The 57,671-nt window shown below is 41.9% G+C and carries 49 protein-coding genes, 1 tRNA gene and 1 pseudogene (1 of these 51 running past the window's edge); 33 read left to right on the forward strand and 18 right to left on the reverse strand.

The features are described 5' to 3' along the window. Nucleotides 1-41 precede the first annotated feature (41 nt). Together EAE91_RS16025 and EAE91_RS16030 are read left to right on the forward strand one after the other, a co-directional pair. Nucleotides 42-118 (forward strand) — tRNA-Asp (locus EAE91_RS16025). A gap of 138 nt (nucleotides 119-256) precedes the next feature. Then, nucleotides 257-1,039, forward strand: a complete 783-nt coding sequence (locus EAE91_RS16030; RefSeq protein WP_214089374.1) for an endonuclease/exonuclease/phosphatase family protein — start codon at nucleotides 257-259, stop codon at nucleotides 1,037-1,039. A 265-nt stretch (nucleotides 1,040-1,304) separates the two neighbouring features. Here the strand turns inward: EAE91_RS16030 and EAE91_RS16035 are convergent, their stop codons facing one another. Then, nucleotides 1,305-2,690 (reverse strand): amino acid permease, encoded by a 1,386-nt coding sequence (locus EAE91_RS16035; protein ID WP_214089375.1) that lies wholly within the window; start codon nucleotides 2,688-2,690, stop codon nucleotides 1,305-1,307. Between the two features lie 170 nt (nucleotides 2,691-2,860). Here EAE91_RS16035 and queE point away from each other — a divergent pair, with 170 nt between their 5' ends. Then, the gene (queE, locus tag EAE91_RS16040) at nucleotides 2,861-3,532 is read left to right on the forward strand and encodes a 7-carboxy-7-deazaguanine synthase QueE (protein ID WP_214089376.1); all 672 of its coding nucleotides are present in this window, start codon (nucleotides 2,861-2,863) and stop codon (nucleotides 3,530-3,532) included. Nucleotides 3,533-3,576: 44 nt separating this feature from the next. Here the strand turns inward: queE and queD are convergent, their stop codons facing one another. Beyond that, complete coding sequence (gene queD, locus EAE91_RS16045) at nucleotides 3,577-3,939, reverse strand: 6-carboxytetrahydropterin synthase QueD (protein ID WP_214055212.1); 363 nt, start codon at nucleotides 3,937-3,939, stop codon at nucleotides 3,577-3,579. A 267-nt stretch (nucleotides 3,940-4,206) separates the two neighbouring features. Here queD and cysJ point away from each other — a divergent pair, with 267 nt between their 5' ends. Genes cysJ through EAE91_RS16060 form a run of 3 tightly spaced genes read left to right on the forward strand, consistent with a single transcriptional unit; the run spans nucleotide 4,207 to nucleotide 8,470 of the window. Further along, nucleotides 4,207-6,009 carry an NADPH-dependent assimilatory sulfite reductase flavoprotein subunit gene (cysJ, locus tag EAE91_RS16050; RefSeq protein WP_214089377.1) on the forward strand — a complete coding sequence of 601 codons (1,803 nt, stop codon included), beginning with the start codon at nucleotides 4,207-4,209 and terminating at the stop codon, nucleotides 6,007-6,009. Continuing rightward, nucleotides 6,009-7,739 carry an assimilatory sulfite reductase (NADPH) hemoprotein subunit gene (gene cysI / locus EAE91_RS16055; RefSeq protein WP_214089378.1) on the forward strand — a complete coding sequence of 577 codons (1,731 nt, stop codon included), beginning with the start codon at nucleotides 6,009-6,011 and terminating at the stop codon, nucleotides 7,737-7,739. The genes cysJ and cysI overlap by 1 nt, the downstream gene beginning before the upstream one ends. Next, complete coding sequence (locus EAE91_RS16060; RefSeq protein WP_214089379.1) at nucleotides 7,736-8,470, forward strand: phosphoadenylyl-sulfate reductase; 735 nt, start codon at nucleotides 7,736-7,738, stop codon at nucleotides 8,468-8,470. The genes cysI and EAE91_RS16060 overlap by 4 nt, the downstream gene beginning before the upstream one ends. A 117-nt stretch (nucleotides 8,471-8,587) precedes the next feature. On the opposite strand, the gene EAE91_RS16065 is transcribed toward EAE91_RS16060, so the two are convergent. Beyond that, nucleotides 8,588-8,944 carry a type II toxin-antitoxin system HicB family antitoxin gene (locus EAE91_RS16065; RefSeq protein ID WP_214055208.1) on the reverse strand — a complete coding sequence of 119 codons (357 nt, stop codon included), beginning with the start codon at nucleotides 8,942-8,944 and terminating at the stop codon, nucleotides 8,588-8,590. Beyond that, nucleotides 8,941-9,216, reverse strand: a complete 276-nt coding sequence (locus EAE91_RS16070; protein WP_214089380.1) for a type II toxin-antitoxin system HicA family toxin — start codon at nucleotides 9,214-9,216, stop codon at nucleotides 8,941-8,943. The genes EAE91_RS16065 and EAE91_RS16070 overlap by 4 nt, the downstream gene beginning before the upstream one ends. A gap of 267 nt (nucleotides 9,217-9,483) precedes the next feature. Between EAE91_RS16070 and cysG the strand changes: the two genes are divergently transcribed. From cysG to EAE91_RS16140, 14 genes are all read left to right on the forward strand, one after another. Next, a complete protein-coding gene (gene cysG, locus EAE91_RS16075) occupies nucleotides 9,484-10,896 on the forward strand; it encodes a siroheme synthase CysG (protein ID WP_214089381.1) in 1,413 nt (470 codons plus the stop codon). A 9-nt stretch (nucleotides 10,897-10,905) separates the two neighbouring features. Then, a complete protein-coding gene (gene cysD / locus EAE91_RS16080; RefSeq protein WP_214089382.1) occupies nucleotides 10,906-11,814 on the forward strand; it encodes a sulfate adenylyltransferase subunit CysD in 909 nt (302 codons plus the stop codon). An 11-nt stretch (nucleotides 11,815-11,825) separates the two neighbouring features. Continuing rightward, nucleotides 11,826-13,268, forward strand: coding sequence for a sulfate adenylyltransferase subunit CysN (gene cysN / locus EAE91_RS16085; RefSeq protein ID WP_214089383.1), 1,443 nt, complete (start codon nucleotides 11,826-11,828; stop codon nucleotides 13,266-13,268). Between the two features lies 1 nt (nucleotide 13,269). After that, on the forward strand, nucleotides 13,270-13,902 hold the full coding sequence (gene cysC, locus EAE91_RS16090; RefSeq protein ID WP_214089384.1) for an adenylyl-sulfate kinase: 633 nt from the start codon (nucleotides 13,270-13,272) through the stop codon (nucleotides 13,900-13,902). A gap of 146 nt (nucleotides 13,903-14,048) precedes the next feature. Further along, nucleotides 14,049-14,369, forward strand: coding sequence for a cell division protein FtsB (ftsB, locus tag EAE91_RS16095; protein WP_105398954.1), 321 nt, complete (start codon nucleotides 14,049-14,051; stop codon nucleotides 14,367-14,369). A 5-nt stretch (nucleotides 14,370-14,374) separates the two neighbouring features. Then, nucleotides 14,375-15,106: a 2-C-methyl-D-erythritol 4-phosphate cytidylyltransferase gene (gene ispD, locus EAE91_RS16100; protein WP_214089385.1), complete on the forward strand. Its 732-nt coding sequence runs from the start codon at nucleotides 14,375-14,377 to the stop codon at nucleotides 15,104-15,106. A gap of 13 nt (nucleotides 15,107-15,119) precedes the next feature. Then, a complete protein-coding gene (gene ispF / locus EAE91_RS16105) occupies nucleotides 15,120-15,593 on the forward strand; it encodes a 2-C-methyl-D-erythritol 2,4-cyclodiphosphate synthase (protein ID WP_214089386.1) in 474 nt (157 codons plus the stop codon). A 3-nt stretch (nucleotides 15,594-15,596) separates the two neighbouring features. Continuing rightward, entirely contained in the window at nucleotides 15,597-16,646 is a 1,050-nt protein-coding gene (truD, locus tag EAE91_RS16110) for a tRNA pseudouridine(13) synthase TruD (protein WP_214089387.1), read from the forward strand. Further along, the gene (surE, locus tag EAE91_RS16115; protein ID WP_214089388.1) at nucleotides 16,624-17,388 is read left to right on the forward strand and encodes a 5'/3'-nucleotidase SurE; all 765 of its coding nucleotides are present in this window, start codon (nucleotides 16,624-16,626) and stop codon (nucleotides 17,386-17,388) included. The genes truD and surE overlap by 23 nt, the downstream gene beginning before the upstream one ends. Then, a complete protein-coding gene (locus EAE91_RS16120; RefSeq protein ID WP_214089389.1) occupies nucleotides 17,382-18,008 on the forward strand; it encodes a protein-L-isoaspartate(D-aspartate) O-methyltransferase in 627 nt (208 codons plus the stop codon). Before surE ends, EAE91_RS16120 begins: the two co-directional genes overlap by 7 nt. A gap of 169 nt (nucleotides 18,009-18,177) precedes the next feature. Then, nucleotides 18,178-19,155, forward strand: a complete 978-nt coding sequence (gene nlpD / locus EAE91_RS16125) for a murein hydrolase activator NlpD (RefSeq protein ID WP_214089390.1) — start codon at nucleotides 18,178-18,180, stop codon at nucleotides 19,153-19,155. Between the two features lie 51 nt (nucleotides 19,156-19,206). Further along, nucleotides 19,207-20,205: an RNA polymerase sigma factor RpoS gene (gene rpoS, locus EAE91_RS16130; RefSeq protein ID WP_036778027.1), complete on the forward strand. Its 999-nt coding sequence runs from the start codon at nucleotides 19,207-19,209 to the stop codon at nucleotides 20,203-20,205. Nucleotides 20,206-20,778: 573 nt separating this feature from the next. After that, nucleotides 20,779-21,057, forward strand: coding sequence for a type II toxin-antitoxin system RelE/ParE family toxin (locus EAE91_RS16135; RefSeq protein ID WP_036778064.1), 279 nt, complete (start codon nucleotides 20,779-20,781; stop codon nucleotides 21,055-21,057). Next, the gene (locus EAE91_RS16140) at nucleotides 21,057-21,344 is read left to right on the forward strand and encodes a HigA family addiction module antitoxin (RefSeq protein ID WP_036778023.1); all 288 of its coding nucleotides are present in this window, start codon (nucleotides 21,057-21,059) and stop codon (nucleotides 21,342-21,344) included. Before EAE91_RS16135 ends, EAE91_RS16140 begins: the two co-directional genes overlap by 1 nt. A gap of 96 nt (nucleotides 21,345-21,440) precedes the next feature. Here the strand turns inward: EAE91_RS16140 and miaE are convergent, their stop codons facing one another. Both miaE and mutS read right to left on the reverse strand, forming a co-directional pair. Next, complete coding sequence (miaE, locus tag EAE91_RS16145; protein ID WP_214089391.1) at nucleotides 21,441-22,202, reverse strand: tRNA isopentenyl-2-thiomethyl-A-37 hydroxylase MiaE; 762 nt, start codon at nucleotides 22,200-22,202, stop codon at nucleotides 21,441-21,443. A gap of 4 nt (nucleotides 22,203-22,206) precedes the next feature. Beyond that, nucleotides 22,207-24,762, reverse strand: a complete 2,556-nt coding sequence (gene mutS / locus EAE91_RS16150) for a DNA mismatch repair protein MutS (protein WP_214089392.1) — start codon at nucleotides 24,760-24,762, stop codon at nucleotides 22,207-22,209. Between the two features lie 110 nt (nucleotides 24,763-24,872). Here mutS and EAE91_RS16155 point away from each other — a divergent pair, with 110 nt between their 5' ends. Then, nucleotides 24,873-25,091: a hypothetical protein gene (locus EAE91_RS16155; protein WP_036778017.1), complete on the forward strand. Its 219-nt coding sequence runs from the start codon at nucleotides 24,873-24,875 to the stop codon at nucleotides 25,089-25,091. A gap of 194 nt (nucleotides 25,092-25,285) precedes the next feature. On the opposite strand, the gene EAE91_RS16160 is transcribed toward EAE91_RS16155, so the two are convergent. Further along, nucleotides 25,286-25,741 (reverse strand): type II toxin-antitoxin system PemK/MazF family toxin, encoded by a 456-nt coding sequence (locus EAE91_RS16160; protein ID WP_214089393.1) that lies wholly within the window; start codon nucleotides 25,739-25,741, stop codon nucleotides 25,286-25,288. A gap of 797 nt (nucleotides 25,742-26,538) precedes the next feature. On the opposite strand from EAE91_RS16160, the gene EAE91_RS16165 reads away from it, so the two are divergent. Together EAE91_RS16165 and EAE91_RS16170 are read left to right on the forward strand one after the other, a co-directional pair. Next, entirely contained in the window at nucleotides 26,539-27,312 is a 774-nt protein-coding gene (locus EAE91_RS16165; protein WP_214089394.1) for a type IV toxin-antitoxin system AbiEi family antitoxin, read from the forward strand. Beyond that, on the forward strand, nucleotides 27,305-28,222 hold the full coding sequence (locus tag EAE91_RS16170; protein WP_214089395.1) for a nucleotidyl transferase AbiEii/AbiGii toxin family protein: 918 nt from the start codon (nucleotides 27,305-27,307) through the stop codon (nucleotides 28,220-28,222). Before EAE91_RS16165 ends, EAE91_RS16170 begins: the two co-directional genes overlap by 8 nt. Nucleotides 28,223-28,911: 689 nt before the next feature. Here the strand turns inward: EAE91_RS16170 and EAE91_RS16175 are convergent. From EAE91_RS16175 to EAE91_RS16210, 8 genes are all read right to left on the reverse strand, one after another. Continuing rightward, nucleotides 28,912-30,042: a PLL family lectin gene (locus tag EAE91_RS16175; RefSeq protein WP_214089396.1), complete on the reverse strand. Its 1,131-nt coding sequence runs from the start codon at nucleotides 30,040-30,042 to the stop codon at nucleotides 28,912-28,914. A gap of 629 nt (nucleotides 30,043-30,671) precedes the next feature. Next, nucleotides 30,672-31,787, reverse strand: coding sequence for a PLL family lectin (locus EAE91_RS16180; protein WP_214089397.1), 1,116 nt, complete (start codon nucleotides 31,785-31,787; stop codon nucleotides 30,672-30,674). Between the two features lie 650 nt (nucleotides 31,788-32,437). Then, on the reverse strand, nucleotides 32,438-33,562 hold the full coding sequence (locus EAE91_RS16185; protein ID WP_214089398.1) for a PLL family lectin: 1,125 nt from the start codon (nucleotides 33,560-33,562) through the stop codon (nucleotides 32,438-32,440). Nucleotides 33,563-34,053: 491 nt separating this feature from the next. After that, the gene (locus tag EAE91_RS16190; RefSeq protein WP_214089399.1) at nucleotides 34,054-35,178 is read right to left on the reverse strand and encodes a PLL family lectin; all 1,125 of its coding nucleotides are present in this window, start codon (nucleotides 35,176-35,178) and stop codon (nucleotides 34,054-34,056) included. A 592-nt stretch (nucleotides 35,179-35,770) separates the two neighbouring features. Next, the gene (locus tag EAE91_RS16195) at nucleotides 35,771-36,886 is read right to left on the reverse strand and encodes a PLL family lectin (RefSeq protein WP_214089400.1); all 1,116 of its coding nucleotides are present in this window, start codon (nucleotides 36,884-36,886) and stop codon (nucleotides 35,771-35,773) included. A gap of 468 nt (nucleotides 36,887-37,354) precedes the next feature. After that, entirely contained in the window at nucleotides 37,355-39,937 is a 2,583-nt protein-coding gene (locus EAE91_RS16200; RefSeq protein ID WP_214089401.1) for a TonB-dependent receptor, read from the reverse strand. An 87-nt stretch (nucleotides 39,938-40,024) separates the two neighbouring features. Beyond that, nucleotides 40,025-41,041 (reverse strand): FecR domain-containing protein, encoded by a 1,017-nt coding sequence (locus EAE91_RS16205; protein ID WP_214089402.1) that lies wholly within the window; start codon nucleotides 41,039-41,041, stop codon nucleotides 40,025-40,027. Continuing rightward, nucleotides 41,020-41,529 carry a sigma-70 family RNA polymerase sigma factor gene (locus tag EAE91_RS16210; protein ID WP_214089403.1) on the reverse strand — a complete coding sequence of 170 codons (510 nt, stop codon included), beginning with the start codon at nucleotides 41,527-41,529 and terminating at the stop codon, nucleotides 41,020-41,022. The genes EAE91_RS16205 and EAE91_RS16210 overlap by 22 nt, the downstream gene beginning before the upstream one ends. Before the next feature lie 704 nt (nucleotides 41,530-42,233). On the opposite strand from EAE91_RS16210, the gene EAE91_RS16215 reads away from it, so the two are divergent. The 10 genes and pseudogenes from EAE91_RS16215 to EAE91_RS24310 all read left to right on the forward strand — a co-directional run. Next, entirely contained in the window at nucleotides 42,234-43,265 is a 1,032-nt protein-coding gene (locus EAE91_RS16215) for a hypothetical protein (protein WP_214089404.1), read from the forward strand. Nucleotides 43,266-43,609: 344 nt separating this feature from the next. Beyond that, on the forward strand, nucleotides 43,610-44,161 hold the full coding sequence (locus EAE91_RS16220) for a dihydrofolate reductase family protein (protein WP_214089405.1): 552 nt from the start codon (nucleotides 43,610-43,612) through the stop codon (nucleotides 44,159-44,161). 180 nt (nucleotides 44,162-44,341) lie between these two features. Continuing rightward, the gene (locus EAE91_RS16225) at nucleotides 44,342-45,697 is read left to right on the forward strand and encodes a Fic family protein (protein WP_214089406.1); all 1,356 of its coding nucleotides are present in this window, start codon (nucleotides 44,342-44,344) and stop codon (nucleotides 45,695-45,697) included. Between the two features lie 519 nt (nucleotides 45,698-46,216). Continuing rightward, a complete protein-coding gene (gene cas3, locus EAE91_RS16230) occupies nucleotides 46,217-48,934 on the forward strand; it encodes a CRISPR-associated helicase Cas3' (protein ID WP_214089407.1) in 2,718 nt (905 codons plus the stop codon). Between the two features lie 14 nt (nucleotides 48,935-48,948). Next, nucleotides 48,949-50,553 carry a type I-E CRISPR-associated protein Cse1/CasA gene (casA, locus tag EAE91_RS16235; protein WP_214089408.1) on the forward strand — a complete coding sequence of 535 codons (1,605 nt, stop codon included), beginning with the start codon at nucleotides 48,949-48,951 and terminating at the stop codon, nucleotides 50,551-50,553. Further along, nucleotides 50,553-51,134 carry a type I-E CRISPR-associated protein Cse2/CasB gene (gene casB, locus EAE91_RS16240; protein WP_214089409.1) on the forward strand — a complete coding sequence of 194 codons (582 nt, stop codon included), beginning with the start codon at nucleotides 50,553-50,555 and terminating at the stop codon, nucleotides 51,132-51,134. The genes casA and casB overlap by 1 nt, the downstream gene beginning before the upstream one ends. A 20-nt stretch (nucleotides 51,135-51,154) precedes the next feature. Further along, entirely contained in the window at nucleotides 51,155-52,189 is a 1,035-nt protein-coding gene (gene cas7e / locus EAE91_RS16245) for a type I-E CRISPR-associated protein Cas7/Cse4/CasC (RefSeq protein WP_214089410.1), read from the forward strand. A gap of 10 nt (nucleotides 52,190-52,199) precedes the next feature. Further along, the gene (gene cas5e, locus EAE91_RS16250) at nucleotides 52,200-52,946 is read left to right on the forward strand and encodes a type I-E CRISPR-associated protein Cas5/CasD (protein WP_214089411.1); all 747 of its coding nucleotides are present in this window, start codon (nucleotides 52,200-52,202) and stop codon (nucleotides 52,944-52,946) included. Next, nucleotides 52,933-53,607: a type I-E CRISPR-associated protein Cas6/Cse3/CasE gene (gene cas6e / locus EAE91_RS16255; RefSeq protein WP_214089412.1), complete on the forward strand. Its 675-nt coding sequence runs from the start codon at nucleotides 52,933-52,935 to the stop codon at nucleotides 53,605-53,607. Before cas5e ends, cas6e begins: the two co-directional genes overlap by 14 nt. Nucleotides 53,608-54,660: 1,053 nt before the next feature. Further along, nucleotides 54,661-54,929: pseudogene (locus EAE91_RS24310) on the forward strand (IS1 family transposase); the annotation flags it as partial. Nucleotides 54,930-54,951: 22 nt separating this feature from the next. Here the strand turns inward: EAE91_RS24310 and EAE91_RS16265 are convergent. From EAE91_RS16265 to EAE91_RS16275, 3 genes are all read right to left on the reverse strand, one after another. Then, the gene (locus EAE91_RS16265) at nucleotides 54,952-56,211 is read right to left on the reverse strand and encodes a pyridoxal-dependent decarboxylase, exosortase A system-associated (protein ID WP_214089413.1); all 1,260 of its coding nucleotides are present in this window, start codon (nucleotides 56,209-56,211) and stop codon (nucleotides 54,952-54,954) included. A 215-nt stretch (nucleotides 56,212-56,426) separates the two neighbouring features. Next, nucleotides 56,427-57,365 carry a ketoacyl-ACP synthase III family protein gene (locus EAE91_RS16270; protein WP_214089414.1) on the reverse strand — a complete coding sequence of 313 codons (939 nt, stop codon included), beginning with the start codon at nucleotides 57,363-57,365 and terminating at the stop codon, nucleotides 56,427-56,429. A 5-nt stretch (nucleotides 57,366-57,370) separates the two neighbouring features. Continuing rightward, nucleotides 57,371-57,671 carry the 3' portion of a transglutaminase domain-containing protein gene (locus EAE91_RS16275; RefSeq protein WP_214089415.1) on the reverse strand. 614 nt of this gene lie beyond the right edge of the window, so only the last 301 of its 915 coding nucleotides appear in the window; its start codon lies off the right edge, out of view; its stop codon occupies nucleotides 57,371-57,373.

A 57,671-nucleotide genomic window follows, 5' to 3' on the forward strand; every position in this document is an offset into this window, starting at 1 on the left:
TTTTATGTCGTAACAGCGATATAAATCAAAAAGAATTCGGTGGTGCGGTAGTTCAGTTGGTTAGAATACCGGCCTGTCACGCCGGGGGTCGCGGGTTCGAGCCCCGTCCGCACCGCCACCTTAATTTGCAGAAAAACCCTGAGAGAAATCTCAGGGTTTTTTGTCGTTTATGAGTATTAAAATCAATAATTACCTTATTATATTTGATAAAATCGGATAGTTTTTATAGTTATTCTGTATTTAAGAGGTTTTTTACGTGGTAAAAAAAACCTATGCGATAAGGTATGTCGCAGGTCAACCTGTTGAACGTGTTTTTCCTATGTCGACTCATCTGCTTGGGAATGCATTACCTGTAGGTACTCCTTTGATCACTGGCACAAATGAGCTTAGGGTTGTTGTATGGAATATCTATAAACAGCAGCGTCCTTCATGGAGAAAGGTTCTGAAGGAGCTAACTAACGAAAGCCAGTTGATTTTATTACAAGAAGCGCAGACAACTCCTGATTTAGTTGAATTTGCTACTTCAAATTACTTGATAGCTGATCAAGTTCCTGCATTTTTATTACCACAACACCCCTCTGGTGTCATGACATTATCAACTTCTCATCCAGTCTATTGTTGCCCATTGAGAGAGAAAGAGCCTCTTTTACGTTTATCTAAATCAGCTCTCATCACTGTTTATCTTTTACAGGATAATCGTCAGTTAATGGTTATTAATGTACATGCGATAAATTTCAGTTTTGGTGTGGATGTGTATAGCCGTCAGTTGAATAATATTGGTGCTCATGTTCGTTTACATAATGGTCCAGTAATTATGGCTGGTGATTTTAATGCATGGAGTAAGCAACGATTAAATGCTTTAAAACGCTTTACCAAATATTTACACCTTGAAGAAGTCTCTTTTATTGATGACTGTCGAACAATCGCATTTGGTCGGCCTTTAGATTTTATTTTTTACCGAGAGTTGAATATTGCTGATGCTGTTGTGATACCTACTGATGCTTCTGATCATAATCCTCTTATTGTAAATTTTTATTAATGCTTTGTTATAAGAATATATTCGTCTATTTATAATTAATTGAATTCTTATTTAATTATAAATTAATATAACTTTATAACTAAAAAATATTATATCATTTTTGCTTTATTTTAATTATTTATTATGTATTGTGATGGATTTATATTTTAAAAATAAGAATTATTTTATATAATATTTAAAAATGATGTCGATGTAAATATAGAATATATTTTTTCTGAATAAATTAAAATAAATGCCAGAGTAACCTGGCATTTATAAGTGAAAATTATTTGTTTATCTGATGTGTTTGAGAAATACTTTTCTTTATGCTAAAGAAATAGGTGATTGATAATAAGATTACCCATACGATTCCCACAATTAATGCAATGCGGGTTTTTTCGAAATAGCCCAGTAATACAATAACAAATACCATAAAGATAATGGTTAATGCAGGTGCTATTGGCCACATAGGAACGGGGAATTTCAGGGTCTTAACTTCGTCTTTGCTCATTTTGCAGCGCATGGCAACCTGAGAAAGTAGGATCATCAACCATACCCATACAGTAGCAAATGTTGCGATAGAGGCAATGATAACGAAAATTTCTTCCGGAATCATATAGTTAAGTATAACCCCAATTAACAAAACTGCTGACATAACGATCACAGTCATCCAAGGTACGCCATTACGGCTCAGCTTGGTGAATGATTTAGGCGCTTGTCCTTCTTGTGCCATGCCATACATCATACGACCAGCACCAAAAATATCGCTATTAATCGCTGAAATTGCGGCAGTAATTACGACGATATTGAGAATATTGGCAGCAGAATTGATACCTAAGCTAGAAAAAATCTGTACGAATGGGCTACCTTCTTGACCGATCTGATTCCACGGATAGATACACATTAAAATAAACAGAGTCAGTACATAGAACAGCAGAATACGGAAAGGGACAGCGTTGATTGCTTTTGGAATCGTTTTTTCGGGGTTTTTGGCTTCACTGGCAGTAATACCAATGACTTCAATACCACCAAAAGCAAACATGACAATGGCGAGTGAAGCTATTACGCCACTGATGCCATTAGGCATAAAACCGCCATATTCCCACAAACTGGCAATGCCGGTTGCATGATCTGTTTCTTGGCCGAATCCATAGATCATGATAATTATTCCGCCGATAATCATAGCGATAATTGCGGTGACTTTCACAATCGAAAGCCAGAATTCCATTTCACCGAAAATTTTCACATGGCAAAGATTAATTGCGCCGATAAAGCAGACAATGCTTAGTACCCAGATCCATTGTTCCACATGGGGGAACCAGAGCTTCATATAGAAACCGAACGCAGTAACGTCAGCCAGACAGACGATCAGCATTTCGAATATATAATTCCATCCAGTTAGAAATCCGGCTAAAGGTCCGAGATAATGGCTGGCATAGTGTGAAAAAGAACCGGCTACTGGATGGTGAACAGCCATTTCGCCTAATGCACGCATTACCATAAATACGGCAGCACCGCCGATTAAATAGGCGAGTAATACGGCGGGTCCAGCTTGCTGAATAGCAGCTGCGGAGCCATAGAACAGCCCTGTGCCTATTGCGGAGCCTAATGCCATAAAGCGGATGTGCCGCCCGGTTAGACCCCGTTTTAGCTGAGTTTCATTATTCTGCATTATTTATTCCTGTCACTTTTTCAGTGCTAGATATATTTTAAGCACACAATGCCTCGACAAGTCGCACGTTAGCCAAGCGAAGCAAACCCCGTACCTTACCATAAAGATTGATGTTCGCGGGATAGATATCTGCAATAATGCGCCCTTGCCTAATGAAACCAGAGATTTTTATGTTTTACCCGATTAACGAAGTATTCCAGACATTGCAGGGAGAAGGTTTTTTTGCCGGAGTCCCGGCAATTTTTATTCGTCTGCAAGGATGTCCGGTTGGTTGTAGCTGGTGTGATACAAAACACACTTGGGAGAAAGAAGCGGAAAAGCAACGGACATTGGAAACAATTTTGCTAAAGACGAGTGAAAGCAATGAATGGAGTGAAGCATCTCCTAAGCAAATTGCAGCGCTGTTTGTTCAACAGAAATATACCGCACGTCATGTTGTTATTACTGGTGGTGAGCCTTGCCTTTACGATCTTATACCTCTGATCGAAGAGTTAGAAAGCCTTGGCTATCAATGTCAGATAGAAACCAGTGGTACGTATCATGTTAAGTGCTCTGCTGCTACTTGGGTGACAGTTTCACCAAAAGTTAACATGCGTGGTGGTTACCAGGTATTGCAGCAAGCTTTGCAACGGGCTAATGAAATAAAATATCCGGTTGCTCGGGAAAGAGATATTGAAGCATTGGATGAGTTATTAGCGACATTGGATGACAACTCATCGCGTATTATTGCACTGCAACCCATTAGCCAGAAAGAAGACGCTACTCGTTTATGTATTGAAACCTGTATTGCTCGTAATTGGCGATTTTCTATGCAAACACATAAATATTTGAATATCGCCTGAGAAAAGCTTACTGCACTGGAGGTTTCCTGGTGCAGTAAGTTGTTTCATTTACCCCGGAAAATAGCCCCTGCGTTACAGGTTTCTTTCACCATAACGGCACTGAGTTGTGGAATTGTTGGTTTAACTTTATCCCAAATCCAGGTAGCTAATACTTCGCTGGTTGGATTTTCTAGTCCAGGGATATCATTCAGGTAATGGTGGTCTAGCTGTTCCCAAATGGGTTTGAATAGGGTTTTTAAATCGGCAAAGTCCATAATCCAGCCACTATGAGGATCGACCTCCCCGGTAATTTCCAGCCGTACCATAAATGAGTGCCCATGTAAGCGACCGCATTTATGACCTTCTGGGACATGTGGCAGACGGTGGGCGGCTTCAAACTGAAAATCTTTAAAAATCGTTGTGCTCATAGTGGTTCTCCCTGACTTCAAAAAACCCGCTATTCTACCCGATATTCTGAATTAAACCCGGTTTTTTCATTTTTTTGCCATCGCTCTTATTAACTGTTTTATAGATATATTAAATCTGTAAATATGGTTAGGCGTTTTGGTTATTTGATATTGCGATAGTTTCTTTAAATAGTAACAAGTCGCTGAGATAACCTTACAAACCATCCCTATTTATTTTATTTACTAAAAATAACGGACATTGGTAATCGTAAAGGGCAGCACAGGACAATGAGCATAAAACCACCTTCAATTTCACTTCTTCCTGTTTCACCTGAACAGCTAGCGCGTTTGCAATCGGCTGTTGGGGATTTTTCACCGACTCAATTAGCCTGGCTGTCTGGTTATTTTTGGGGAATGGTAAATCAACAGCCACAGGTTCAGGTTGTGGCTCCGGCTGTTCCGGCACAGGAGACGATCACATTAATTTCAGCTTCACAAACGGGTAATGCTCGTCGTTTAGCTGAGCAGCTCCGTGATGATTTGTTGGCAGAGAAACTTAATGTCAATCTGTTCAATGCCGGTGATTATAAATTCAAACAAATTGCTCAAGAGAAGGTACTGATAATTATTGCTTCTACTCAAGGTGAGGGAGAACCTGCGGAGGAAGCAGTTGCATTATATAAATATCTCTATTCTAAGAAAGCACCGAAATTGAATGGTACGGTATTTGCGGTTTTTGGTCTGGGTGATACTTCTTATGAGCGCTTCTGCCAGGCTGGAAAAGATTTCGATGATCGTCTGAATGAATTAGGTGCGCAACGACTTCTGGAGCGTGTGGATGGTGATGTGGAATATCAACAGGCTGCGGCTCAGTGGCGTAAACAATTAACTGGAATCTTGAAACAGCGTATCCCGGCAGAGATAGGGACTGTGATTACTTCTGCACCGAATGGATCGGTAAATGAAATTTTCTCAACTTCTTATACTAAACAGACGCCATTGACTGCGGCCTTAGCTACCCGTCAGAAAATAACGGGACGTGGTTCTGATAAGGATGTTCGTCATATTGAAATTGATCTGGGTGATTCGGGTCTGCGTTATCAACCAGGTGATGCTCTGGGCGTCTGGTTTGAAAATGATCCGGAGCTAGTGGATGAAGTATTGAATTTGCTCTGGTTGGAAGGAACAGAACAGGTTGAAGTTAATGGTCAGAAATTGTCATTAAGGGAAGCACTGATCAGCCATGTTGAGTTAACCCAAAATACCAGTGTGATTGTGGAAAAATACGCAGCTCTCGCGAAAGATGAAAAATTACTTTCTTTGATTGCGGATAAACAAGCATTACAGCAATACGCTCGCAATAAACCGATCGCCGATATGATAAGAGAAGCGGCTTCTCAGCCGGAGGCTCAGCAATTTATTGATTTGCTCCGGCCTTTGACGCCAAGGCTCTATTCGATTTCTTCTTCTCAGGCAGAAATGGAAAATGAGGTTCATCTTACAGTTGGCGTGGTGCGTTATGAAATTGATGGACGGGTCCGTACCGGTGGTGCATCCGGTTATTTAGCCGATCGCTTACAGGAAAATGGCGATCTTCGTATTTTTATTGAGCGTAACGATAATTTTCGTCTGCCTGCTAATCCACGTACGCCTGTCATTATGATTGGACCGGGAACCGGAATTGCGCCATTTCGGGCATTTATGCAGCAAAGGGAGGCTGATGGCGCTGAAGGGAAAAATTGGTTGTTCTTTGGTAATCCACATTTTACTGAAGATTTTCTCTATCAAGTGGAGTGGCAGCGTTATGTCAAAGATGGTTTGTTAACTCGCATTGATTTGGCATGGTCCCGTGATCAACAGCATAAAGTTTATGTTCAGGACAAGCTGCGTGAGCAAGGTGAAGAAGTATGGCGTTGGATAGAGGAAGGAGCACATCTGTACGTGTGTGGTGATGCAAACCGCATGGCTAAAGATGTGGAACATGCGTTGTTGGATATTATTACTGAGCATGGCGACATGGATAGCGAACAGGCAGATGAATTTTTAAGTGAACTGCGTCTTGAACGCCGTTATCAGAGGGATGTGTACTAATGAACGATAAACAACATGGTCCTTTGATTGTTGAAGGTAAACTGGCTGACAGTGAGCGTATGAAGCAGGAAAGCAACTTCCTGCGAGGAACGATTAGCGAAGATTTAACTAATGGTTTGACGGGAGGTTTTGCAGGGGACAATTTCCTGTTGATTCGTTTTCATGGCATGTATCAGCAGGATGATCGTGATATCCGAGCCGAACGTACAGAGCAAAAATTGGAGCCACGTCATGCAATGATGTTGCGCTGTCGTCTGCCGGGTGGCGTGATTACGCCACAGCAATGGTTAGGTATTGATAAGTTTGCTGCGGAGAATACGCTTTATGGCAGTATCCGTTTAACGAACCGACAGACATTTCAATTTCATGGCATTCTAAAAGGAAATGTAAAACCTGCGCATCAATTGCTGAATCAAGTTGGACTGGATTCGCTTGCGACGGCAAATGACGTTAACCGGAATGTACTTTGTACCTCGAATCCTATTCAATCAGAATTACATCAGCAAGCTTACGAATGGGCGAAGAAAATCTCAGAGCATCTACTGCCACGTACCCGTGCTTATGCTGAACTCTGGTTAGATAAAGAAAAAGTCGCAACGACCGATGAAGAGCCGATTCTTGGGCCAACTTATTTGCCGCGTAAGTTCAAAACTACGGTAGTCATTCCTCCACAGAATGATGTTGATCTACATGCTAACGATCTGAACTTTGTCGCTATTTCAGAAGGTGACAAGCTGGTTGGTTTTAACGTGCTAGTGGGTGGTGGTTTGGCGATGACTCACGGCGATAAAAATACCTACCCACGTATGGCGAGTGAGTTTGGTTATATTCCACTTGAGCACACATTGGCAATTGCGGAAGCTGTGGTGACAACTCAGCGTGACTGGGGTAATCGGACGGAACGTAAAAATGCCAAAACCAAATATACGTTGGAGCGGGTTGGTGTAGACACTTTTAGAGAAGAGGTGGAGAGACGCGCCGGAGTGAAATTTGAGGCAATTCGGCCTTATGAATTTACTGGTCGTGGTGATCAAATTGGCTGGCTGAAAGGCATCGATGATAAATGGCATTTGACGCTGTTTATTGAGAATGGTCGCCTTTTGGACTATCCCGACAGGCCGCTGAAAAGCGGTGTTGCTGAAATTGCAAAAATACATAAAGGGGATTTTCGCCTGACGGCCAATCAGAACTTAATCATTGCTGGTATTCCTGCAAGTGAGAAACAACGCATTGAAACTATCGCCCGTCAGCATGGATTGATTGACGATAAAACCACAGTTCAGCGTGAAAACTCAATGGCTTGTGTCTCTTTCCCAACTTGCCCATTGGCAATGGCTGAGGCTGAACGTTTTTTACCGGAGTTTGTCACCCATGTTGAACAACTGATGAATAAGCATGGGATTGGAGATGAACATATTGTTTTGCGGGTGACGGGGTGCCCGAATGGTTGTGGTAGAGCGATGTTGGCGGAGGTAGGGTTAGTCGGTAAAGCGCTTGATCGTTATAACCTATATCTTGGTGGTAATCGGATTGGCACTCGTATTCCACGCATGTATAAAGAAAATATCAGCTCACAAGCGATCTTATCCATCATGGATGAACTTATTGGGCGTTGGGCGACAGGGCGGCAGCCAAATGAAGGTTTTGGCGATTTCCTGATCCGCACGGATATTATCAAGCCGGTACTGGATTCAGCCCGCGATTTTTACGATTGGCAGGAGGCGGTATGAGCCAATTCAACTTATCTCAATGTGTCAGTATGACTGCTGAACAGCAAGCGCAATCACTGGCTGAGATTAATCTTCGGCTTGAAATGATGGATGCTCGCCAGAGGGTAAACTGGGCATTGGAAAATTTGCCAGGGGAGTTTGTTCTTTCCTCCAGTTTTGGTATTCAGGCGGCGGTATGTCTTCATTTAGTGACACAAGAATATCCTGATATTCCGGTCATACTTACTGATACCGGTTATCTATTTCCTGAAACTTATCAATTCATAGATAAACTCACAACACAGTTGAAACTGAATTTACAAGTATTTAGTGCTGAGCATTCTCCGGCTTGGCAGGAAGCTCGCTATGGGAAATTGTGGGAACAAGGCGTGGAAGGAATAGAACGCTATAATCAGATTAATAAAGTTGAACCAATGAATCGGGCTTTGAAAAATCTGAGAGCACAAAGTTGGTTTGCTGGTTTACGCCGTCAGCAATCTGAAAGTCGATCAAAATTACCGGTTCTGGCTGTACAGCGCGGAGTATTTAAGATCTTGCCAATTATCGACTGGGATAACCGGCGTGTACATCAATATCTGACAAAGCATGACTTGGAATATCATCCATTATGGGAACAAGGTTATCTTTCTGTTGGTGACATCCATACAACTCAAAAATGGGAACCGGGTATGAGTGAAGAACAAACCCGTTTTTTTGGCTTGAAGCGAGAATGTGGGTTACATGAGAATTAAAAAACCGGTATTTCCTGAGTGGGATTGATGATAAAGCCCTCGCTTTGTTTTAAGGCGAGGGTGATGATTAATATAAATAGTCTGAAAGACAATTTAGTCCTGATGTGTAATGGATTTTTACGCGTGTTTCATTCGTTCATTTAAAGTTTCAATGATGAACGCATTCACCGAAATCTGATGCTCGGCTGCTGCGCAATGCAATCGCTCTCCAAATGATTCGGGGTAGCGCAGAGTAAATGTTTTGATTTTTTCTTGCCTTGCATAAGGTTCAATACCTGATGCGCTACAATCTTCAAGATATTCATGTAGAGATATTTTACCCTCATCTTGCAACCCCTGAATACTATCAGAGATAAAATCACAATAACCAGACAGCCCTAAAAATTTACCCCTGAACATGCCAATTTCTGGCACGTAACTAATAATAGCCTGCTGTCCGGCTATTACCATTGTATTTTGTACTGTCATCTTCATGGCTCAACTCCTATGCTTTCTAACCATTCTCGTAGGCTGACGACGGCCCCTTTGTCAGTATTTGGTGAGGGATGTGGACGGTGAAACCTGGCAATACTATCGTTTAGCAACAGCCTGCAACGTGAACCTTTCCCCTCTTTAACCTCACCTCCCAGAGCGATTATGAGTGATTCCACGTCAGACCACTTAATTCCCGCAGGAACAGGCATTTTAAATATCTGCTCCAACGTATTTTTTTGCCTCTTCCTGAGCATTGAAACCTGTTCTTTCATTTCTCGTATTGCTTTCTGTGAAGTCAGATTATGAAGTTATATTGAACTCAATGACATATGAAGTCAAATTTTGAAGTCATTTACTTTTCCTGCCCTTAGCGATTTAGTGCAAAAAAACACACTAGCCCTGTTCTAGAGAGGTTGGCTATATTCCATTACAGAACATCAAATTCTTTTTTGTCATTTTATAACTTTACCGCTGACTCATATATTCATTCGAAACAGTTTCAGTACTTATAAATATTTCACTGGATATCAAGGGCAATTGTGGATTACTTACCGATATTTGTTGAGCTGAAAGGGCGGCTTGTATTACTTGTCGGTGGTGGAGAGGTGGCTGCACGTAAGGCGACTCTACTACTACGGGCAGGTGCATTATTACAGGTTGTAGCGCCTGAATTGAGTTCTGAATTACAACAGCGTTATCAAGCTGGTGAGTTGGAATGGTATCAAGGAGAATTCCAGCCTGAATATCTTGATGGCATCTTTTTAGTTATTGCGGCGACTGATGATCGTATTCTAAATCATCAGGTTTTTTCTGAGACTGATAAGCGAGGTATTTTGGTCAATGTCGTTGATGATCAAGCTCATTGCTCATTTATTTTTCCATCAATTATCGACCGTTCTCCGGTCTTGGTGGCGATCTCATCGGCGGGAAAAGCGCCGGTATTAGCGCGTTTAATTCGCGAGAAACTGGAAGCGTTACTGCCTTCCAGTCTTGGCACGATGGCAAAAATCGCCGGGAAGTGGCGTGAGAGAGTAAAACAGCGATTCACTTCTATGCGTCAGCGTCGCTCTTTTTGGGAACAGGCTTTCAATGGTCGTTTCGCTATGTTGGTTGCAAACGGCCAGATCCAACAGGCGGAAAAACAGCTTGAACAACAACTGGAACAGTCTGATTCGCAGGGAGAACTGGCTCTGGTTGGGGCAGGGCCTGGTGATCCGGGATTGCTGACGTTAAAGGGATTGCAGGTTATTCAGCAAGCTGATGTAGTGCTTTACGATCATTTGGTCAGCAGCGAGGTACTAGATCTGGTTCGCCGTGATGCAGATAAAATTTGCGTTGGCAAAAGAGCGGGTAATCACTCCGTTTCTCAAGAGGAAACTAACCAGTTGATAGTGAAATTTGCCAGACAGGGGAAAAAAGTTGTTCGTCTTAAAGGCGGTGATCCCTTTATCTTTGGCCGTGGTGGTGAGGAATTACAGGTTGCAGCATCAGCAGGCATTCCTTTTCAGGTGGTACCGGGAATTACTGCCGCCATCGGGGCGACGGCTTACGCGGGAATTCCTCTGACTCACCGGGAACACTCACAGAGTATCACTTTCATTACAGGTCATTGTCGAGAAAAGGGTAATGAGTTGGATTGGCCGGCTTTAGCCAGAGGTCATCAGACTCTGGCGATTTATATGGGGACGGTCAAAGCCGCCTTAATAAGTCATCAATTAATTTTACATGGGCGAGCAGAAGATACGCCGGTAGCCGTCATTGGTTGTGGTACTCGTCTGGAACAGCAAGTGTTAACCGGCACTTTGCTTGAACTGGAACAGTTAGCACAGCAGGCACCGTCGCCAGCCTTACTGGTGGTGGGAGAGGTGGCTCAACTTCACCATCAGATAGCTTGGTTTGGGCAGCAATCTATTGCCAAAATAAGCCGTCCGGCAGTAGTCGATTTTGCATAAGGAGTTGTAATGGATGAGAAAAGATTGACACACTTGCAGCAACTTGAAGCTGAAAGTATTCATATTATACGGGAAGTGGCCGCCGAGTTTGAAAACCCGGTGATGCTTTACTCTATCGGTAAAGATTCTTCGGTCATGCTTCATCTTGCACGCAAGGCGTTCTATCCGGGAACATTGCCATTTCCTTTGCTGCATGTGGACACGGGTTGGAAATTTCGCGAAATGTACGAGTTTCGTGATCGTACTGCGAAGAATTACGGCTTTGAACTGTTGGTGTATCGCAACCCGCAAGGGGAAGCAATGGGCATTAATCCATTTGTGCATGGTAGTGCCAAGCATACTGACATCATGAAAACGGAAGGGTTAAAACAGGCGCTGGATAAATATGGTTTTGATGCTGCTTTCGGCGGTGCTCGTCGTGATGAAGAGAAATCGCGAGCCAAGGAGCGGATCTATTCTTTCCGTGATCGCTCACATCGTTGGGACCCTAAAAACCAGCGTCCTGAATTGTGGCGCAATTACAACGGCCAGATTAATAAAGGTGAAAGCATTCGCGTATTCCCACTGTCTAATTGGACTGAATTGGATGTCTGGCAATATATCTATTTGGAGCAAATTGACATTGTTCCTCTTTATTTTGCCAAATTCCGCCCGGTATTGGAGCGGGAGGGGACACTGATTATGGTTGATGACGATCGGATCGATCTGAAACCGGGCGAGGTTATCAGCCAGCGCAAAGTTCGTTTCCGTACACTCGGTTGTTGGCCTTTGACGGGAGCAGTGAAATCTGATGCTGAAACATTGCCGGAAATTATTGAAGAGATGTTGATATCGACGACAAGTGAACGGCAAGGGCGGCTGATTGATAGTGATCAATCTGCTTCTATGGAACTGAAAAAACGTCAAGGTTATTTCTAAGGAGAGCAATCATGTCAGCACTTGCACAGAATGAAACCGTTGCTTATCAAATTAAACAACAGGGCGGTGTGGAAGCTTATCTACGTGCTCAACAAGAGAAAGGACTACTGCGTTTCCTGACATGTGGCAGCGTGGATGATGGCAAAAGTACGCTGATTGGACGCTTGTTACATGATACCCGTCAGATCTACGAAGATCAGCTTTCAACGTTGCAGAATGACAGTAAACGTATTGGTACTCAGGGTGAAAAATTAGATCTGGCTTTATTGGTGGATGGTCTTGCCGCAGAGCGCGAACAAGGCATCACCATTGATGTGGCTTATCGTTATTTTTCCACAGAAAAACGCAAATTTATCATTGCTGATACACCGGGGCATGAGCAGTACACCCGTAATATGGCAACGGGAGCATCGACCTGTGCTCTCTCTATTCTGTTGATTGATGCGCGTAAAGGTGTTCAGGAGCAGACCCGTCGTCACAGTTTTATCAGTACATTGCTAGGTATTCGCCATTTGGTGGTCGCGGTGAATAAAATGGATCTGATGGAATATCGTCAGGAAGTTTTTAATCAGATCAAACAGGATTATATGAATTTCGCTGCCCAATTGCCGACAGATTTGGACGTTCATTTTGTTCCAATCTCGGCACTTGATGGCGATAATATTGTCACTAGAAGTCGCAATATGGATTGGTATGAAGGGCCAACGTTGTTGGATATCCTTGAAACAGTTGATGTAAAGAAGGAAGCTTCGAAGCAGTCACTACGTTTCCCGGTACAATATGTTAGCCGGCCTGATCTCGATTTTCGTGGTTATAGTGGCACACTTTCGTCTGGGATTTTACGTAGGGGGCAGAAAGTTAAAGTCATGCCATCCGGTATTTGCTCACAGGTGGAGAGGATAGTGACTTTCAATGGTGATTTGGATTTTGCTGTTCCGGGCGAGGCCATTACGGTGGTGCTGAAAGATGAGATTGATATCAGCCGGGGAGATCTGCTGATTTCCGCCGATGATGAGATGATGGTTACCCGACATGCGCTGGTGGATGTGGTATGGATGTCTGAACAGCCTTTGGTGCAGGGGCAGAACCTTGATATCAAAGTCGCGGGCAAAAAAAGCCGTGGGAAAGTTGAGAATATTCAGTACCAAGTGGATATTACTAACCTGACACAGCGGGTGGCGGTTGATTTACCATTAAATGCCATCGGATCGGTGGAATTTTCTTTTGAAGAACCATTAATGCTCGATGGCTATCAGCAAAATAGCGACACTGGCGGCATTATTTTGATCGATCGACTGACTAATGTCACCGTTGGTGCTGGGTTGGTACGTGAAATTCAGACAAATGTTTATGAAGGGCCAAAAGAGTTCAGCGAATTTGAGCTGGAATTGAATCGGTTGATTCGTCGTCATTTCCCTCATTGGGGAGCCAGAGATTTACTGGGAGGTAAATAAATTGGCTGACATTGAAAATCTGGCATCAGAAAATGTTGTCTGGCATCCGCATCAACTGACCAGAACGCAGCGGGAGGTTGAAAATGGCCATCCGGCATTGGTGATGTGGTTCACTGGTTTATCGGGTTCAGGAAAATCCACGGTAGCAGGGGCCTTAGAACAGGCCCTGTTTCAACGGGGAATAAAAACTTATTTGCTTGATGGCGATAACTTGCGTCATGGCCTTTGCAGTGATTTGGGTTTTTCCGAACAGGATAGGCAGGAGAATATCCGCCGTGTGGGGGAAGTTGCCAGTTTGATGGTCGATGCGGGTTTAGTCGTGCTGACGGCTTTTATCTCTCCTCATAAAGCAGAACGGCAAAAGGTTCGTGAACTGCTGGAACTAGGGCAATTTATTGAAGTTTTTGTCGATACACCGTTGGAAATTTGTGAATCTCGTGATCCGAAAGGATTGTATAAAAAAGCCCGTGCCGGTGAAATTCGTCATTTCACGGGGATTGATTCAGTCTATGAGGTTCCCGATAATCCGGAAATTTATCTTGCAGGCCAACAACCCGTTGAAGCTTCCGTGGCCCAGTTGCTGGTGGAATTGGAAAAGAGCGGCATTATACGCTCAAGGATTAATCACGGATAACGTCAACAAAAAGCACATTATTGCGTTTTCAGTGATGTGCTTGTGTAAAATAACTGCATTCGACTATTTTTCTCCTACCCTGTTTTGTGATAGTAGCGTCATTCTTTGAGTTATGGGATGATTGACAGATATTTCAGGGGGCGGAAATGGGTAAACTGACGCTACTACTACTGGTTTTACTTGGATGGTTACAGTATTCACTGTGGCTTGGTAAAAACGGCATTCATGATTATGTGCGGGTTAAGAATGATGTTGCGATGCAAGAGCGTAATAACAGCAAACTTAAAGCGCGTAACGATCAGTTATCGGCGGAAATTGATGATCTTACTGGTGGACAGGAAGCTATCGAAGAGCGATCCCGTAATGAATTGGGCATGATCAAACCGGGTGAAACTTTCTATCGTTTAATCGTTGATAAATCTAAAGAAAATACTTCGCGTCCCTCGACTCCAAATAATACTCAATAATTAAAATGAACGATCTATTACTTCATTCCTGTGCTGATATTATTGCTTTGGTACCAGCAGCGGGTATTGGTAGCCGAATGAATTCGGATTGCCCAAAGCAATATCTGTCTATTGCCGGAAAGACCATTATTGAGCACACCTTGGCTGTATTACTTGATCATCCCCGTGTTCAGCATGCTGTGATTGTTTTAAATCCCACGGACACACAGTTTCAATCCCTTGAGGTTGCATCCGATTCACGCATTACTACGGTAGTGGGTGGTGAACAGCGAGCAGATTCTGTGCTGGCTGGTTTAAATCATTTGGCTCATTTGACGGGCAATGATAATTGTTGGGTTTTAGTGCATGATGCAGCTCGCCCTTGTTTACACCATGACGATCTTGACCGCTTGCTACAATTAGCAGAAGCAGATGAACAGGGAAATATGGCATGCGGTGGTATTCTGGCATCGCCGGTCCGCGATACGATGAAACGTGGACGGACTGGTCAAGTTATTGACCATACGGTAGAACGGCAAGATCTCTGGCACGCACTGACTCCGCAGTTTTTTCCATTGATGTTACTAAGGGATTGTTTGTCAAAAGCACTTTCGAAACACGCTAATATTACAGATGAAGCTTCCGCACTGGAATATTGTGGTTATCAGCCGGTGTTGGTTAACGGGCGTTCGGACAATATAAAAGTCACGCGCCCTGAGGATTTGGCATTGGCAGAATTTTATCTGTCTAGAAAATAAAGGAACAGACATCATGAGGATCGGACACGGTTTCGATGTACATAAATTTGGTGGTGAAGGGCCGATTATTATCGGTGGTGTTCGTATTCCTTATGAACAAGGGTTGTTGGCGCATTCGGATGGTGATGTTGCTCTCCATGCGGCAACGGATGCTCTGTTAGGTGCTGCGGCATTGGGCGATATCGGGAAATTATTCCCAGACACTGATCCAGCGCTTAAAGGGGTGGATAGTCGTAAATTATTGCGCGAAGCCTATTCACGTATCAGAGAAAAGGGTTATCGGATTGGTAATTTGGATATTACGATTATCGCTCAAGCACCCAAAATGTTGCCGCATATCCCACAAATGAGAGTCAATCTGGCAGAAGATCTGCGATGTCACATTGATGATATCAATGTTAAAGCCACAACTACCGAGAAATTGGGATTTGTTGGGCGTAAAGAAGGTATTGCTTGCGAAGCGGTTGCTTTGTTGGTTAAGGAATAATTGATGGTATTGGCTGAATTAAATTGGCTGTATGGACAACCAGAAGCGACGGGGATACTAAAAGCCTCGCCGGAAGATTTTATTGTCTGTGAGGATTTGGGATTTTCTCCTGATGGAGAAGGTGAGCACTTAATGGTGCACATCCGTAAAACGGGTTGTAATACCCAATTTGTTGCAGATAACCTCGCTCGTTTCGCTGGTATACCGTCTAGATCGGTCAGTTATGCCGGTTTAAAAGACCGTCATGCAGTGACAGAACAGTGGTTTTGTTTGCACTTACCGGGCAAACAGGAACCTGATTTTGCCTCGTTTCAGCTTGAGGGATGTGAAGTTCTGACGACAGCTCGTCAGAAACGTAAACTGCGTATTGGCGCATTGAAAGGAAATTCATTTACGCTGATTTTGCGGGAAATCAGTCATCACCAATTTGTTGAAACCAGACTACGTCTGATTCAGCAAGGTGGCGTGCCTAACTATTTTGGTGAACAGCGTTTTGGTCGGGATGGGCAGAATCTGATTCAAGCGCAGCGTTGGGCAAATAATGAAATCCGAGTAAAAGAGAGAAATAAACGCAGTTTTTATCTGTCAGCTAGTCGTAGTGCTATGTTTAATACGATAGCCAGTGCACGGATTGTTTTAAAACAGCAGCAACAGGTAATGAAGGGTGACGCCTTACAATTAACAGGGCGTGGTAGTTGGTTTGTTGCTGACGAAACTGAATTGCCTTTATTGCAACAGCGGGTGATCGATGGCGAATTACAAATAACGGCACCGCTACCCGGTGACGGTGAATTGGGAACACAACACCAAGCTGCGGATTTTGAACGGCAATATTTACAGCCCTATGAATCATTGTGGGAACTTATCAAGCGTGAAAGAGTGGATGGTTCCCGTAGGGCGATTCTGGTGCGACCTCAGAATCTGAGTTGGCAATGGCAAGATAATGACACGGTGAAAATCAGTTTCTGGTTACCCGCTGGCAGTTTTGCTACCAGTGTGGTCAGAGAAATTATCAATCAGGATCAAAATAATGTTACGAATATTGTTGAGTAATGATGACGGTGTAACCGCACCAGGGATTCAGGTTTTGGCGGCAGCATTGCGAGAAAATTATCATGTGCAGGTTGTTGCACCTGATCGTAATCGGAGTGGCGCATCTAACGCATTGACTCTTGATCGCTCATTAAGTGTTAATACGCTGGAGAATGGTGATATCTCGGTATTGGGTGGCACACCAACAGATTGTGTCTATCTCGGTGTTAATCGTCTCGTTCTTCCTCGTCCTGAGATCGTTGTTTCTGGTATTAATCGCGGTCCTAACCTTGGAGATGATGTGATTTATTCGGGAACGGTTGCGGCTGCAATGGAAGGCCGCCATCTAGGGTTGCCGGCACTGGCTATTTCACTGAATGGTGAATTGCATTACCAAACAGCGGCAGAAATCACCTGTCGTTTGCTACAAATGTTACAAACAACGCCTTTGAGAGCGGGTAATATTCTGAATGTGAATGTACCTGATCTGCCACTTGAACAAATTAAAGGTTTTCGGGTAACTCGTTGTGGTAGCCGCCATGCCGCGGAAGAAGTTTATTCTATGCAAGATCCGAAAGGCAACATGCTTTACTGGTTGGGGCCGCCGGGAGATAAACATGATGCTGGCCCTGAAACAGATTTTGCGGCGGTGGAACAGGGATATGTTTCTATTACACCATTACAGGTAGATCTGACTGCGTATAAAGCGCAGGCGTTAGTAAAAGATTGGTTAGCTAAAGCTGAGGTTGATGGAGAATGCTGAGTCGGGCAATGAAAAATTTGCTGACACAATTACGCCAGCAGGGAATAAAAGATGAACGTTTACTGGCCGCTATTTCCGCCGTGCCTAGGGAACGTTTTGTCGATGAAGCACTGGCACATAAAGCGTATGAAAATACAGCTTTGCCTATTGGTTATGGGCAAACGATTTCTCAGCCTTATATTGTCGCTCGCATGACTGAATTGCTTCAGTTAACACCCGATGCTAAAGTTTTGGAAATTGGTACCGGCTCTGGTTACCAGACGGCAATATTAGCGCATTTGGTCAAACATGTTTTCTCGGTAGAACGGATCAAGGGCTTACAGTGGCAGGCTAAACGAAGGTTGAAACAGCTTGATTTGCATAATGTTTCAACTCGTCATGGGGATGGTTGGCAAGGATGGCCGTCGCGTGGGTTATTTGATGCTATTATTGTGACCGCAGCGCCTCCGTATATCCCACAAGAATTGATGCTTCAACTTACGGATGGAGGGGTTATGGTTTTACCGGTGGGTGAGCATACACAAATTCTTAAATCCGTGAAACGTCATGGCAATGGTTTTCATAGTGAAGTAATCGAAGCTGTGCGCTTTGTGCCCCTTGTGCAAGGGGAACTGGCTTAAGTTCATAGTCTATTGCAACTATTTTTCAATTAATGGTTATATTTGCTTTAATAAGCGAAATTACTTTCGTTTTGGCATTTTTGTGGTTATGTATAACTTTTAGAACTTATTAACTTTTACGCTTATCTTTGCCGTTATGGGGGAAGGAAATATGAATTCGGGAAGCCCAATGAAAAAAATACAGCGGATCGTAACGTGTTTATTGATGGGGGTCTGGTTAGTCGGCTGTACAAATACGCCAACTCGTCCAGCACCTATCACCAGTGTTGATCAAAAACAAAGCAGAGGGAGTCATCATCCGGTAATATATTCCGGCAATTCTGCCATATCTACGCCGATGCCATCTTCACCTTCATCAATGAGTGCGACTGATAGCAATTCGCAGGGGAGAATTGTTTATAACCGTGATTATGACAGTATTCCTAAGGGCAGCTATAACGGCAGTACTTATACGGTCAGGCATGGTGATACTCTGTTTTATATCGCTTGGATTACAGGTAATGATTTTCGTGATCTTGCGAGCAAAAATAATATTTCAGAACCTTACAGTCTGACGGTGGGGCAGACTTTGAGGACCGGTAGTAGCGGGATGTTAACCACTTATAACCATAATCAAAAGCAAACAGCCCTGGTTGATTCTCAATCAACTAATGCGTATCCTGCAAATTCCGGGATACAAAAGAGTGTAAAAATGTTGCCACGGGCAACTACGTCAACAGTAAACAATACGTATTTAGAATCACCGACGACAACCGCGAGCAGTGGAAACAGTGTTGTTAGCGGTTGGATGTGGCCGGCTGAAGGTAAAATGATTGAGAGTTTCTCTGATACCCAAGGGGGTAACAAAGGGATTGATATCGCAGGCAGCAGGGGCCAGTCAGTATTTGCGACAGCAGGTGGTCGAGTTGTCTACGCCGGAAACGCCTTACGTGGATATGGAAATCTGATAATTATAAAACATAACGATGACTACCTGAGTGCCTATGCTCATAACGATACGATGTTGGTTCGTGAGCAGCAGGACATCAAGGCGGGGCAAAAAATTGCCACTATGGGTAGCACGGGTACCAGTTCTGTAAGATTACACTTTGAAATTCGTTACAAGGGAAAATCCGTAAACCCGCTGCGTTATCTTCCGCAGCGATAAACTGGGCAGAATGCTGAATTCTGCCTGCATTATCATGGGTAGGGGCAGCTTATGAGCCAAAATACGCTGAAAGTTAACGAGTTGTATGATGATGCGGATTTAGATGAAAGTGGTATTGAAGCTGACGACTTCGATGAGAAATTATTGAAGAACGATGAGGATGATATAACTGATTTTGAGAATGATTTAGATGTATTGCAGGGCATGAACCAGCGGGTTCTTGATGCAACACAGCTTTATCTTGGCGAGATTGGTTTTTCTCCTTTGCTGACGGCGGAAGAAGAGGTTTTTTTCGCAAGGCGGGCATTACGTGGTGATGTTCTGGCCCGCCAGAGAATGATCGAAAGTAACTTGCGATTGGTTGTTAAAATTTCTCGTCGTTACAGTAATAGAGGTTTAGCCCTTCTTGATTTGATTGAAGAAGGTAATCTTGGCCTTATCCGTGCTGTTGAAAAATTTGACCCGGAGCGCGGGTTCAGGTTTTCTACCTATGCAACATGGTGGATTCGGCAAACTATTGAGCGGGCGATTATGAATCAAACCCGTACTATTCGGTTGCCAATCCACATTGTTAAAGAACTCAACGTCTACTTGCGTACAGCAAGAGAACTTGCCCATAAATTGGATCATGAACCTAGCCCGGAAGAGATAGCAGAACAACTGGATAGACCGGTTGATGATGTAAGCCGTATGTTGCGATTGAATGAGCGCATCATTTCGGTTGATACCCCTATTAGCAGTGATTCTGATAAAGCGCTATTGGATGTTTTATCGGATGAGAATGAAAGTGGGCCGGAGGGAACAACACAGGAAGACGATATGAAAAAGAGTATCGTCAAATGGCTGTTTGAGTTGAATTCGAAGCAACGTGAAGTATTAGCGCGTCGTTTTGGTCTTTTAGGATATGAGGCTGAAACGCTGGAAGATGTGGGTAAAGAGATTGGTTTGACAAGGGAAAGAGTGCGTCAGATCCAGGTCGAAGGTTTGCGACGTCTGAAAGATATTATGCAAACTCAAGGTTTGAATATTGAAGCGTTATTCCGTACTTAATTGTTGAATAGTTTGGCTACTTGGGTTCTGAAGAACTGTTGTCCCTGTTTTTGCATTGTTGATGCTTGGTATTATCAGGTTCTTCAGTACCCGGTAGGATTCCTCTAATTTTGTCTTAGATAATGATAGTAAATTTCAATCAAAGATTTCTGATATTTAAATTATGGTGGTCGACTAATTTAGGGCACTTCATTATCCTCTTCCAAATAGTTTTCCTTTTCAAGGGGACAAATTTGTCGCTATAGCTAAATAGCTTTTCATAATTCTGCTACACATGACTCTCTTCAACCCATTGTTATATATGGGATTATGAGTGATATAAGATGTAGCACTATTTTAGAATCTTATTTAGATAACTCTACCCTTATTTTCATGCGAATATAATTGATATTAATACACCACATTATATCCTGCCTCTCGGGATTAAATTCATTTCGTCTGTTTATTGCCAGCATAATTCCATCTAAGCCACGGATGGCTTTTAAAGTCTCACTGTGACTTGTAAAGGTGTTGCGTATAGTGCGGCGGCTGAGTATGATAATTGTACCGAGCAGCACTGTTCAGCGGACGGATATGATTAAGAGTTTTAAACATAAAGGGTTGAAAAAGTTTTTTGAAACAGGTTCTACAGCCGGTATTAATGCTATGCAAGCTCCAAAAATAGCTACCCGTCTTGAGGTGTTGAATAGAGCTGTAAAAATTGAAGATGTAGATATCCCGGGCTTTTTTTTACACCCACTTACAGGAAACAGGAATGGTGTGTGGTCTATTACTGTGACAGGGAATTGGCGAATCACCTTTGAGTTGTATGATGGTGATGTCTACATTGTGAACTATGAGGATTACCACTAATGGTTATGATGTATAACCCCCCGCATCCCGGAATATTAGTTAAAGAGGCTATGGAGGCTCTGAATTTGAGCGCCAGAGGCTTGGCTAAGGCACTGGGTGTAGCACCATCAACTGTGCAACGCTTGGTTGTTGGCAAGTCTGATGTTTCGCCAGAAATGGCACTGAAATTGTCTGTCGTTATTGGCAGTTCACCTCAAGTTTGGATGGGAATGCAGGTGGACTATGATTTATGGCAGGCAAAACAGCATATCGATGTGTCTCATCTTCATCGATTGCAAATAGCTTGATTGACATATTTCAATGTCCCTGATTCTGAACCATCTCAATTGTTTTGTCGTTGGTCTGAAAGGTGAGTATTAGCTCACCTTTTTTTAATCAGTATCTCAAATTACAGGAACGCCACTGTGGAATTTAAAATCGCTATCTGGATTTTGAATCAATTCAGCTTCAACACGGCCAAAATAGTTCACCCGCTCGGTAATATCTTCATTAGCAATAGATTGCGCTAGTGAAAGATAGTCTTGATAGTGACGTGCTTCAGAGCGCAGCAGCGAGATATAAAATTTACTCAGATCTTCATCCAAATGAGGGGCCAATTTGGCGAAGCGTTCACAAGAACGCGCCTCAATATAAGCGCCGATAATCAGCTTATCTACCAATGTATAAGGTTCATGGCTGGTGATATGGCTAAGCATGCCTTTGGCATAACGGCTGGCTGTGATGCTTTCATAGCTGATATTGCGTGCGTCCATGATTTCTAGCACTTGATAGAAGTGATGTAACTCTTCTTTAATCAGCAGCACCATTTTATCAATCAGATCCTGGCTATAGGGTGAATTAGCTTTAGCGGTGATCTGTTTGGTCGCTTGGTTTTGACCTCTTAATGAATTGAGATCGCCAATTTTCTTGTAGGCAAAATCTTCATAAGGTTTAAACCATGCCAGAAGTGTATCTTCACTTCGCTGATCTACGGCATACTTACGGATCAAAAACATAGCGCTCTGTGCTGCTTTCAGCTCGCATAACAGATGATCCCGTAGAAGCACAGGTAAATTTTCAGGCTGCTTTGCTTTATCTACCCACAAATCCGGGGTTTCACATTGCAAAAAACGGTATATCGGTTGTAAAAGGCTTTTGTCAAACACGTTCTTACACCATATCTTTTAGTCGATAAATCCATTCTAATGCTTGACGCGGAGTCAGTGAATCTGGATTAAGATTTTCTAATGCTTCAACCGCCGGTGACGTTTCTTCTGTTAATAGCGCAAGTTGCGGTGTATCGACATGACTTGCCGTTGCATGGTTGGAGAGTGATTCCAGCTCTTTAAGTTTCTGACGCGCTCGTTTAATCACTTCGCGTGGAACGCCAGCGAGGGAAGCCACAGCCAATCCGTAACTCTTACTGGCTGCACCTTCTTGCACGCTGTGCATAAATGCGATGGTATCGCCATGCTCTACCGCATCCAGATGAATATTAACCACGCCTTCAAGTTTTTCCGGCAACGTGGTCAGCTCAAAATAGTGAGTAGCAAACAGAGTCATTGCTTTAATGCGGTTTGCCAGATTTTCTGCACATGCCCATGCCAGAGAAAGGCCATCATAGGTTGATGTCCCTCTGCCAATCTCATCCATCAATACCAAACTTTGTTCTGTCGCATTGTGCAAGATATTGGCGGTTTCGGTCATTTCGACCATGAAGGTTGAGCGGCCGGATGCCAGATCATCGGAAGCGCCTACACGGGTGAATATGCGATCAACTGGGCCAATAACCGCTTTTTCCGCCGGTACAAAGCTACCGATATAGGCCAGAAGTGTAATAAGCGCCGCCTGACGCATATAGGTACTTTTACCGCCCATATTTGGACCGGTAATAATCAGCAGACGCCGCTGTGAAGATAAAGAAAGAGGGTTTGAGATAAATGGCTCACTCAGAACCTGCTCAACAACTGGATGGCGACCACCGGTGATTTGAATTCCCGGTTTATCGCTCAATGTTGGGCAAACATAATTCAGGGTTTCAGCGCGTTCTGCCAGATTTGCCAATACATCAAGTTCAGCCAGTGCTTCGGCACTGGTTTGTAATTCGGCCAAATGAGGCAATAGCAGATCGAATAATTCTTCGTAAAGCGCCTTCTCTATTGCCAGAGATTTCCCTTTAGAGGTCAGAACTTTATCTTCATATTCTTTTAGCTCAGGAATGATATAACGCTCAGCATTTTTCAGTGTCTGGCGGCGGACATAGTGAATTGGCACCAGATGGCTCTGCCCTCGGCTGACTTGAATATAGTAGCCATGAACACCATTAAAGCCGACTTTCAGAGTATCAATACCCAGCTTTTCCCGTTCGCGGATTTCCAGTTGTTCCAGATAATTACTAGCGCCATCAGCCAGTGTGCGCCACTCATCCAGTTCACTGTTATAACCCGGTGCGATTACGCCACCATCGCGAACCAACACCGGAGGGGTTTCTACAATCGCTCTTTCAAGTAATTCCTGTAATTCATCAAACCTGCCGATATTCTTCTGCAATTGCTTGATATAAGGGGAATCTGAGGAGTCCATAACTTGATGGATATCCGGTAATTGCTGGAATGCATGGCGCATTCTTGCCAGATCCCTTGGACGAGCAGAGCGTAGAGCCAGGCGTGCTAACACACGTTCGAGATCACCTACCTGTAGCAAAAATGGCTGCAACTCCAAGCCAATTTCCTGCAAAGTAGCGATAGCTTGTTGACGATTTTCTAATATCTGGCGCTCCCTGACAGGGGCATGCAACCAGCGTTTTAACATTCGGCTACCCATCGGGGTAACACACAGATCAAGAACAGAAGCGAGAGTATTATCTGTGCTGCCGGACAGGTTTTGTGTCAGTTCCAGATTACGACGGGTGGCGGCATCCATAATAACCGTATCTTGCTGACGTTCCATCGTAATGCCACGGATATGTGGTAGTGCTGTGCGTTGAGTATCTTTGACGTATTGCAACAGGCAACCGGCGGCACGCAGAGCAAGCACTGCTTTTTCCACGCCAAAACCGACAAGATCACGGGTACCAAATTGCAGGTTCAATTGCTGTTTTGCGGTATCCAGCTCAAATTCCCATAAAGGGCGACGGCGCAGGCCATGAAAATTTTCAATCAGCGCCATATGCTCAAAACTTTCAGGATAGAGCAATTCGACAGGACGGCTACGTTGCAATTCAGCGGCTATCGTTTCCCGCTCTGCCATTTCAGATATTTGGAAGCGGCCAGATGTCACGTCTAGTGTGGCATAACCAAATCCTTGATTATCGTGCCAAATAGCCGCCAGCAGGTTATCTTGCCGTTCCTGTAATAGCGCTTCATCTGTCACGGTACCGGGAGTAACGATGCGAACAACTTTACGTTCAACCGGGCCTTTGCTGGTGGCAGGATCGCCAATTTGCTCACAGATAGCGACTGATTCACCTAATTGAACCAGCTTAGCTAAGTAGTTTTCTACTGCATGATGTGGCACGCCTGCCATAGGGATAGGATTGCCGGCTGATTGACCTCGTTTGGTCAGGGAAATATCCAGCAATTTTGCCGCCTTTTTGGCATCGTCATAAAATAGCTCATAGAAATCCCCCATTCTGTAAAACAGCAGGATATCAGGATGCTGTGCTTTAAGACGGAGATATTGCTGCATCATGGGCGTGTGGGTGTCAAAAGTTTCTGTATTAATCATGCAGTGGTCTTAATTAAGTTTGTGAATCAATTCTTTCGTTATGGTATCGCACCAAGCTTTAAACTTACACAAGTAAAATCTGGAAGCAATTCGCAAATTTAGTTGTAATTTTGGTCTGGTTAATTTGGCTCTGTGTGGAAAGCAAAGCTGAGTTGCCGAAGTGGTTGAGAGAATTTCCCAATGTTGACTGGTTTTTGCTGTCTAATACTACAGCCGTAATTGCCTTGTTGGTAAAGAATTTCCTTGATGATGATAGCGAGATTGTTGAGCTCGTTATTGATGTCGCCGCCAGTATGACCAATCTAAAATCTGAACAAATGTCTTATTAGTTTTTGCCAGCAGCTTGAGCCTTTGTGTACTAAGAGCTTTTTTATGGAAATTCTTTGTTGAAATTATGGGATGCTAGAATGGCAGAAGCCTAGCAATTTAGCTAGGCTTCGCAGGTCCCTCAAAGGGAATAAATATTTTGGGCCTCTATGGGCAACAGCTATATTGTGAGCGATCTTACTGGAGAAATCAAGTGTCATGATTTTGATAACAATTGACTTGCATTTATGGATTTAATTATTGCCAATTGAATTTTAGTGACGATTTCTTTGGGTAAAATTTGATTTAAATAGCCTCTATCAGTTCTTGGTCTTTGTAGCCGTTGTCGGCTGACTTGTTGTACAAGATCCGCTTTTGCCCAACGTGTTATTTGTTCAAAATACTTCATATTCTCAACAACGCTTTTATCAATTACAACGTGCATTCCACGTTGTAATTTATTTTGATCACATTTGCTTGATAGAGGAACAACTATACAGGCATTGCCATCTATTTTACCGTTTACAATAACAACAAGCCGATTTTTTACCATTTCAGGTGGTATATGACCATCATAGGAATTAGTTATTATTTTGCCTTCTTTATTTTTTGGGTAATTCCCATAGTCACATTCTAATATTTCGCCCACTTTGGGACTAAAGTTGATAGGCACTTGTTATTCCTCTATGTAAGGTGATAAATTCACCTATGACTTAATGATTTTTACTAAGAACTTATTTCAATAGGATTATATAATGGAAATCGGCCATTCTCATCGATGTAAAATAGAAACAGTTGATTACTAAAAATTGTGATGTATGTCATATTTTAAATATGGATGAAATTTGCGGTATTTGTTAGTAGTACTACTATAGCCGTAAAATCCCAAAGTCCGTGTTTTCTCTGATGTTCATGACGCAAAAAAATCTCATGGCTTAAAACTTTCCTATGAGCGTTTCTTCTGTTGAAAAAAGGAAATATGGCTGTAGTATTCTAGAGAAAACACTAACTGAGTGGCTGGGTTAGTTTATAATTCGTGATATAGATTCACTTTAAGTATCACTATATATTTATTTTAAACCATTGCTATTGGATGATAATTGAGTGGGGAAATAATAGATGAATTAATCAATTGTAAATGTGTAGGTAAAAATAATCATTAAATATTAGCCCTAACAAACAAGTGCATCATGGGCGTATGAGTGTCAAAAGTTTCTGTATTAATCATGCAGTGGTCTTAATTAAGTTTGTGAATCAATTCTTTCGTTATGGTATCGCACCAAGCTTTAAACTTACACAAGTAAAATCTGGAAGCAATTCGCAAATTTAGTTGTAATTTTGGTCTTAGCGACTCAGGAATCAGTAAAGCACAATATACGATATTATCGATGAAACGACTGCTCAAAAAATTGACACCTCAGTAACCAGGTGGTTTACTATTTACAATATTGTTACACCTAGGGTGAATCTATGTCATCAAAATTAAACTGGCTTTTGCAAAACACTACGCCGGGCTCCTTAGTGTTGCAATCTTGGCTAACAAAGCACAACATCAGCCCCTCTTTGGCGAATAAGTATATGAATAGCAACTGGCTGCAAAAACTGCGGGCCGGGGTGTATGTACGAACAGGACGTGAGCCCGAGTGGAGTGATGCTGTGCAATGTCTGCAAAACCAGCTTTCTATCCCGGTTCATTTAGCGGGGCTCACTAGTCTGGTGTACCAAGGCCGCTCTCATTATCTACAGTTAAAGCAGCACAAGATCTGGCTCTGTGTGGAAGATAAAGCTGCGTTGCCGAAGTGGTTTAAAGAATTCCCCAATGTTGACTGGTTTTTGCTTTCTAACCCGAAGCTGTCCTTACTTGATGAGAAATACCTGACAGATGTTGAAATCAAAGGAAGCCAGCTAAAAGCCAGTATACCTGAATTAGCGGCTTATGAAGTTTTAGATACTGTACCCGTATCGTTTTCTTTTGAACATGCTGCGGAACTTTTCCAAGGTTTGGTTAACCTTAGCCCGCGCAAAGTAGAAATACTCCTTCATTCCAGTCATGCGATCCAAACTAATCGTTTATATCTTTTTTTGACCGACTATTATGCTCACGCATGGGCTAAACGTATTGATAAAACTAAAATTGATTTAGGGGCGGGGAAGCGTCAAGTCGTGTTAGGGGGAAAGTTGGATAAACAGTATCAGATTACGGTTCCGGAAAAGTATTTGAATAATGGATTATTTCATGGATAAATATTCTCCATATTACCGACAGGTAGTGTTGTTGATGAGTGTACTGCCTGTGGTGGCAACAGAGAGCTGTTTTGCATTGAAAGGTGGGACGGCGATTAATTTGTTTGTGCGTGATTTTCCCCGTTTATCAGTTGATATTGATCTGGTTTATATACCGTTGGAAAGTAGGGAGCTAGCGTTACCTAATGTTCGAGCGGCATTAACTAGGATTGTCGCTTTACTCCAGCAGCAAGCGGGGATTTTTGCAGCATTACAGACAAATAATCCTAATGAAATGCGTATTATTGTTACTTCTCAAGAGGCACAGATAAAAATCGAAGTCTCACCGGTTTCGCGTGGTACGTTGTATCCACCTCAGGAACGTGATGTTGTTGAGGTTGTAGAAGATGAATTTGGTTTTGCTTCTATTCAAGTCGTTTCGATTGCCGATCTTTATGGTGGTAAGCTGTGCGCTGCGTTAGATCGCCAGCATCCACGTGATCTTTTCGATGTCAAAATGTTGCTTGAAGCACAGGGGATAGATCGTTCTATCTTTAATGGATTTATTACCAATTTACTTAGCCATCCTCGACCGTTATCTGAAGTGCTTAATCCTCGATGGAAGGATATTTCTGAGTTCTATATGAATGAATTCAGAGGAATGACATTTAATAAAGTGTTATTGGAAGATCTTAATTCCGTACCTGAATTGATGATTTCAGCACTTAAGGAGCAATTTACCTCGCAGGATTCTGACTTTTTGATGTCTTTCAAAAGTGGCAAGCCGGATTGGCAGTTATTCCAAGAAAGCCAAATTCAACATTTACTAGCGGTAAAATGGAAGTTACACAATCTCGATTGTATGTCAAAAGGTAAACATATTCAGGCGTTGGATAAACTAGAGAAAACTCTGGCTAAGTGGCTGGGTTAGTTTATAATTCATGATATAGATTCACTTTAAGTATCACTATATATTTATTTTTAAACCATTGCTATTGAATGATGATTGATTGGGGCAGTAATAATAGATGAATTAATCAATTGTAAATGTGTGGTTAAAATATAGTTTTCACACACAGTAATTCAAAAGTAAGAAATTATAAATAAATTGCTTCTTGTTTTTAAGATTTTGTTTTCATTATATTTAAAAATATATTTTGTTGTGGATGATTTAATTTTTTCAAAAGAATTGATAACCTGTATGAAAGTGCTCAGCTTGCAGATTATTTATTAAAAAACACAGAATTAAATTTACAAATATTTTATAAAACGATGGTTTTGTTTGAGATTGTTTTCCAGATATATACCCTATGGATTTCAAGATGCATCGCGGCGGCAGGGGAACGAATCCCCGGGAGCATAGATAACTATGTGACCGGGGTGAGTGAGTGCAGCCAACAAAGAAGCAACTTGAAAGATGACGGGTATATTCAATCAAAAATATATCTTTGTCATGAACAATAATACATGAGTTTAAACCCGTATTGAGCTTACATGTCGAATATTGGGTTAACTCCAGCAAATTAAGCACCACTGGCCCGATGCAGCGCAGTGAATATTTTTTTAATGCATTGGGCCAGAAGATTACGCTTGTCTTATGCGAAGCTGGTTCCTTCCAAATTATTTGATCACAGAAGCGTCGATCAAGGTGATACCGCCGATGAGAGCCCAGGTGGTCCACGATGATGTAGTTGATGAAGTAGTTTGCCAGAGGTGCCAGAGTGCCTTATCAAGGCCAAGCACAAAGACCTCAATCCGGCCGTCTGAATTCTTCGCTACCGTTGGGGCGCTGGCGATAATGCCTGTAAATGAGCTCCAGTTAGACCACGGGCCGTTATGATAAACCTGCCAGGTGCGCCAGAGCGTGTTGTCAGAGCCGCGTGCAAAGACCTCAAGCCGACCAGCGATATTCTTCACCACCGCAGGAGCGCTAGTGATCACACCATCCAAACACTGCCAGTTTGACCACGAAACGGAATCAGAGCTGATCTGTGAGATATGCCGGAGTGTGCTATCGGCACCGCGTGCAAAGACTTCAAGCCGACCATCGCAGTTGTCAATGACCACTGGATCGCTAGTGATCACGCCATTCAACGATTTCCAACTTGACCACTGATCGGTGTGGGCAGCAGTTTGCCAAATGTGCCAGAGAGCATTATCGGTGCCACGTGCAAAGACCTCAAGTCGGCCATCGGCGTTGATATGTGCGGCAGGGTTACTGGTGAGTGTGCCACCCAGAGATTTCCAGTTTGACCACGAATTGGTATGGGCTGCGGTTTGCCAGATGTGCCAGAGAGCGTTATCGGTACCGCGTGCGAAGACTTCAAGTCGGCCGTCAGAGTTGATGCATACCTCTGGGTTGCTGGTGATCCCACCATATAGCGGCTGCCAGCTTGACCAAGTATTAGTATCAGCGGCGGTCTGCCAGATGTGCCAGAGTGCATTATCCGTACCACGCACAAACACTTCCAATCGACCGTCCGAATTACGATGAACAGCAGGTTTGCTAGTCACTACTCCGTTAACTTTGCTCCAGCCGGCCCAGGAGGAGGTTGGGAGCGGTATAGTTTGCCAATTGTGCCACACTGCGCTGTCAGCGCTTACACCGAAAACCTCAAGTCGATTATCGGCATTGTTTGCTACTGAGACAATTCCAGATAATGCTATTGCAGAGTTCTCGATTGCTATCTCACTGGCAACATATGCTTCGATATTATCTGGATTTGGCGTTTTAATGGGTTCTTTTTTCATATGTATATTCTCTTTAAAAATAATTTCTCTGATTCAAAAAATAATCATTTAATAAGAGGGATATTCAGTTTTATATATTGATGTTTTCACTTGTCTCCGATGTTATTTTGTTAATAAAATAAAGAGTTGGTATTAATTTTTGACCTGTAAAGTGTTAAGTAAATATGGTTTTGAATTGTGTGATGACATATTTTATATGTGTTTTACACGGGGTTGTTTAAATTAAATAAACTATTTTCATTTTAAATTTTCCATTGATTTCTATTTTGAATATATTTTTTTCATGGTTTTTAAAATATTTTATTGAATCATTATTAAAGCACACAATTCATAATCTGGCCATTGAGAAACGCAGATCCTGATTTAATCATGTACCTAAAAGAGGTTATTCTGTTTGAAGTTGTTTTTCAGACATATTCGACTAACAGTCTGTTTCAGATAGACAAAAATATGTCCTTATATCAACGATAATATGCAAGTTTGAATCTGAGCCTGGTTTGGGTATCGAATATTAGATTTTTACCGGCAAATTAAGTACCACTGGCCCGATGAAGCGCAGTGGATATTTTCCTTAGCGTATCGGGCCAGAAGGTGACGTTCGTTTTGTGCAAGGCTGGATTTATTCCAAATTACTTGATTGCTGAAGCGTCGATTAAGTTGCCATTGAGGGATACCCAAGTGGACCACGATGGTGTGGCTTGCCAGATGTTCCAGAGAGCGTTATCGGTGCCACGTGCAAAAACTTCAAGCCGACCATCGGCGTCTTCCACCGCTGTTGGCGCGCTGGTGATCGTGCCATTCAGCGTGGCCCAGTTGGACCACGGACCGGAATGGGATACCGTTTGCCAGATGTGGTAGAGAGCATTATTGGTGCCGCGTGCAAAAACTTCAAGCCGGCCATCGGAGTTCTTCACGACCGCAGGGGCACTAGTGATCACGCCATTCAACGAGGTCCAGTTGGACCACGGACCGGAATGGGGAACAGTTTGCCAAATGTGGTAGAGAGCGTTATTGGTACCACGCGCAAAGACTTCAAGCCGACCATCAGCGGTGCCTATGACGACAGGATCGCTAGTGATTGCACCACCGAGTGATTCCCAATTTGACCACTGGTTGGAATGAGGAGCGGTTTGCCAGATGTGGTAGAGAGCGTTATTGGTACCACGCGCAAAGACTTCCAGCCGACCGTCTGAGTTGATATGAACCGCGGGGTTGCTGGTGATCGCGCCATTCAAAGATTGCCAATTTGACCACGGACCGGAATGAGCGACAGTTTGTGAGATGTGGTAGAGAGCGTTATTGGTGCCACGCGCAAAGACTTCGAGTCGGCCATCGGTGTTGACACATACCGCTGGGTCACTAGTAATTGTCCCCCCTAAAGATTGCCAGTTTGACCAACCGGCATTGGCGGCGGTTTGCCAGATATGGTAGAGCGCATTATCGGTGCCGCGTGCGAATACCTCTAGACGACCGTCTGTATTGATATAAACGACAGGTTTGCTGGTTACCTTTCCGTTAAGAGAGATCCAGCCGGTCCAGGAAGAGCCTGAGTGTGGTGCTGTTTGTCTGTTGTGCCACAAGGCATTGTCAGTGCCCACACCGAAAACTTCGATCCGTCCATCGGAGGTGTTTACTACTGTGACAATTTCAGACAACGCGATTGACGTGTTTTCGATTGTTATCTCATTTATAGCAAGTAGTTCGGCATTATCTGGCTTTGGTATATTAATAGGTTCTTGTTGCATATATATCCTCGTTAGAAATAATTTTTCAGATTGACTAAATAGTTACTTAATAAGCAAGATGTTTAATTCTGTGAATTAATGTTCTCACTTTTACTCTTTATTCTTTGAAGAAATAATTAATGCTTTATTTGATTTTGATTTGTTGTCCGTGGAGTATTAAGTGGATGTGATGCTACATTATAAAACCTCTTCTGTTTATATATATTTTTGCATACGGTTATTCAAAAATAATAAATTATGAATGAACTGTTTTTCTGTTTTAAGGTTTCATCTTTATTATATTTGAAAATATATTTTTATCATGATTGTTTTAATTGTATTAAAAACATTTGATAATCTTTACGGAAGCGAACAGTTTGCCGACTAGCATTAAAAAACACAGGTTCTAGTGCATGAATGTTCTATAAAACAGGGGTTTTGTTTGACATTGCCTTTTGGGTCTATTCGACCAAGAGACTACATTGGGTAGACAAAACTATATCTTCATCATCAACAATATGCGCGAGTTTGAGAGAATGCTTGGTTTGCGTGTTGAGCATTGGGTTGATTCCAGTAAATGGGGTACTGCTGGCCCGATGCAGCATAGCATAGTAAATGTTTTCCTTTAATGCATCAGGTCAGGCAGTTATGCGTGTCTTGTGCGAAGCAGATTATTTAATTGCTGAAGCGTCGATTAAGGTGCCGCCGAGAGATACCCAATCGGACCACAATGATGATGTAATTTGCTGAATATGCCAGAGTGCGTTATCCGCACCGCGTGCAAAAACTTCAAGCCGACCGTCAGAATTCTTCGCCACCGTAGGAGCGCTGGTAATCACACCGGACAATGAGGCCCAATCAGACCATGAACCCGATGCTGCCATCTGCCAGATATGCCAGAGAGCGTTATCAGGGCCACGTGCAAAGACCTCAAGCCGACCATCGGCGTTGATATGTACCGCAGGGTCGCTGGTGATGACGCCAGACAGTGACTGCCAGTTTGTCCAACCTGCATTAGGAGCAACTTGCCAAATGTGCCAGAGAGCGTTATCGGAACCGCGTGCAAAGACCTCAAGCCGACCATCAGAGTTGCTGATTACCACTGGATTGCTCGTTATCACACCACTCAGTGATTGCCAATTTGTCCAGGGATAGGCATGAGAAGTCGTTTGCTTGATGTACCAGAGAGAGTAATCGTTGCTGCGCGCAAAGACCTCAAACTGGCCACTGGCGTTGACATATACTGTTGGGTCACTGGTAAGTACGCCATTTAGTGATTGCCAATTAGACCACGGACCGGTATGGGGTGCGGTTTGCCAGATATGCCAGAGTGTGTTATCAGAACTGCGAGCAAAGACCTCAAGCCGTCCATCGGAGTTGATATATACCACTGGATTGCTGGTGATTTGACCACCTAAAGATTGCCAGCCTGACCAACCGGTGCCGGGGATGGGGGCGGTCTGCCAGTTATGCCATAAAGCATTATCTGTGCCACGTACGAATACTTCTAATCTGCCATCTGAATTAATGTAAACGGCGGGTTTGCTGGTCGCTCCTTCATTTAGTGAGTGCCAGCCAGACCAGAAAGATATGGTATTTGGTGCCGTTTGCCAGTTGTGCCACACAGCATTGTTGATGCTCACGCCAAAAACCTCTAGCCGACCATCGGCGTTGTTTGCCGCCGAGATAACGCCGGGTAACGTAGTCCAAGAGATTTCATTGGATGCTTCTATTTCGTCTGAAATAGATGATTCGGTATTATCTGGTCCTGATGTATTAATAGATTCTTTTTTCATATATATATCCTCTTTAGGCATCATTTTTTAGATTCAATAAATAGTTATTTAATAAGTAATGTATTTGATTTCACATTAATACTTTCGATTGCATTCTGGTATATTTTTATTTATAAAATGAATAAGTAATATTTTATTTGACGTTAAATTTTAATTGTTAATTTTTTGGATGTGATTTTATATTATGGGGGTCTATGTGTTGATATGTATTTTTAAATACGAATATCTAAAAAACATTAATTATATATAAACTATTTTCTTATTTTAAAGTTTTCTTTGTTTTCTATTTTAAATCTATTTTTTTACGGTTATTTTATTTTCATTCAAAATATCTGATGATCATTATTAAAGTACCCAATTCATTATCTGGCTATTGGGTTAACTCCAGCACATTAGGTACCGCTGGTCCGATGCAGCATAGTAAATATCTTCCTTAAATACATCGGACCAGAGAATTACGCGTGTCTTGTGCGAATATAGCGCCTTTCAGATTATTTGATCGCGGAAGCGTCGATAAAAACACCACCGAGGTAGGTCCAATCAGACCACTGATTAGAATAGGGAGCAGTTTGCCAGATGTGGTGAAGTCCGTTACCGGTATTGCGCACAAAGACATCAAATTGGCCATCAGAATTTTTCACAACTTCTGGGCCGCTGGAGAGTCCGCCACCTAATGAAGCCCAGTTGGACCATGAGCCTGAATGGGTATCATTTTGCCAGATGTGGAAGAGTGGGAGTCCTTTGTTGGCACCACGAACAAAGACTTCAAGTCGGCCGTCACAATTCTTTGCTACCACAGGGGCGCTGGTGATAATGCCACCCAACGAGTCCCAGTTAGACCACTGACTGGAATAGGGGAAGGTTTGCCAGATGTGCCAAAGTGCATTATCGACACTACGCACAAAGACCTCCAGCCGACCATCGACGGTGCAGGTGACTACTGGATCACTAGTGATGGTGCCGCCTAATGATTGCCAGCTAGACCATCCAGCGTGGGGAGTAGTTTGCCAGATGTGCCAGAGTGCGTTATCGGTACCTCGGGCAAAGACTTCCAGTCGGCCATCGGCGTTGATATGGACTGCTGGGTTACTGGTGATTACGTGACCTAGAGAACACCAGTTTGACCACGGACCGGAATGGGGAGTGGTTTGCCAGATGTGCCAGAGTGTGTTATCGGCACCGCGCGCAAAAACCTCAAGTTGACTATTGGCGTTGACATATACGGCAGGGTTACTAGTAATCATGCCACCTAAAGATTGCCAGCCTGACAGACCGGCGTTGGGCGCAATTTGACAGTTATGCCATAGCGCATTATCGGCACCACGTGCAAATATTTCTAATCGACCGTCTGAATTGATGTGAACGGCGGGTTTGCTAGTCACTTGTAAGCCAAGTGAGGACCAGCCGGTCCAGGAAGAGCCTGTATGTGATGTTTGCTCATTGTACAACACTACATTGTCAGTACCCACACCGAAAACCTTAAGTCGACCATTGGCTGTGTTAGTCACTGAGACAATACCAGACGCTGCGATAGCTGCGTTTTCGATTGATACCTTATCTATAACAGATAGCCCGGTATTACTTGGATTTAATGTATTAATAGATTGTTCTTGCATATATATCCTCTTTAGTAATAATCTTTCAGATTCACTAAATAGTTATTTAATAAACAAGATGTTTGATTTTTTGAATTAATATTCTCACTTTTATTTTTAAAGAAATAATGAATGTTCTATTTAATACTGGCTTATGAACCGCAAAGTGTCAAATAAATGTGATATTACATTATAAAACCACCTGTGTTTATATATTTACATGCGGTTATTATGTGAATCCAAGTTGTTATTTTAAAAAATATATTTACTTCATGGTTGTTTTGAGATTATTCAAAACCTAAGGTGATTTTTATGGAAGTATACAATGTGCAAATTGGTTATTGGAAAATACAGATTCTAATTCACTAATATTCTATAAAAGCGGTTATTCTGCTTGCAATTGCTTTCTAGGCATATTCAGCTAAAAGTCTATCTTGCCATCAAAATAATACGGGAGTTTGAATTCGTATTGGGCTTGTGTGTTGAATATTGGGTTAACTCCAAAAAATTAAACACCACTGGCTCGATGCAGCGCAGTGAATATCTTCCTTAAATGCATCGGGCCAGAAGATTATATTTGTCTTATACGAAGCTAATTCTAACTCTTTCCAAATTATTTGATTGCTGAAGCATCGATCAAGGTTCCACCAAGTGAGGCCCAAGCGGACCATGATGATGGACTTGTCCTCTTGATGTTCCAGAGTGCGTTATCGGTGGCGCGTACAAAGACTTCAATATAGCCATTAGAGTTTTCCACGACATCTGGGCCGCTGGAAAGTCCGCCACCCAATGAGGCCCAGTTGGACCATGAGCCGGAATGGGTATCATTTTGCCAGATGTGCCAGAGTGCGTTATCGGAGGCGCGTGCAAAGACGACAAGTCGATTGTCGAAGTATTTTATTACTGCTGGTGCGCTGGTGATAGTACCACCCAATGAGGCCCAATTAGACCACTGACTAGAATTGGGGGCTGTTTGCCAGATGTGCCAGATTGCATTATCGATGGCGCGTACAAAGACTTCGAGTCGACCATCAATGGTGCGGATGACCACTGGATCACTCGTGATGGTGCCACCTAATGATTGCCAGCTTGACCAATAACCGGTATGGGGAGCAGTTTGCCAGATGTGCCAGAGTGCGTTATCGGCACCGCGGGCAAAGACCTCAAGCCGACCATCGGCATTGATATGGACGGCTGGGTTGCTGGTGATCACTTGGCCCAGAGAATACCAGCTTGACCACGGATTGGAGTGGGGAGCGGTTTGCCAGGTGTGCCAGAGTGTGTTGTCGGTGCCACGGGCAAAGACCTCAAGCCGCCCATCGGCGTTGATATATACCGCAGGGTTACTGGTGATTGCTCCACCTAAAGATTTCCAGCCTGACCAACCAGCGTTGGGAGCGGTTTGCCAGTTATGCCATAACGCATTATCGGAGCCACGTACGAATACTTCTAATCGACCGTCTGAATTGAGGTAAGCGGCAGGTTTGCTGGCCACACTTCCACCGAGTGAGGTCCAGCCGGTCCAGGAAGCGCCTGTATGTGTCGTTTGCCCATTGCGCCACACTGCATTATCGCCACCTACACCGAAAACCTCGATCCGACCATCAGAGGTGTTTACCACTGAGACAATGCCAGGTACCGCGATAGCAGCATTTTCGATTTCAACCTCATTTATATCAGATGATTCGGTATTATCTGGATTTAATGTTGTAATCGGCTCTTTTTTCATATGTATATCCTCGTTAAAAATAATTTTTTAGATTCACTAAATAGTCATTTAATAATTAATATCTTGATTTTTTTAGAGTTAACCTTTTTGTTCACGTTTTTGTTCTTTCTTGAAAAATAATGAATAATGTTTTATTTGAAATTAACTTATGACAATTAAGTTATCGATAAGATATGATTTTATATTATAAATCTCTATGGGATGATATATATTTTTACATACAATCATTTAAAAACAATTAATTGCATGAAAACTATTTCATTATTTTAAAGTTTCACTTAGATTCTATTTTAAATGTATTTTTAAAGTTGTTTTAATTTCATTAAAAATATCTGATGGTATATTATATTTATATGAAAATTTAAACCAATTCTGAGGTTTTATATTGATATACTGCTTTCACCCTAATGACATTCTTTTGCCAGAAAGTGGCATATCATGGATATGCCACTAGCTTAACGAATGAATTTAAAAATAAGTTGTAATACCGGCACGAAACGTTCTGCCCGGTGAAGGGATATAACCGAGGCTAAGAGGCTGGATATAATATTTATCGAATACATTATCCACACCAAACTCAAATTCGACATGCTTATTTATACGGGTAGTTAGAGAGATATCAGCTACAGTTGCTGGTCGCCAGATAATGGGTGCCAACAGAGGAGCGGAACCGCGTCCTGGTTTTCCTGCTGGCACAGATCGTTGTCCATAATGGGAAACTCTGGCGTTAGCAGATACCTTGTCATTTAAGAATCGCTGTGTCAGATCGAGTGATACCGCATATTTAGGCGGAATGTGATTAGTCGCATAATCCGAAGGGAGGCTACGTGCAGCACACCCGTCATTTTCCGTACAGAATTTGACTTTTGTATAGTAATTCATCGATAAACGGGCATCAAAGTGATCACTATGGTAAACACTCGCCAATTCCAATCCGGCAAATTTTGCTGCTTTAATATTACTGATGTACATACTCCAGTAATCATCCATCCATGCTCGGCTAATATAGTCTTTTACCCGGTTATCAAAGTAGGACATTTTGATATCGAAGCTATCATTTTGAGCAATGATATTCTGGAAGCGTGATGTCAGCCCGACTTCGATATTTTTTGAAATTTCAGGTTTTATATGATCGTCAACACTCATCATATAGCCGCGAATACCTTCAACCATTGATGGAAAACGTGGGGCATAGGCATATTTAGCATGCAGTGCTGTTTCATGATTAAGTTCAAGCTTAGTGCCTACCCAATAGCCGTGAGCATGGTCTCGCTTATTGTTTACTTTCCCAGAAGTGAGTTGTGGTAGCCAAGAGCTACCCGGACGAGCTGGACTGTAATCTTCGATCTGATAGGATTTATAATCCCACCCGCCCATTAGGGTCAGGCGGTCGGCAAGTATATAGTTCCCGTTCAGGAAAAAATGGCCTTCTTTACGTTCTCCTTCCCGATTAACGGCATATTTCCATTTACCTGCGCTTGGGCCAGTGCGTTCACGAATAAAACTGGCACCGTAGTTCAACTCAATATCTTGCATCGAAAGCTCAAATAATGAGGTGTTGCTCAAATTCACCCCGACTGTGCGCATGAATTTTTTATCACCGAGAGTGTTATTTGAGGTTCGAGGGCGGTCGTTAACCCGTGTTTGCCATACTCCGATATCCAAATTAATCCAGGGATTTGACGCAGGTTCCCATTTATAGTTGAGGCTGTGTCTGTTCATGTTGAGCCGTGTCAGTGGCCCCTGTTCCAAGATCATAAATGTTTGGCTCAGGTTTGCCATATCCGCGACATAGGATTCCCCGTAGAGATTTTGGTAATGGCTAATGATAGCGGAGAGTTCATGACCATCGCCAAAACGAACTTTTCCTTTACCCAGTAATGACTGGCTATCTTCAGAAGTGTTAGGTACGGCATCTCCCATTGCGTACAGCGAATAACCGGCCATTTGTTCACTGAATTGTGGAATGTGGCAATCTTGTGGATCACTCTGACACAAATAGCCTGGCATCCCACGTTCCTTAGCGCCCGGTCCGTGTTTGCCTGAGTGGTAATTGCCCCGCTTGCGCTGAGAAACACCAAACAGCAATTCATAGGAGGGTTCGGCCATCGCGAAAACAAGACTCCCGGTGCGATTCTTAGCGTCGAAAAGAGAGGTTTTTGATGGGGAAGCCCAGTCATTGCGTTGATAATCGTCAGGATTAGAGTGATTGCTCAGCAGACTTCCTTTCAGGCGTAGTCCTACCTTTTGTCCATCAAGGAGGATATCACTGGCTTCAATGGTTTTTATCTCCACCGTTCCCCCGATAGCTCCCATGCCGCCTTTTCCTGTCGGGCCTTTACTGATATCTACCCGGCCAATGAAATCGGGATCAATAAAGGAACGGTTGGAGACACCTTGATAACCTCGGTATAGCGCGGTTTGGTTAGACGCGCCGTCAACGGTAGTTAAGACTCGGCCTTGTCCTTGCAAGCCCCGGATATTCACATCCAGGCTGCCTGAACTGCGTGCTTCGCCGGATAATACCCCCGGTGTTGTTTTGAAAATATCAACAGGGTGGATCACACCGAATTTTTCAATATCTTTACCTTTGATAGTGGTACTGTCGAACCGCAATGGTTCATTACCTCCGTACCCGCGATTGCCTGCTACCATAAGAGGACTTAGTATGACTACACTTTTGTTGGCCATCTTCTTTGTCATTTTTACCAGCGTATAACTGCCATCGGTACGTTGGGACAGATGTAAATGACTGTCTGTAAGCAGTTGTATTAAACCTTGATGAGCAGTAAAACTGCCGTTTAATGACGGCGCTGTTAGCCCGTTGGTTAAATTCGGATCGAAAGAGAGAGCGGTACCGGTTTGCGCTGCAAAATGGGACAACGAATTGCCTAATGAACCTGGCGGAATATGAACGGAATAGAGTGTATCTGCTGGTGTGGTGGCGTAAAGGGGACGTGCCGGCAGCAGTATTAATGGCAATAACAGTGCGAATAAAGACTTTTTCTGCCAACGTGGTTGTGAATCTTGGCAGTCAACATGATATGGCATAGGCAAGTTCTCTATAACTTTTTCAGCTTCTTTTATTTCTATGCCGTATGAGATTGAAAAAAGTGTCAGTAAAAATGATTATTTTTATTAACTGAGTGAGTAGAGGGTAATCCAATAGCGGGTCAGGCTGTGCATTGAGAGCGGATAAGTTTGTAATAGCATATGCAGTGCCAGATCCGTATCCCGGATGGGAAAAGCACCAGAAACCCGCAGATTAGCGACTGCGTCATCACAACGGATGACACCGGAACGATAGCGATTCAGTTCAGTAACCACCGTTGCCAGCGGCAAGTCATCAGCTACCATCATGCCCTGTAACCAGCTTAGAGATGCGGTTGAACGGGGATGTTGTGGGGCAACGGCAAATTGAGTGAAATAGGTTGCTTCTCCAGCATGGAGTCTGTGTGGCAAACCATTATCTGGCGTAATCCGAACTGATCCTTCCACTATTTCCACCTGAGTGTGTGAGGCTTGTTGGCGGACGCTGAATTTTGTACCTAACGCCACAATAACGCCTTGTTTGGTTTGTACTTTAAATAGGCGTACCGGCTGGTGGCTATCTTTATGGGTTTCAATATAAATTTCCCCTAGCTTTAGATGAACAAGCCGTTGGGTATCATCATAATGAACATCTGTTGAGCTTTGAGTATTTAAAGTGAGTTGACTGTTATCCGGTAATGACCAGCGCTGAATTTGCCCGGTTGCAGTGTGATAATCGCCGGTGAGAAGCTGAAATTGATCCGAGCGCCAGAAGAGCGATGATGCGCCAGCCGGTATTAACAACATGAGTGTCAGCTTTCTGATGGCTTCTCGACGGGAAAGGTTCTGTTTGTTGTTTAACAGCGGTGAGGCGATATGCGGAGGTAAATGGTGTAACCGTGCTAACAGACATTGCGCCCGTTCCCAGGCTTGCGCATGTTCTGGACTTTGTGCACACCAGGCAGCGCAGGCATTCCGATCAGCTTCGCTGGCATGACTATCATGCAAAACGGTCAACCATTCTGCGGCTTCGGCAAGTATCGTTTCAGAAGGTGTACTTGATGAAGACGAAGATGTGTCAGTGGAAGCCATACCAATCCCTCTTATGCCATCGCTATCAGACATTGATAAAAGCCTTGTTTCATATAACGTTTTACTGTGGACAGCGAGATATTCATCTGATTGGCAATATCTTCATACTTCATTCCTTCTATCTGGGAAAGTAAAAAGGCGGTTTGCACTGGCGTGGGGAGTTGGCTAAGCATGATATCAATTTCTTGAAGTGTTTCGAGGATGATAAGTTTTTGCTCTGGTGCGGGAATGAGCGGTTCAGGCAGACTGACGAGTAAATCCAGATAAGATTGTTCAAGTGAGCGGCGACGATACCAGTTAACCATCAACCCCTTGGCAATAGTGACGATGTAGGCTCGGGGTTCATTGAGTTGCTGTGGTAAAGGTGAACGAAGTAATTTAACAAAAGTATCTTGAGCTAAGTCTGCGGCAGCTTCATCGCAGTTAAGACGATGCTTAAGCCAGCGAAATAGCCAATTATGATTGTGGATGTACATGCACTGGATCTGTTGAGTGTCTGAAACATTAACGGTCATTTTCATGTCAAGCTATCAATGTAAATGCAAATCATTATCATTTTTGTATGTTACAGGTAATTGCTTTCCGTTACCAATAAATAATGGATGCGAAGCGGCTGATTCAATGCATTTTTATTTACTATAAAGCAAATTAATGAATTAATTTGTAGTTTTGATCGTGATTGACAGGGATAAATTATAAGAACCTTAAACAGAGAACGAGAATTCAAATTAAACATTCCTTTATAGCGCTATAGAATATGAGTAGCGCTTCAAGGAAATAAAAATGACGATTGAAGCGCTAATGACATAGGTTTTAAAGATTGAATCAATAGAGAATTTGTTTCTTAAATTATGGTGTAATTGATTTGAACGCGGGTTCTCTTTGGGGTGAATTGTATTGTTTGTGAGGTATTTCAAATGTTAAGAGTGTCTGAATTGTTATTTTTAAAATAATTTCGGATTGAATTTAGTATTAAAAATATTTTTACAAGAGGGGATTTTTAATAATTTTAGGTTTAGGGTAGAGTAATATGGTGTCGTGTTTATTGATGTGTACCTAATATATCATGTAACTATCTTTTAATATTGATGTAATGTAGGTGGTTGGAATAATAAATCTGACGTTCAAAAATAGCAAAATCCAGATATATGGCTATAATAGAGGGTTATATATACAAGAATTACGGTGGTTAATATATTAAAGGCTTAAATGAACGAGGGATAAGATGGAAGGTACTTTAATTATTTGTGTTGATTCGATTCTGAGATTTCGATCAGATTACGATACGACAATCGCTGTACCGATGTTATCAGTTCAGGAACAGCTAGGGAAAAATGATCCGTTCTTTTTCCTGAAATATTTCAGAAATAAAGTCATAATAGAGAAAGGAGTGACAATATCGAATATATTTCTCGCGATAGAACCGTGGCAGGCTATGCTGAGCACGTGGTTGGAAATTGATATTGCTGCTTATATTGCAGAGATTAGAAAGCCTTCGCAAGAAGAACCAATATTTGATTGGATCAGTATTCAGAGAATCACATCGGTTCATCGGGTATATCAGCGAAAAGATATGAAAGATAATGAAAAACTGTCTGAATATTTTAATCGTGAACATACGCCGACAAAATATTTTAATATTGAATCAGTTTGTATGGCATCGGGTTATAGAAGGGGAGATAAAGAGCATTACAGTATCAGTGAATATATCCATGAGATTAAAAATATTCCAGTCATTGCCAGTGACAGACAAATATTGATTGGTTATGATGATAATAATACGGATATTTTGAATGATAAATGTTTTGGTATATATGATAATAGAAATATCAAATATATACAGGGAACAACCTCGTTCGCGTTTTATGAATTGATGGAAGCTATTTTTAATGATGGCTTATTCTACAATTCACCGCAAACAGCTTGTCATAGCTTAGAGATGATAAAAGAGATGCTAGAAATCATAGATCGCGGAAGTATGAATCACGAAAAGGATAATAAAGAGTATATTAATCAACAAGAAAGTAATAGTGGAAATATTAATGGAGGTAATGATGATAGAGAATTAAATGTTGAATTTTATGATGGTGCTTTTGATCCACTGATAGAGCATATAGAAACAGAGAGGGAGTATTGGAATTATATAAAGTTATTATGTCATTCTCATGGTCATTTGCCGGTAAGAATTGGCATGATTAATGAGGCTAAAGCTCCTGAATATCGCTTCTATAACAATATTATAGATGATGAAAGTTAGCTTTTATGGATGAGCTATATTTCACCATCAAGTGTTAAAGTGCCAATGGATATTATATTTTTGTATCTGGTCTTATTTTATTGGCTAAGTTGTTTATTTTACTTTTTATTTTAGTTTATTGGTTTTTTCATATCTGTGACCAAACGACATTGAATGATAGAAATTACGTTTTAGCATATGGAAGCAATGTTTTAGTGTTTTACTTTTTCATGTATTGTATTGGCGAAAATATGAAGTAACGTAAGTAAATCAGCGTTATCTTTTGACGGAAATTTGAAAATATTTCAATTATCATCAATCCGGTCATATAGTGTTTTAACATCGTGTTTAATAGGAAGGTAATAATGCCGAAATTAATTTATTACGTCGCTGCGACAATGGATGGTTATATTGCTGATAAAAACAATGGCTTGGATTGGTTATATGAGTTTGTGCTTGGGGATGATGCAACACCTTATGATGATTTTTATCGAGGTATTGGCGCAGTGATTATGGGAGCAAAAACATATGAATGGATAATGGCGAACTCACCGGATGATTGGCCATACAAAAATGTTTCCGCCTTCGTTCTTTCTCATAGGGCGCTGCCAACGCCTGAAGGGTTGAATATCATCATAACCAATGAAACAGTAAGAGTTATTGCTGCCAGGGCGAAGAAAATGGCTAATGGTAAAGATGTCTGGTTAGTTGGGGGAGGTAAAACCGCTGCGTATTTTGCTGAGGCTGGTGAATTACAACAAATATTCTTAACCACGATTCCGGTGTTTTTAGGCGAGGGCGTTGAGGTTCTTCCTGTGAGTGAAAAAATACATGTCACGTCTAAGACTCAACGTTTTTTACGTAGCGGTGCTATTGAAAGCTTGCTGGATGCTAATGCAATCCTACCCCGTAAATAAGATTGCTGCTGTCATGTTCATCTATCTTGTTTTCAGCTAAATAGGTTTAACACTACAGCCAGATGTATTGCCCACATTAATCGCGCCATAATCGCGTCATATTAGTGGCACGAAAGTGGCGCGATTATCTGAATTGCGCCATAATCGCGCCAGTATTCTTACTAGGAGCTGTTGTTCGTTATGAGTTCAATGACTGATATTTATGAAACCTTGTGTGTTGCATCACAACCTATGTCCGTTTCGGATTTATTGGCGGAGTATCCTTCCGTTCCTAGAAGGACTGTTCAACGTTGGTTGGGACGACTTGTTGAAGATAAGAAAGTACAGATATTGGGTGAAGGTCGAAGTCGCCGCTATGTTATCGTTATGGAGGAAACATCAGATTCGGTAGCGGATAGATCGGATAATTTCCCGAGCTATATTCCACTGTCTGAGGATAGTAAGGATATTCTTCGTTATATTGATCAACCCATCAAAGCGAGAACGCCTATCGGTTATCAGCGAGAGTTTCTGGAATTATATGAGCCGAATGTCACTTATTATCTGTCGGTTCCAATTCGTAATCAGCTTTGGCGAATTGGAGATACGAAACAAATCTCACAGCCAGCGGGAACCTATGGTAGAGCTATCTTGGATCGTTTGCTCATTGATTTATCGTGGGCTTCAAGTTATTTGGAAGGAAACACTTATAGTCGATTGGATACGGTGAAGTTGATTGAATATGGAAAAATTGCGGTAGGAAAAAACGCTATTGAAACTCAAATGATCCTAAACCATAAAGCCGCTATTGAATTACTTGTCGATGGTATTGAGGAGCTTGATTTTAATCGATATACCGTTCTCAATTTACACAGTACATTATCTGAAAATTTATTATCTAATCCTGTCTATGAAGGACGTATCCGTCAACATCAAGTTGAAATAGGAAAAAGTGTTTTCAGGCCGTTATCGGGTGAGGCCCATATCAGTGAAATTTTGGATTCGTTGCTCGGGAAAGCAGGAGCTATATCAGATCCGTTTGAGCAATCCTTTTTTATGATGGTCCATTTGCCGTATTTACAGCCTTTTGCTGATGTTAATAAGCGAACTTCCCGCTTGGCCGCTAATTTGCCGTTGGTTCGTTCAAATCTATGTCCGTTAACTTTTGTCGATGTACCGGAAGAAGCATATAGCCGTGCAATGCTTGGTATTTATGAAATGACCCGAGTTGAATTACTACGGGATCTTTATTTGTGGGCTTATGAGCGTTCAGCCCGAGAATATTTGGCTGTCACGCAGGGAATCACCGCACCAGATCCGTTAAGATTACAATATCGAAATGTGATTAAGCAGATCGTTTATCGGGTAGTTTCCACGCCAGAGATGGATTCAATTGACGTTATAGATAAATTAATTTCCGATGAATTAAGTCAATCTGAGCGTGACACGTTAAAGGCATTGGTTATTGAGGAATTACGGCGATTGCATGAGGGTGTGTTGGCAAGGTATGGCCTCCGACCTTCGCAATTTGAAAAATGGAAGGGAAAACACCGATAGTCTTTGTATTCACGTTATTGAATAGCTACATAACCCTAAAAAATTTCCGGGTTAATTACACGGTTATCTTAGAAAAGCTATTAATTAGCTCTTTCGTTACGTTATCGCATTAGGATTTAAATTTATGCGGTTAGGACTAAAAATCGATTTACGAAATAATAGTAATTGACATTGCTAAACACCCGTCAGTATTTTCATTCCACCTTGGCCTGACATCCTATACGCAGGGTTATCAGTGTAAATGAACTTTGGTAAAACAGGTACGGACCTTACATGTAATTATCTTTATTTATCAAATAGATAAATGTAGGTTGACTACCCGATTAAACTGCTCCTTGCACTACGATGTCGCTTCAATATCTGGCTTATGCTCAGAGATGGGCCAAAAATTTTTCTGTTTAGGTAATGAGTTTTTATACAGAATTATCCTAAAAAAACAGAAACTAGTATTTTTCTGATCTAAATTTTCGCATTATGTTCTAAAAATAGGTAAAACAGATGTTTAAGTAAGGATTTTAGATGGAAATGCCAATTTATTTTCAATACTGGGGTAAGGCGAAGCGAGTCTTAGAGGTTGATAGTGCAGATTATCATCTGCTTCCTTATCATTGTTTGGATGTTGCAGCGGTGGGAATGCAGTTACTCTCTTTAGAAAGATCGCTCGCCAGAGATCTTGCTAATTCTTTAGCGTTATCTACGCAGCAGCTACAAAGCATCGTCTCTTTTATATTGGCTTTGCACGATATTGGTAAATTTGCATCGGCTTTTCAAAAATTACTTCCCGGTCTGGCAACTGGTCTGCATCGACCAGATTGCCCTAGAGAGTCTGGTGGCCGTTATTTTTGTCATGATCGTATAGGGTTATATTTCTGGGAAAATATCAAAACGGAGTTGCTGAATAGACTGGTTAATATTGAAGGTGTCGAGCGAAGAGAGCAGCGAGAGATGTTTGATGCCTTAATGGTATTCATGGATTGTGTATTAGGGCATCACGGCCAGCCAATTGATAAAACAAACTATAAAGCGATTAAACGTTTTACTGAACCTCATAACCTTAATGCTGCCACACTCTTTGCACATCATTTGGTTGAATTATTTCAACCTGAGTTTCCCATTGAAAAATTGCAATCCAAAGAGTGGCGACGGCGACTGGAACAAGTAAGTTGGCAGTTTGCGGGTATTGCAATATTGGCGGATTGGATTGGTTCTGATAATCATTATTTTACGTATCAATCTGAACCTATGCCATTAGCTGATTATTGGAAACATGCTCAAGTCATGGCAAAAAAAGCGGTTATGGCTACCAATTTAGGTAAGGCACCAGCAATTAAGCCGTTTATTTCCATTCAGGAATATTACGGTTTTGCCGCAACACCATTGCAACAGTGGGCCGAATCAATATCTGTAGATAATTCTCCTCAACTGTTTATTTTGGAAGATGTCACTGGGGCAGGTAAAACAGAAGCGGCGCTTGCGCTGACACATCGTTTGATGCAGGCAAAAGCCGCTGATGGTTTTTATTTTGGTTTGCCTACGATGGCCTCTTCTAATGCAATGTTTAGCCGCATTGCTAAACATTACCAGCAAATGCTATCGATAGAGGATGACAGTAAACCAAATATCGTTTTAGCTCATGGTATGCGGGAGATGAATAGTCAATGTCGTGAACCCGTTTTGGCATTAGGTCATTCAGATAGAAACTATGGTAAAACAGATATCCCCTCTTCAGCGCAATGCAATCAATGGTTAGCTGATCCACGTAAGCAAGCGCTGTTAGCGCCTGTTGGCATTGGCGCGATTGATCAGGCTTTATTAGCGGTATTACCAAGGCGTTATCAGTCACTGAGATTATTTGGGCTTAATCGTAAAGTACTCATCGTTGATGAAGTCCATGCTGCTGATGAATTTATGTTTAATTTATTGGAAAATTTATTAGCACTGCATCTTTATCAGGGTGGTTCAGCTATTTTGTTGACAGCAACGTTGACCTTTAAACAGCGTCAACGTTTAACGGATATTTGGCTGAATGCTGGTGGACTAAGTTCTCAATTATTGCAAAAAACGGATTTTCCTCTAGCAACAAAAATAAGTTTAAATGCCATATCGCCCGTTATTGAACAACCGTTATCAAGCCGAAAAGATGTTAGCCGGGAAGTTAAAGTTGATTTCTTAAATAGCTTTAGTAGTTGTGTTGAAAAGGTATTAGCCGCCATTGTACAAGGGCAATGTGTCGTTTGGATACGAAATACCGTTGATGATGCTATTGAAGCTTATCAAACATTGCGAAGTTTGCTTACTGAACCTGAGCGCTGTCTGTTATTTCATAGCCAGTTTATCTTGCAGCATCGAAAAGAGATTGAAAATCATGTCATGACTATTTTTGGTAAAGATAGTCATGGTGAAATGCGGCGGGGCAAAGCATTAATCGCCACGCAAATATTTCAGGAGAGTTTAGACACTGATGCCGATGTCATGATTTCAGATATTTGTCCTATTGATGATCTCATTCAGCGAACCGGGCGTTTGCATCGTCACACTCGTGATAGCGATGGTATTTATCGCTGGGGTATTAAAGATTCACGCCCTGCGCCAATATTGTTTGTTCACGCGCCTGAATGGCGGGAACAACCTAGCTCAGATTGGCTAAGTTATAATTTTCGCAACACGCAATGTGTTTATCGCTCGCCTGTACGTCTGTGGTTAAGCATGCGTGTGTTGAGAAAATTGGGGGCTATACGTATGCCTGCGGAAACTCGCCAATTGATTGAAGCGGTTTATGGTCATGCTTATGAGCAAGCGCCGGAAGTGTTAAAACACCAATGGAATGAATTCATTGACGAAGAACGAAGTCAGACAGCTAAAGCTAAATCTTTTTGGTTACAGTGGCAATTATATGGTTATTGTGATCGCAGTGCTGCTCATTGGTATGAAGATGATTCCGATATTAATGCTCGCCACAGTGATATTGAAACTGTTGAGGTGTTATTACTGAAAAGAAGTGGTTCAAGGCAACTGGTGCCTTGGGTAAATGCAGGCGAATTTTCAGTGTCACTGAGTACGATTAAATTATCCAGAAATAAGTATGCGGATAAATTAACGCCAATTCCGACAGAGTTAATACCCGCTCTTAATGCCTTGCAACAGAGATATTATCAAATTAAATATTTGCAACCTTGGTTGCCAGCACAAGATCCGAATTTTACTTATTCTTCAACAATAGGCTTTTGTGAAAGATAAAAGCAGGAGGTGTTATGAACTTAGTTCAGGACCCGTGGTTGCCCTTTCGATTACGTGATGGCAGTGAAAAAGTGCTGCCTATTAATGCGATATGTGATCATGATGTTATGGACTTTGCTTTACCGCGAGCTGATTTTCAAGGTGCAGCCTGCCAATTTGCCATTGGTTTATTACAAACCGTTTTTGCGCCGGAAGATAAATATCAATGGCATGCTCTATATGAAACATCACCTGATAAAAAGATATTGCAGCAAGCTTTTAATAAAGTGACACATGCCTTCAATGTTACCGGTACAGGGCCGCTTTTTATGCAGGATTTTGATCTGCTGCAAACAGCAAAATTAACCACTGTAGCTGGATTATTAATTGAAGCGCCGGGAGCGAATGGTTTAAAACTTAATACGGATCATTTTGTTAAACGTGGCATCGGAGATGTGATGTCTCTTGAAATGGCGGTTTTGGCGCTGTTTACCTTACAAATTAATGCACCGTCAGGAGGAGTGGGACATCGGGTAGGATTACGAGGCGGGGGGCCGTTAACCACATTAATGGTGCCGCAACAAACGGATACAACATTATGGCAAAAACTGTGGTTAAACGTCATTAATCGAAGCGAATGGCATTATTCAGAGCCAGATTTAACCAGTGCTGAGATTTTCCCTTGGTTAGCGCCAACAAAAGTGAGTGTTAATGAAGGAACCGAAATTTATGCTGAGGATGTGCATCCCTTACATATGTATTGGGCAATGCCGAGACGTATACGTCTTGTGGTGGAAAAGGGGGAAAATATTTGCAAAATTTCAGGTAAATATTCTGCGTTCACCGTCTCTGAATATCGGACACAAAACTATGGCGGCAATTATTTCGGTAATTGGGCGCATCCGTTAACGCCCTATAAATGGGATCTTAAAGAACCAACACAACATTTATCTATTAAAGGCCAACCTGGAGGGGTGACGTATAAAATTTGGGATGCTTTAGTCTTTACCAGCCATGAGAGAGGGCAGCGTTGTGCGCCAGTCGTGAGCCATTTTTACTCTTTATGTTGTCATTTTGCTGAACTGCGAAAGGCAATGCCTCGTCTATGGGTGTTTGGCTACGATATGGATAATATGAAAGCACGTTGCTGGTATTCTGTCACTGTGCCGTTGTTTTTTGTCTTACCTGAACAACAGGAAAAAATTCTATATCAAGTCAAAGAGCTGCAAAAACTGGCAGCCAGTATGATTTGGCTATGCCGGAATCAAATAAAAGCGGCTTGGTTTGAAAAGCCCGCGGATGTGAAAGGCGATGTTTCCTTTATTGATTTGGTTTTTTGGCAACAAAGTGAATCCCTGTTTTTTTCCGTGGTGCATCAACTTATCAATAATAGACATTCTGATGCGCCTTTTCTGACACCAGAGCAGGCTAAACATTGGCTTAATACCTTGCGTCGTCTCTGTAGAGATTTATTCGATGAATATGTCGCTTTATCTGAATTGGGTAATGAGCGTTCAATGGCAAAACGTATGAGAGCGCGTCAACAGTTAATTATCGGGCTATATGGACAAAAATCTTTAAAAGAGATCAACACATTTATGACTAATCACCATATTCACTCTGGTCAAGAGGAAATGTAATGGACAGCAAGAGCGAAATCATATTATTTCGTTGGTGGCAAAGTATGTTTATGTCACCGAAGCAGTTAAAAGAGAAAGGTATTATTCCAGCGCCTTCTACTTATAAAGCCCAGTTAAAGCGCTGTGAAAATGTTGAGATGGCCATGTTAACCGAAGGTTTTCGGGATTTATGGTTCAGTTTACCTGACGAAATTAGCTTATCAGATAGTCCGGCAAAATTAGAATATTGGGCTACGATGGCGGCAACATTAGTTTATGTTAAAAGCAACAGTGATATTACATTGGCAGTAGCGGCGGGTAAGAAAGGAGGTGGAAATAAATCGGTTGTCAGTGAATTAAGATTTTCACAATTACAAAATGCTAAAACACCGAACGAATTGCTACGTCGATTACGTCAGGTTTTACAGAGAGTCAAAGGTAATATTTCTGTTTTGGCTCTAGCACGGGATATTGAGGAGTGGTTCGCTGAATATGGGCAATTACGGCCATGTAAGGCGGATAAGCGTATCAAGGTGAAGTGGGTTATGGATTATTACCGTGCAGCTAGTGGTAAATCGGTTGATTTATCGAATTTTCATTAATTGAGTTTAGGATGATTATTATGAGTCAGTTTATTCAATTACACTTATTAACTTCCTATGCGCCATCTAACCTTAATCGTGATGATTTAGGCCGGCCTAAAACAGCGAGAATGGGCGGTTTTGAACGTTTACGCGTGAGTTCTCAAAGTTTAAAACGCCACTGGCGTACTTCTGAATTATTTGAACAGGTGCTATCAGAGAATATTGGTATTCGCACCAAACGATTTGGTATCAAGATATTTGACGCTTTGGTCAATGCTGGAGTGACAGAAAAATCCGCTAAAGCATTGGCTACAACGATTGCCGGTGTTTTTGGAAAAATGAAAAAAGATGCTTTAGAAATTGAACAGTTGGCACATATCAGCCCGGCAGAGCAACGATCTGTCATGTCGTTGATTAAAGTGCTGGTGGAAGAAAACCGGGGGCCAACAGCCGAAGAGCTTAATTTATTAAAGACTAAGCAAATTGCGGTGGATATTGCTTTGTTTGGTCGGATGTTAGCTTCAAGTCCTGCATTTAACGTCGAGGCCGCCTGTCAGGTCGCTCATGCTATTAGTGTGCATAGTGTGGTTATTGAAGATGATTATTTTACGGCGGTGGATGATTTAAATGATGGTAAGGAAGACACCGGGTCGGCTCATATAGGGGAATTGGGTTTTGCCGCGGCGCTGTTCTACAGTTATATCTGCATTAATAAAACGCAATTAATAAAAAATTTGGATGGCGATGAAACCCTTGCTAATAAAGCAATTAAAGCGTTAACAGAAGCCGCTGTGAAAGTATCGCCTACGGGTAAACAAAATAGTTTTGCTTCTCGCGCTTATGCCAGTTTTGCTCTCGCTGAGAAAGGCGAACAACAACCTCGTTCTTTATCTGTTGCATTTTTAAAACCTATTAATGACAACGATCAGGGACCATCGGCAATTAATGCATTGGAAAGCCAAATGTACAATATTGATCAGGTTTACGGTACTTGTGCCGATGCCCGCTATAAATTCAACACATTCACGGGGGAAGGAACTTTGACCGAGCTGCTTGAATTTGTTGTGCAGTAATGGGGGCGGAATGAAAGCATATTTAGTCTTCCGATTATATGGCCCGATGGCAAGTTGGGGCCAACCTGCTGTTGGGGGGGAGAGGCCAACGGAATTGTATCCGGGCCGCTCTGCGATTTTGGGGTTATTAGGAGCTGCGTTAGGTATTCGACGAGATGATGAGTCTGAATTAGAAAGATTACAAAAAAGTGTGTTAGTTGCAATTAAGCAGACCGTTCCTGGCTCTTTAATGCGTGATTATCATACGACGCAAGTGCCGACGCACAGTAAGAGTGTGGTTCATCATAACCGTAAAAGTGAATTAAAGTCAGATAAACTGAATACCATTCTGTCTAATCGTGATTATCGTTGTGACGGTATTTGGATCGTTGCTATTACATTAACTGAACACACTGGTTTTACGCTTGAACAATTACGGGATGCTTTACTTAAACCCGTATTTATCTTGCATCTTGGACGTAAATCTTGCCCGCTTGCTTTACCTCTCTGCCCTAAACTCATTACGTCATCAGCATTAAAAACAGCGTTGGATATCCCTTTTCCACCGCTGATGCATTCTGATAGAGAGGATAAATTATGGCTAGGAGCAAATGGTATTGTGACTTATTTTTGGGAGGGAAATAAAGATGAAATGATCTCTTCAAATATCTTAATCAGCCATCCTTGGGATGAGCCGATTAACCGGGCGCGTTGGCAATTCCGGCAACGTACTATGTATCAACTTTCTGTCGAGGAGGGTGTTGATGTATTTGTCTAAAATTGTGCTTCGGCAATCGAGTCAAACAGCAAATATATTAGCAAAACTGGGTGCGAATGGCGTTTATACTTCTCATCAATTGTTATGGAAATTGTTTTCAACAGACGAAAAACGTCAATTTCTATTTCGGGAAGAACTTGGAATAATGGGATTACCCGTATTCTATGTTTTATCTAAAACATCACCTCAAACTCAGTCACCATTGTTTGAGGTGGAAACGAAAGCATTTTATCCTCAATTGAAGGCGGGGCAACGTTTAGCTTTCAAATTACGCGTTAATCCAACAATCTGTATTACCAATCCTTCTGGAAAACGTCAGCGTCATGATGTCTTGATGCATGCTAAGTTTTTGGCAAGGCAGCAAGGTGAAACGGATCAGGGGAAAATAAAAGCCAGGATGGATGATGCTGCCCGTAATTGGCTGTTGAATAGTCGTCGTATGCAGCAGTGGGGCATTCAGTTTGACGATTTACTGGATGTTGAAGGTTATACCCAGCATCGAAGTGTAAAAAGGCAGGGGCAAAAAATACAATTTTCCAGTATTGATTTCCAAGGGATTCTGACGGTGACCGACGATGAGCTATATTTGTCACAGTATGCAAAAGGCTTTGGTCGTGCTAAAGCGATGGGATGCGGATTGATGTTAATCAGAGCAGTGTAATGGAAATTTATTTTTGTCGGAGCTAGAAATGCAATATTCTTTGTCGTATTGGGATATTGATGTTAAAGGTGGCACATTCGCAGTTGTTAAGTGTTTGTGTTACATTTCAAAAGCATGGTAAAAAGTGATATTGCTAATTAATATCATTCTGTGGAGTAGGGCGTAGTCACTACTTACGGAAATATGGATAAAACAATTACCGTGTTCCTCACGTCTGTGGGGATGAACCTGAATTTTGGTATACATTTTAACCAGAAAGAATATGTTCCCTGTGTTTAATGGGACCGCTATAATTAGTGATAGGATATCGTGTTAGTGGGCGTTCCTGACTGTTACTGGGGTGAACCAAACTCGATATATCTCGTCAAAGAGAGAATTTAAGTGTTCCCTGCATTTGTGGGGATAAACCGCGGCATGAGTGATGCTTTACTATGTTCGCTAAATGTTCCCTGTACTGACGGGGATGGACCTAGCAGTGCTCCAAATAGCTGTAAAGCCAAAAATGTGTTCCCTGTATGGTATTAACGGGGATGAACCGTGTGAAAATGACGCTGATAATCGGCTTTCCTGATGCTCCTTGCCTCAATGGGGATAAACCGGACAGTAACAGTGATATAGTCGGTAGTAGGCGGTGTTCCTTGTGTCTATACGGGGGTGAACCGAACTGATACTGTTGTGTTTTGGGGTTGGAAGCGTGTTCCCTGTTATTGACGGGGATAAACCGAACAGCTAGCGTTTTAGCTGGCAAGAGATAGACTTGTTCCCTGTTTCTACGGGGGTAAACCGCTAAATACAGAACTATCACCATTTGTTACGACTTGTTCCCCGTAATTTACGGGGATCAACCGTCATCCGGAAAGGTAGCAGGCATAAAGGGCCAGCGTTCCTTGAATTGATGGGGATAAACCGGATTCAGGTTTTATGATGATAGTTGAAGTAGAAATGCTCCCCGTTTTTACGGGGACATGATGATGGTGTTACTGATTACGTTATTGATTGTGCTGTTGATTGTATTGCTGTTTCTCTCTCAGCTTTCAATAAACCTTTGGGACGGGGAGTTATGCCAAAGAAATTAGTTCCAGAAAAGCACATTTTGTGGGACTAATTTTCACCTATGCATAGAGCGGTATAATTTCAATCGACGAACACATATCAAGAGATTGGCAAGAAGGACAATTTGTTATTCACACCCAATAGAAATCCATGGAAAACTCATTGGTGCATATATTGAAAAGCATCACGGAATTTACCCAATATATAATTTTGGGGGTTTCCCCCCAAAAAATTATATAATAAATCTAAAAACAACGTTTGTAAAATAACCAACAAAATGTATTGGTACCATTAAACTAATACTTCTACTGCATTTATTTGGCTTAGAAAATTATTCGGACTTGCGCTTAAACCATAAGCACCAGATTGAAAAATTACCACTAAATCCCCCGGAATTGCTACTGGCATATCTCCTTGATGAACAAGAATATCTAGTGGAGTACAGAGTGGACCAACTATATTTACTATTTCACGTTTCTTTCCTTTAATTTTGTTACCAATGATTACAGGATAGTTTCTTCTTATTAGTTGCCCCAGATTTCCTGATGCAGATAGGTGGTGATTCATTCCACCATCTGTAACTAAAAAAACCATATCGTGGGAGATCTTACGTTCAACAATTTTAGTCACATAAATTCCAGATGAAGCAACTAAATAACGACCTAACTCCAAAATAATTTCCGTTTCAGGTAGGAATTTTTTTGCACGTTCTACCAGTTTGTGCATCGCATTGCCAACTTCAGCAATATTTAGTTCAGTGTCTCCCTGAAAGTAAGGGACTCCAAAACCACCTCCTAGATTAAAACGACGTATTGGAGATGGAACAAGACGTGATAATTCAATTACTAAATCAAGAGCCTTATTTTGAGCTTCAATCAAATGCTCTGCACGTAAATTTTGTGAGCCAGGGTAAATTTGAAATCCTTCAAAAACCAGGGAATTTGGACAATCACGTATAAACATCAGTGCATCAGGTACATAAACTACATCCATACCAAATTGGCGTGGTCCACCTCCCATCTTCATGCCAGAGGAGTTAAGATTATAATCAGGGTTTATACGTAAAGAAATACGTGCACACAAACCAAGTTTTTCAGACAATATTTGAATTCGCCGTAACTCATTTAACGACTCGACATTTAACAATACCTGTGCGGAAATTGCTCTTTTTAATTCTGCATCTGTTTTACCCGGCCCTGCAAAACTAATATCTTCAGGAGAAATCCCTGTATTTAGCGCCAATGCCATTTCATTCGCAGATGCAACATCAAACCCTTCAACTTTTTGGGATAAGTGGTGAATAAGTGGTACAAAAGGGTTTGCTTTAATTGCATAATGAATACTAATTTTTTCAGGTAAATATTTACGTAATAGACGTACTTGCTGATCAATATGTTTTCTAGAATAGGCAAAAAAAGGAGTCTGTCCTATTTGAGTTTCCAGTCTGGTTAATGGTATTCCTCCTATTTCCAGACAATCGTCTTTAATGGAAAATGTTTCTGCGATTTTCATCGATAAACTTTTCTGTGTCATTCCATTTTCTATATTCATAATTTACCTTACATTAGAAAAAGATAGCGTTAGTATATGTAATCCATCAACAGAATTATAAAATTCTTATAAATAGAGTTAATTTCTGGTATTTTTAAAATCATACCCCACCATTTATTTACATAGAAATAAGAATACATATATTTGATTAAAAAAAAGATATATCCATATATAGTTAACTATAGCCTACAGCTTTTACATCCAGAAGTAGTTAATCACGAATAAAGCAATAAAGATGCACCAAATAGACCACCTACTCCGGCAGAAATCAGCAAAATTTTATCTCCTGAATGTAATGTTCCACTATTTTTCAGTGTATGTAAATTAATAAGCATATCGGCACCAAAACAATGTGCTATTTCACTAATGTTTTTAAGAAATATCTTCTCTATAGGAATATTCATAAACTTTGCTGCTCGACGCCATATCAAAATATTCACATTATGTGGAATGATATACGATATTTCATCTATCGTCATATCCGACTGCTGTAATACATCTTGAATCACAGATTGTAATCTGAGTTGATAATTTGCTGTGAAATCTCGATAAGCATCAGAATTAGTTGGTAACCAAATACCTTGAGAATATCTTGGATAAGTATGTATAGAATGTGCAAGAATGCTTGAACCTTGACCGTTCAGAGAGAGCAAGGCGGCGGCGGCGGCATCACCTATTACCGCTACATTAGGAACTACTCTAAGCTCAAAACTGTCAGCAATTTCCCCGACTACGATCAGAGCTTTACTATTAGGAAGCGCATTCTGTAAATAATATTTTGCTAAAGAGAGTGCGGAAAATATGGATACACAATTGTTGCTGCTAGTTCCTATAGCAACAGCATTAGGTAGTTGTAGACGCCGAACAAGTAATGAGGCCATATTTTGACCCCACACACTACTTATAGTCCCTGTATGAGCATAAATCAGCAGTACGACTTCTTGCTTAATGTGGGGAACTTGTTGAAACAATTCCCTGCAGGGTTTTAGCAGCATTTCTTCTTCGCTGCCTTCCTCTACCGGACAATGAGTTAATTCGTACATACGACTAAACACCCTCGCCTCATTTTGGGTTAAACCTAAGCGTTGGTATTCCATTTCAACTTTAAGCCTCTTTTGAGGTACATAGCTAGTAAGTGTATCTAATGTCATCATATGAATTATTTACTCCATTCAGCATGTAAATCGACACAATAAGCACCGGATACCGGGCTAAAACTATGAACTTTTCCTTGATAGCTCAGTCCGTTGTAGCTATTAAAAGACGTAATTAGTTCATTACACTCATCTGGTAAGCAAGGATCCAACAATGCCATACGATCCAAAAAGTCTAGTTGCTGCACATCTATCACTCTCGCTCCAGGCTCTTCTTCCAGCAATATTCCCCAACTATCCCATATCAATGGTTCATACCCAGCCAGTGAAGCCAAGTCTAAAAAGAATAAATTACGTACTGTCCAC

The organism is Photorhabdus noenieputensis, from assembly GCF_018448935.1.
Lineage (GTDB): Bacteria > Pseudomonadota > Gammaproteobacteria > Enterobacterales > Enterobacteriaceae > Photorhabdus > Photorhabdus noenieputensis.

Coding starts and splice junctions, on each gene's coding strand:
- EAE91_RS16035 (WP_214089375.1), bottom strand. CDS start 2,690: ATGCAGAATAATGAAACTCAGCTAAAACGGGGTCTAACCGGGCGGCAC.
- queE (WP_214089376.1), top strand. CDS start 2,861: ATGTTTTACCCGATTAACGAAGTATTCCAGACATTGCAGGGAGAAGGT.
- queD (WP_214055212.1), bottom strand. CDS start 3,939: ATGAGCACAACGATTTTTAAAGATTTTCAGTTTGAAGCCGCCCACCGT.
- cysJ (WP_214089377.1), top strand. CDS start 4,207: ATGAGCATAAAACCACCTTCAATTTCACTTCTTCCTGTTTCACCTGAA.
- cysI (WP_214089378.1), top strand. CDS start 6,009: ATGAACGATAAACAACATGGTCCTTTGATTGTTGAAGGTAAACTGGCT.
- EAE91_RS16060 (WP_214089379.1), top strand. CDS start 7,736: ATGAGCCAATTCAACTTATCTCAATGTGTCAGTATGACTGCTGAACAG.
- EAE91_RS16065 (WP_214055208.1), bottom strand. CDS start 8,944: ATGAAGATGACAGTACAAAATACAATGGTAATAGCCGGACAGCAGGCT.
- EAE91_RS16070 (WP_214089380.1), bottom strand. CDS start 9,216: ATGAAAGAACAGGTTTCAATGCTCAGGAAGAGGCAAAAAAATACGTTG.
- cysD (WP_214089382.1), top strand. CDS start 10,906: ATGGATGAGAAAAGATTGACACACTTGCAGCAACTTGAAGCTGAAAGT.
- cysN (WP_214089383.1), top strand. CDS start 11,826: ATGTCAGCACTTGCACAGAATGAAACCGTTGCTTATCAAATTAAACAA.
- ftsB (WP_105398954.1), top strand. CDS start 14,049: ATGGGTAAACTGACGCTACTACTACTGGTTTTACTTGGATGGTTACAG.
- ispD (WP_214089385.1), top strand. CDS start 14,375: ATGAACGATCTATTACTTCATTCCTGTGCTGATATTATTGCTTTGGTA.
- ispF (WP_214089386.1), top strand. CDS start 15,120: ATGAGGATCGGACACGGTTTCGATGTACATAAATTTGGTGGTGAAGGG.
- truD (WP_214089387.1), top strand. CDS start 15,597: ATGGTATTGGCTGAATTAAATTGGCTGTATGGACAACCAGAAGCGACG.
- surE (WP_214089388.1), top strand. CDS start 16,624: ATGTTACGAATATTGTTGAGTAATGATGACGGTGTAACCGCACCAGGG.
- EAE91_RS16120 (WP_214089389.1), top strand. CDS start 17,382: ATGCTGAGTCGGGCAATGAAAAATTTGCTGACACAATTACGCCAGCAG.
- nlpD (WP_214089390.1), top strand. CDS start 18,178: ATGAAAAAAATACAGCGGATCGTAACGTGTTTATTGATGGGGGTCTGG.
- rpoS (WP_036778027.1), top strand. CDS start 19,207: ATGAGCCAAAATACGCTGAAAGTTAACGAGTTGTATGATGATGCGGAT.
- EAE91_RS16135 (WP_036778064.1), top strand. CDS start 20,779: ATGATTAAGAGTTTTAAACATAAAGGGTTGAAAAAGTTTTTTGAAACA.
- EAE91_RS16140 (WP_036778023.1), top strand. CDS start 21,057: ATGGTTATGATGTATAACCCCCCGCATCCCGGAATATTAGTTAAAGAG.
- mutS (WP_214089392.1), bottom strand. CDS start 24,762: ATGATTAATACAGAAACTTTTGACACCCACACGCCCATGATGCAGCAA.
- EAE91_RS16165 (WP_214089394.1), top strand. CDS start 26,539: ATGTCATCAAAATTAAACTGGCTTTTGCAAAACACTACGCCGGGCTCC.
- EAE91_RS16170 (WP_214089395.1), top strand. CDS start 27,305: ATGGATAAATATTCTCCATATTACCGACAGGTAGTGTTGTTGATGAGT.
- EAE91_RS16175 (WP_214089396.1), bottom strand. CDS start 30,042: ATGAAAAAAGAACCCATTAAAACGCCAAATCCAGATAATATCGAAGCA.
- EAE91_RS16180 (WP_214089397.1), bottom strand. CDS start 31,787: ATGCAACAAGAACCTATTAATATACCAAAGCCAGATAATGCCGAACTA.
- EAE91_RS16185 (WP_214089398.1), bottom strand. CDS start 33,562: ATGAAAAAAGAATCTATTAATACATCAGGACCAGATAATACCGAATCA.
- EAE91_RS16190 (WP_214089399.1), bottom strand. CDS start 35,178: ATGCAAGAACAATCTATTAATACATTAAATCCAAGTAATACCGGGCTA.
- EAE91_RS16195 (WP_214089400.1), bottom strand. CDS start 36,886: ATGAAAAAAGAGCCGATTACAACATTAAATCCAGATAATACCGAATCA.
- EAE91_RS16200 (WP_214089401.1), bottom strand. CDS start 39,937: ATGCCATATCATGTTGACTGCCAAGATTCACAACCACGTTGGCAGAAA.
- EAE91_RS16205 (WP_214089402.1), bottom strand. CDS start 41,041: ATGTCTGATAGCGATGGCATAAGAGGGATTGGTATGGCTTCCACTGAC.
- EAE91_RS16210 (WP_214089403.1), bottom strand. CDS start 41,529: ATGAAAATGACCGTTAATGTTTCAGACACTCAACAGATCCAGTGCATG.
- EAE91_RS16215 (WP_214089404.1), top strand. CDS start 42,234: ATGGAAGGTACTTTAATTATTTGTGTTGATTCGATTCTGAGATTTCGA.
- EAE91_RS16220 (WP_214089405.1), top strand. CDS start 43,610: ATGCCGAAATTAATTTATTACGTCGCTGCGACAATGGATGGTTATATT.
- EAE91_RS16225 (WP_214089406.1), top strand. CDS start 44,342: ATGAGTTCAATGACTGATATTTATGAAACCTTGTGTGTTGCATCACAA.
- cas3 (WP_214089407.1), top strand. CDS start 46,217: ATGGAAATGCCAATTTATTTTCAATACTGGGGTAAGGCGAAGCGAGTC.
- casA (WP_214089408.1), top strand. CDS start 48,949: ATGAACTTAGTTCAGGACCCGTGGTTGCCCTTTCGATTACGTGATGGC.
- casB (WP_214089409.1), top strand. CDS start 50,553: ATGGACAGCAAGAGCGAAATCATATTATTTCGTTGGTGGCAAAGTATG.
- cas7e (WP_214089410.1), top strand. CDS start 51,155: ATGAGTCAGTTTATTCAATTACACTTATTAACTTCCTATGCGCCATCT.
- cas5e (WP_214089411.1), top strand. CDS start 52,200: ATGAAAGCATATTTAGTCTTCCGATTATATGGCCCGATGGCAAGTTGG.
- cas6e (WP_214089412.1), top strand. CDS start 52,933: ATGTATTTGTCTAAAATTGTGCTTCGGCAATCGAGTCAAACAGCAAAT.
- EAE91_RS16265 (WP_214089413.1), bottom strand. CDS start 56,211: ATGAATATAGAAAATGGAATGACACAGAAAAGTTTATCGATGAAAATC.
- EAE91_RS16270 (WP_214089414.1), bottom strand. CDS start 57,365: ATGATGACATTAGATACACTTACTAGCTATGTACCTCAAAAGAGGCTT.